The following is a 57,671-nucleotide window of genomic DNA, read 5'->3' on the forward strand; positions in this document are numbered from 1 at the left end:
AGCAACAAAATGCGCCAGATCGTCAGCGGAAAGCCATCACTTCAGATCAGGCGGTAAAAAATACGGCTGTCACGGTCAAACGGGATGAAACGCCTCATCCCGACAGGCTACAGCCTCGTCGCTTCAGGGGAGTACCTCAACCCGACAGTCTGCCAAAGCTAATTGAATAGCCTGATTCTCCTGAATTAATGCATCTATAATATCATCGAATTCGCCCAGCATAATACGATCAATTTTGTGCAATGTCAGACTAATTCTATGATCCGTCACCCGACCTTGTGGAAAATTGTAAGTGCGAATTCTCTCAGATCGATCTCCTGTACCTACCTGAGATTTTCTATCAGCTGCACGATTTTCATGAAGATTTATACGCTGTTTCTCGTAAAGCCGTGCGAGCAGAATCTTCATCGCCTTCGCTTTGTTTTTGTGCTGACTCTTCTCCTCCTGCATAGCGACGACGACGCCTGTCGGCAGATGAGTAATCCGGACTGCACTTTCCGTTTTATTTACATGCTGGCCGCCCGCGCCTGATGCGCGATAGACGTCTATTCTGAGATCACCTTCATCAATCTGGACATCAACTTCTTCCGCTTCAGGCAGAACGGCCACAGTGACGGTTGAGGTATGAATTCGTCCCTGATTTTCAGTCGTGGGAACACGCTGAACGCGATGCACGCCAGATTCATACTTTAGTCGGGCGAAAACACCCTTTCCGGTAATCATGGCGATCCCCTCCCGAAGGCCGCCGAGCTCGCTCTCATTGTATTCCATGAGCTCAAATCGCCAGCCTCGAAGGCCGGCATAACGCCGGTACGCGTCAAATAATTCCGCAGCAAAAAAAGCTGCCTCATCCCCACCGGCAGCAGGCCGGATCTCCAGGATAGCACTACGATCATCTGCGGCATCGCGCGGCAACATAGCCAGCCGGACTTCCTGACGCAAAACGGGAATACGCTCTCTGAGAGTCCAAAGCTCAGCTTCCGCCAAGACTTTCATTTCAGCGTCAGCCAGAAGTTTTTCCGCTTCACGTTCCTGTGTCTGTGCGGTGCGTAGCTCAGTAATCCGTTCTACCAGTGGCGCCAGTTCGGAGTGCTCACGTGAGGCACGAATAAACTCTTCCCCTGTAACACCACTTGCCAGAAGTGCCTCGATTTCTTCCGCGCGTCCAACGATACGGTCGAGACGATCATCCAGACTCACACGCTGGACCCTGTTTTTTTCGTGTGGCTGAGAAGCTTTACCAGATCGTCCGGAGCGACTTCGCGCTGCTGACCTTCAGAGAGATCCCTGAGCTGGACGACACCGCTGGCCAGTTCGGCTTCTCCCAGAATAATCGCGTATGAGGCTCCGGCGCGGTTTGCGCGCTCCATGCGTTTTTTCAGATTTCCGCGATAGGCCATTTCTGAACGTAGCCCTGCGGCACGAAGCTCAGTCATGATACGGATGGCAGGGGTCTCCGCGACAGCGCCAAGGGGAATAATAGCTATCGGCGCGGTGGCGTCGGGCGCTTCATCAAGCAGCATGGCGAGCCGTTCAATCCCGCCGGCCCAGCCTATGGCGGGTGTTGCCGGTCCGCCCATCTCCTCGACGAGGCCGTCGTAGCGGCCCCCGGCAAGTACGGTTCCCTGGGCGCCCAGGCGGTTTGTCACAAACTCAAAGGCGGTATGGCTGTAATAATCAAGGCCACGCACGATGCGGGGATTGACGGTGTAGGCGACGTTGAAGACATCGAGACCGCGTCTGACATCATCCCAGAAATGCCTGGACGAATCGTTGAGATACTGTTCCAGACCCGGAGCACCTTCAATGACAGGCTGGTCTTCCGCTGCTTTGCTGTCGAGAATACGGAGTGGGTTGTGTTCGAGCCGGAGCTGACTATCTTCAGACAACCTGTTACGATAGTCGGAAAAATAAGCAACAAGCGCAGTCCGCCACGTGGCACGGCTTTCTGCATCACCTAGGGTATTCAGTTCAAGAACGACCTCGTCGACAATGCCGAGCGCTTCGAGCACGTCCCTGCCCATTGTGATGGTTTCCGCATCGGCGAGAGGCTCGCCGGAGCCGATCAGTTCGGCACCGATCTGGTGGAACTGTCTGTAGCGTCCTTTTTGCGGGCGTTCGTAGCGAAACATAGGCCCCGCGTAGAATGCTTTTTGCGGCAGAGACTGTGTCAGCCCGTTCGTGACCAGTGCCCGGCAGATGCCGGCCGTGCCTTCGGGGCGCAGCGTCAGCGATTCGCCACCCCGGTCGCTGAAAGTGTACATTTCCTTTGAGACGACATCCGACGTGTCACCCAGCGATCGGGCAAACACGGAAGTGTCTTCGAAAACAGGCGTTGCCCATTCCTCAAACCCGTAAAGACCAGTGATTCGGCGCGCGGTCGCGATGACGTGGGCGTGCCGCCGCTGCTGTTCGCCTATGAGATCATGGGTTCCGCGTACGGGCTTTACGGCATTCAAGGACAATTCTCTCCACAAACCAAGGGAACAGACGGGCTCCGGGGCAGGTGCCGGTTCTGGAAACAATCTGACAGAAAGGCACTAAATGACCGGATAACGGAACTCCCGGTACAGTGATTATTTCGCTGTCTCAAGGTCTGGAAGCGATGGCTCGATGCCTTCCGCCTTTTCCAGGGCTGCCTCAGATTCGATGCCGGCGACACGTTCTTCAACGAGATCCACGATATGATCGATCATGGAACCGGCCGCGACGGTATGATCCTGTTTACCCGCGGAATAAACCATGTGTCGCCCTGACCCGCCGCCGGTTATGCCCAGATCGGTCATCAGAGCCTCACCCGGTCCGTTCACCACACATCCAATGATGGAAAGCGTCAGGGGAGTCTTGATATGAGCCAGCCTGTCTTCAAGTGTCTGGACAGTCTGAATCACATTGAAGCCCTGGCGTGCACAGGACGGGCAGGAAATGATTTTCACGCCACGGTGGCGGAGGCCGAGGGATTTGAGAATATCCCAGCCAACCAGCACTTCTTCTTCAGGCTCTGCGGACAGGGAAACACGCATGGTGTCTCCGACGCCTGCCCAGAGAAGATTGCCAAGCCCGATTGAGGATTTCACAGTCCCGGCTCGGCGGCTTCCAGCCTCGGTGATCCCGATATGCAAAGGATGATCGCAAACATCGGCAAGTTGCTGATAGGCGGCCACCGCCAGGAACACATCCGAAGCTTTGACGCTGATTTTGAATTCGTGAAAGTCGTGATCTTCCAGAATTTTGGCGTGCTCAAGCGCACTTTCGACCAGCGCGTCCGGGTTAGGCTCGCCGTATTTTTCGAGTAGATGCTTTTCCAGTGAACCGGCATTTACACCGATGCGGATCGAGCAGTTATAATCTTTGGCCGCATTAACAACTTCCCGGACACGCTCGGCGCTGCCGATATTGCCGGGGTTGATACGCAGGCAGGCCGCTCCTGCCTTGGCGGCTTCGATCGCGCGCTTATAGTGAAAGTGAATGTCCGCAACGATAGGGACATTCACTTCACGCACGATCTCGGCGAGGGCTGCCGTGCTCTCTTCATCAGGACAGGAAACGCGGACAATATCGACCCCGGCCAGTTCGGACCGGCGAATCTGGTCTATCGTCGCCTGAGCGTCGCTCGTCAGCGTATTAGTCATTGTCTGGATGGAGATCGGCGCATCACCACCGACGGCGACTTTACCGACATGAATCTGTCGCGACTTGCGGCGTTCAATCTGCTGATAGGGGCGATAGCCACTCATCGTTCAATCCTCCTGTCGAGGCGAAGGCCGAAGCCTGTTGGGTTTGTGCGGAATGATATACATTGCTTGGGCCCCTTCCTGCCAAATCTGAGAGCCGATGGCCATAGAAGAAGCTCTTCTGACTGCCTGCGCGGCAGAAAGAACAGAAATTATGATCCGGATCAATGTTAACTCCGGATTTAATGCGGTCCAGATGCGCGGCCAGGACCGTTCATTGTCCTGAGCTGCATTGCATTCAGATCATCTGCTGATGGTTCAGGACGGGCTGTTTCAGCCGGCCGCACTCTGGGTTTGATAACGGGAGGAGGAGGCAGCGGAACCGGTTCATCATTGATGGCCTTTGTTTCTGCTTCGGGCTCTCCCGGCGTTAAACCGGATGTCGGAGGTACGGCAGGAGCCGGTCCGGATACCGGGGCTGCTGCTGCAATACTTCCATCCATCATTGTCTCCGGCGACAGAATGACATTACGACGAACGGCTCCGTTGCGGCCAAGCGGAACAGTTATGACATCGTGCGCGGCCAGAGTGATGCCTCCCGCATTGCCGACAGTAAGAGAAAAAGGCGCTCCTTCCGAAGGCAGCGGCCAGTTATCACCCGGCTGCATGATATGATCGTAGATGACTTTGCCGTCATTGCTTTTGACCTGAATCCAGCTGACGCCAACCGCTCTGATTGCCGGGAGCTGATTGACGGGAGCGGCTGCTCCCGTTGCTTCTTCGCCGAAAGACGCAGGGACTGGCGACATGGGCAACGGGGGTTTCCCGCTTTCCGCCGCCGCCGATGCGCCGTTTATCATTCTGTCAGCAGAAGGCTCAGAGGAACTATCCGCAGCCACGTGCGCCGGGGTGTCGGCAGAAGTATTTTCGGGAACAGTAGTGGCGGCCTGACGAGAATCAGGCATCCGGGACGGTCCGGCATCCGGCATCATTGACGCAATCTGAGGTGAAGGGTCCGGGCCGGGCCGGACATGCATCACACTTGCTACGGGGGGCACACGCTCAAGCGGGACCGGGTCATGCCCCACCATACGATACCAGCCTATGTAAGTCCCGATGATGACTACGATTCCTGTCAGGACTATCGCACCTGCCGGGACGGTTCTTTCCGGTTCCGGAGCCGGAAATTCCAGTTCAGGTTTCCGTTCCACGCCGCGTGTTTCACGTTTGAAGCGCGATACGATCTGTTCAGGCGGAAAACCCAGAGCAGAGGCATATGTTCGCAAAAAACCGACTGCATAAGCGTTTCCGGGCAGTTCGCCGGGATGGCCCTGCTCAAGAGCTTCCAGATAGGGAAGACGGATACGGAGCCAGGCTGCGACATCGGGAAGTGACCAGCCGAGCATTTCCCGCCGGAGACGCAGAGCTGTTGCGATGCCGAGCGTGGTAAAGTCGGGGAGCGGGATCTGTGTCGGGTCCATATAATTGCGAGTTTCCGCGCTCTGCTCCTCATTCAGAGAATGGTTACCGGCATCAGCCACTCTGTCGACAACAACAGTAATCTGGTCAGAATCGCGACTTTCGGTGCTCACTCCGATCAGCTCCCTGACGTCTGTACCCATTCAATGCTCCCGCCGCTGCCCGCTCCGGTGCACCAGGGCATCCACTGCCTGCGTGACAAGCTCACCAATGATGTCTTCCACGGGCCGCACGGCTTTGACCATACCCACAGACTGACCTGCCATGACAGAGCCAGTTTCCACATCACCATCAATTACAGCACGACGCAGGGCTCCGGCCCAGAAATGCTCGATTTCGAGCTGAGCCTCTTCCTTGCTGAACTCGCCGGCCTGGAAGCGGCGCAAGGTTTCTGCCTGGTGCGTCAGAAAATTCTGACTGCCATCATTTACCAGACCCCTGACAGGTATAACAGGAAAGCGGGGATCAAGTTGTACGGATGTCAGCGCATCGCGCGCGTTGGCTTTGAGGAAAGCCTCTTTGAATCGCGGGTGGGCGATACTTTCTGTGGCCGCTGCGAAACGCGTTCCAAGCTGTGCTCCGGCGGCTCCCTGCTCCAGAAATCCAACGATGGCATCTCCGCGAGCTATACCGCCTGCGACAAAAACCGGCACGGTGGTAATGTGCGGCAGGATTTCCTGTGCCAGCACAGTAAGGGAAACGGGCCCGACATGCCCGCCTGCTTCCGCTCCTTCGATGACCAGAGCATCGACGCCCATACGGATCAGACGTTTGGCGAGCACGAGGGCGGGTGCGAAAGCCATGACTTTCGCGCCGCCGTCTTTCGCGCCGCGAATGGCGGCTGACGGGGGAATGCCTCCGGCCAGCACGATATGGCCGATGCCGGCACGAAGACAGACCTGGATAAGTTCATCAAGTTGCGGGTGCATCGTGATGAGATTGACGCCGAAAGGCTTCTTTGTGCGCGCCTGGGTTGCGACTATCTCAGCTTCGAGTAATTCCGGAGTCATTGCTCCGCAGGCGATCACACCAAACCCGCCGGCATTCGAGATGGCGGAAACAAGGGTTCGTTCACTTACCCACGACATCGCACCACCGAGAATCGCGTATTCCGTCCCGAGAAAGGCTGTTCCGGCCGACCACAGGCGGTTCAGTTCTGCCCGTGCGGTCTGCCTGGCGACAGAGTTTGCGTCATCGGTGGCTGTCGCAGAGGTCGCAAGCATATCAGTCATTGATTTTCACGACCCCTAAATCAGGCAGCGTCAAGGCCATAGGCCGTGTGCAGCGCACGGATGGCCAGTTCGGCGTAGTCGGCGGCGATCAGGACGGAAACCTTAATTTCGCTGGTTGAGATCACCTGCACATTTATCCCGCGGTCTGAAAGCGTTCGGAACATCGTGCTTGCGACCCCGGCGTGAGAGCGCATTCCCACGCCGACAACGCTGATCTTGACCACGGCGTCATCGGTGAGAAGTTCACCATACTGCGTGAATTCGCGGGCGGCTTCGACCAGGGCGATGGCGCGCTGAAGGTCGGCCTTCCCGGTTGTGAAGGTCATGTTGGTCATGCCGTCTTCGCCGGTGCTCTGGACGATCATATCGACATTAATACTGGCATCTGCGAGGGGGCCGAAAATCGCGGCGGCAATTCCCGGACGATCGGGGATACGACGCATCGAGATCTTTGCTTCGTCGCGCGAATACGCGATACCAGTGACCAGTTCCTGTTCCAAAATTTCGTCCTCGTCTACCACCAGCGATCCGGGCAGGCGCCCGTCGGGCGCGGGGGCGTCATCAGAGAAGCTTGACAGCACCTGCACGCGCACGCGTTCTTTCATGGCGAGTTCAACACTGCGGGTCTGCAGGACTTTTGCCCCGACGGACGCCAGCTCAAGCATCTCTTCGTATGTGATTTTATCCAGCTTCCGGGCCTTCGCAACGATGCGCGGATCGGTCGTGTAGATACCGTCTACATCTGTATAGATGTCGCACCGATCGGCATTGACAGCGGCAGCGATGGCAACGGCTGATGTATCCGACCCGCCGCGGCCGAGGGTTGCGATACGGCCGTTGCGGTCAACGCCCTGGAAGCCGGCGATCACGGGGACCTGACCTTCGCTCATGCAGGCGATCAGACCTTCGCCGTTGATGGATGAGATACGGGCTTTTCCGTGGGCGTCGTCGGTCAGGATCGGCACCTGCCAGCCCTGAAAGGAGCGTGACCGGATGCCGAGAGCCTGAAGCGAGATGGCGAGAAGACCGCTTGTAATCTGTTCGCCGGTCGCGACGACGGCATCGTATTCGCGCGGGTCATGCAGGGGGGAAAGTTCACTGCAGTAACCGACGAGCCTGTTTGTGACGCCGGCCATGGCGGACACGACAACCGCGACTTCGCATCCGGCGTCGACCTGGGCACGGATGCGTTTCGCCACGGCGCGGATACGCTCCAGGTCAGCGACGGATGTGCCGCCGAATTTCATGACGATCCGGGGTGCTGTTCGCTCCATAGTCCTGCCTGGCTCCGTCAGACCGCGAGTTGCGGTCCCTTTCTCTTAAATCCTTGCGCGTCACGTCAGGGCGGCCTTGCCTATCGGGCGGGCGCGGGTCTTCGTTCATGTCTGCCGCCAGCAATGACGGACCTGACTTTATTACCCTGCATTCGTCCGTCCGGGGTTGCGGACAGGGGCGGTGTTCGGCACCAGAGACCATTGCGAAGGCGGGCAAGTCGCGTCACATAACCTTCGGTCGGGCTTACGTCCAGCCGCGACGGCATGAGAAAGGCGTTGTTTTATGCATTCCGACTATAACTCTGCTTCACGGGAACAGGCCGGTGCTGCCAGCGAAGCGGTGATGGCGGAGCAGAATGCACGAGGTGAGTCCGTCTCAGCGGAAGAGATTGCCCGGTTCGGCGCCATTGCCCGGGACTGGTGGGACCCGGCGGGGCCTATGCGGCCACTTCATGCCATGAATCCGCTGCGGATCGGCTGGATCGACAGGCATCTGCCGCTTCGAAGCCGGAAACAGGCGCGGTTACGGGTTCTGGATCTCGGTTGTGGCGCGGGGCTGGCCAGCGAGGCTCTGGCTCAGGCGGGGCATGATGTGCTGGGGCTGGATGCGTCTGCCGAGGGCATTGCGGCGGCGCGGCAGCATCTGGCTGAGAACCCGTTACCGGCGGCGGCAGGCGGTCTCGCCTATCGGGTTGGCAGCGCGGAGACTTTGGTGGCAGAAAGTGAGACTTTCGATGCGGTTGTGGCGCTGGAGATCATTGAGCATGTGACCGACCCGACGGCCTTTGTGGCGATGCTGGCGGATCTGGTGCGTCCGGGCGGGCATGTGTTTGTCTCGACGATGAACCGCACATTGCGGGCTTTCGCTTTTGCGAAGGTCGGGGCGGAGTATGTGATGCGGCTGTTGCCGGTGGGCACGCATGACTGGAAGAAGTTCGTCACGCCGTCGGAACTGGCCGGGTATGGGCGGCGGGCCGGGTTGCGGCTGGATGACATGGCCGGGATGACGCCGGATCTGTCGGGCAATTCCTGGCGGGAAAGCCGGGATCTCGGGGTGAATTATATCGCGGCGTTTTCACGGGACTGAGTTTGGTTGCTCGGAAGGCGTTTTTTCCGGAAGGGTCGGGGCTGTTCGGACGGTTTTTTTGCCGGGGAATTTTTTCTGGCGATCGGTTCGTGCGGAGATCTGATGTGGCAAACATGAAACGGGAAAATCCTGTGTAAGCGCGGGGTCGGGATGTGTGCGGCAGGCCCGGAGAAAACGAAGCCAGCAAACATGTCCCTGTATCCGGACGCCACAGGTTTACGATTTTGGAAAGTTTCGCTGGCAGATCGGACGACATGCCGATTCCATAATGTTCCGGATAAATTCGACTCGATACAGAAACAGATACCGGTCATTGCGATCTGTCCGGCATTGTCCTTTCGTTTGTTCGCGCTGAGACGGGTCGGGGAGCTGACGAATGACGGAGCCGGTGATGCAAAACAGTGAGCGACCCCGTAGCCGGAAGGAGTCTGTTCCTGATCCGGCCAGGCTGCACAGGTTGCATGAGCGGCTGGACTGGAATCTGCTCCGGACGTTTCAGGTTGTGGCGCTGGAGCGCAATCTGACGCGGGCTGCGGTACAGCTTCATGTCACGCAGTCCGCTGTCAGTCAGGCGCTGCGGCGGCTGGAGCATTTTGTCGGCTGCAAGCTGATTGTGCGGCGCGGGAACACGATGGTTCTGACCAGGACGGGGGAAAACGTCTACCGGATCGCATCGGAGACGTATCGCGCGGTTCGGGGCATTGGCGATGCGGTGGTCGGATCGGACGGGAATGAGGTCGGGACGGTTCGTCTTCTGACGATCAGCGGTGTTGAAAGCGAGGCTTATGACGCCTGTCTCCGGCAGTTTCATGTCCGGTATCCGCGCATCCGGCTTGAGATCCTGCCGTCCAGCAGTCAGGACATCATGAATGCGGTGCTTCAGAACACCGGGGCCATTGGTCTGGGGCTTCTGAAGAACGAGCACCCCAATCTTGGTCATTTTCTGCTGATCCGGCAGCGTTATGCGTTTTATTGCGGGCCGCATCATCCTTTATTCGGGCGGGAGGATATTCGTCCGGAGGAGTTGTATGCGGAGGATTTCGTCACGTTTCAGGCGGAGATGCTGGGGGGCCTCTTGCGTCGCTGATGTTTTTTCGTGACCTGAAGGGATTTTCAGGCGAGACGACCGGTGTTTCGCCCAGTTACCGGGAGGTACGACGTCTCATTCTGGCGGGGTTCGGAATTGGCTGTATTCCCGAGCACATTGCCCGGAAGGACGAGGAGCGGCGCTTGTTCCGGCGTCTGCCGCCGGATGAGGGCGTGGCGGAGGCGAATATCCATTTTCTCTGGAATCTTCAGGCCAGATATTCGAGGGCGGAAGAGATTTTCATCAGCATGATGAAGGAGACATTGTCTTCCGGGGAGTGAGGAGATTCCCCTCCGGGTTATAAGCTTCACTAATAGTCCCTTATAATGATAATCACCTCCCCGAAACGATCTGATCCCGTTATAAAAAATTCATCTTTCCGGCGTTCAGCCGGGCGGACCGGGTGCAGGGCATCGACGGGAGCGGGTCATGCTGAAGACGGACCATCACACGATACGCGCCTGCGCCTCGTCCTTCGTTGGGACGGCTCTTGAGTTCTATGACTACTATGTTTACGCCCTCGCCTCCTCCCTGATTCTCGGCAAGGTTTTCTTTCCGTCTTCCAGCCCGCTTGTGACGGATCTGAATGCTTACGGCACGCTTGCGGCGGGTTTTCTGGCGCGGCCCTTTGCCGGGCTGCTGTGCGGGATGCTGGGGGATCGTTACGGCAGGAAGAAGGTTCTCACCTTTACTGTTGTCGGGATGGGGGCGGCCACGACGGCGATCGGACTGTTGCCTGGCTATGCTTCGATTGGGTTTCTGGCTCCGGTTCTTCTGGTGCTTCTTCGCATTCTGCAGGGACTGGCTGTGGGGGGCGAATGGGGCGGCGCGGTTCTGCTGGCCAGTGAGCACGCGCCTGAGCGGTGGAAGATTTTTGCGGCATCGTTTCCTCAGCTGGGCAGCCCTGCCGGGATGCTGATGGCGCTGGCGTCCTTTCGGGGGGCATCCTCCCTGGGAGCGGAGGCCTTTGCGGACTGGGCGTGGCGCATTCCGTTTCTGCTGGGCGGCCTGATTGCTCTGGGATGTTTCGTTCTGCGTCGTCAGGTTGAGGAGACGCCTGATTTTCTTGCGTCACGCCGGGAGGCGCCGGCGGTCCGGGAGCCGCTTTCGGCCCGGCTGGCGGGGCAATGGGGCCGGATTTTCTGCGCAGGTCTGGCGGTTATTGTCGGCAGCGCCGGGTTTTTCTTCGTCAATACGTTTCTGCTCGGTTATGCGCCGGTTTATATGCATGTATCGCGTCAGTTTATGCTTGATGCGATGCTGATTGCGACGGTGCTTCAGCTTCTCACCCAGCCGCTGGCGGCGTGGATTGCTCAGAAGACCGGAGAAGTCCGCTTTCTTCTTGGTCTGGCCGGGTTGTGCATCCTGCTTCCGTTTCCGATGTTTCGTGCTCTGGAAACGCATCGTTTTCTGCCGTCAGCCGTGGCGATTTCGGCGACGATTGTCTGTCTGTCGGCCTTTTACGCGGTTGTTGCGGGATTTATGGCGAACGCATTTCCGGCGCGGGTGCGTTACACGGCGATTTCCATTGCGTATCAGACGAGTGCTTCTCTTATCACCGGTGTGACGCCGATTGTCGGCACGCTGATTGCATCGCGTTTCGGGGCTGACTGGACGCCGCTGGCGCTGCTTTTTTCCGCGATGGCGGTGTGTTCCGTGGCCGGGGTGCTTGGCCTGGCGCGATCCCGCGCGGAGACGCCCGAAAATGCTGTTCTGAAAGGACTCTGACCCGATGACTCAGGCCTCTTATTCCGCTGAAGAATGGACGGCGCGCTGTGAACTGGCGGCGCTGTATCGTCTGATCGCGTTTTATCGCATGACCGATCTGGTGGACACGCATATTTCCCTGCGTATTCCGGGCGATGACCAGCATTTTCTGATCAATCGTTATGGTGTTGCGTTTGACCGGATGCGGGCGAGCGATCTTGTGCGGATTGATAAATCCGGTGTCGTCCAGGACATGAAGTTTACGGATCTTGCGGTCAATGCGGCCGGATTTGTCATTCACTCGGCCATTCATCAGGCGCGTGAGGATATGGCTTGTGTCATTCACACGCACACGCCGGCGGGTGTGGCTGTCTCGGCGCAGAAGCAGGGGCTGCTTCCGATCAGTCAGCATGCGCTCAAGTATTATGGCAAGCTGTCCTATCATACCTATGAGGGGATCGCGCTTTCGCCTGAAGAGCGGGAGCGGCTCGTTTCGGATCTTGGCATGAACCGGGCAATGATTCTACGGAATCACGGTCTGCTCGCCGGCGGGCCGGGCGTGAAGCATGCATTCCATGAAATCTACATGCTTGAACGGGCCTGTCAGATTCAGGTTCAGGCGCTTTCGGGCGGGTGTGAGCTGTCCATTCCGTCGGAAGATGTATGCAGGCGGACGACGCAGCAGTTCATGCGTGATGACAGCGAGCACATTATCTCCATTGCATGGGATGCGGCGCTCAGTCTGATCGAGGATCAGAAGGCATCCTATACGTCGTAAGGGGTTTTACGGAACCGGGGTTACGGGAGGAAAAGGGCTGTGGTGTCACAGGGGCCGTGTCTGGCGATTGAAGCCGGTGGAGAAAAGACATTTTCGCTCTGGCGCGATCTGTTTCGCAAGATTGCGCCCTCTCTGAACATTGTCTGGTGGAAAGCGCCTGATGTTGATCCGGCGGCGGTGGATTATCTGCTGGTCTGGAAGCCACCCGCGGGCGGGCTGACGCCATTTTCCGGACTGAAGGGGATCATCTGCACGGGCGCGGGTGTGGATCATCTTCTGAAAGACCCTGACTGGCCTGTGAAAGTGCCGCTGATCCGCATGGGGGGCGAGCGCACCGGCGTTCTGATGGCGGAGTTTGTGCTCTGGGCCTGTCTCTCGCTTTTCCGGGGCGCGCGGGCCTGGGCGTGGCAGCAGGAGCGGCACATTTTTGAGCGGGAACTGATTACGCGGGTGGCGTCCGAGGTTTCTGTCGGGATCATGGGGTTCGGCTCGCTTGGACGGGTTGTGGCGCAGCGGCTTCTGCTCAACGGTTTTCGGGTGCGGGGCTGGTCGCGCAGCGGCCGGGCTGAGCCGGGGGTGGAGGTTTTCGCGGGGGAAGAAGCGCTCGGGGCGTTTCTTGGCGGGACGGACATTCTGGTGAATCTTCTGCCGAACACGCCGGAAACAGCGGATCGTCTCGATCGGGATGTTTTTGCCGGCCTTCCCGGGGCAGCGGCTGTTGTGAATGTCGGGCGCGGCACGCAGCTTGTTGAGGCGGATCTGCTGGCGGCGCTGGATTCCGGGCATCTTTCCGGAGCGGTTCTGGATGTTTTCAGAACGGAGCCGCCTGATCCGGACTCTCCTTTGTGGGTGCATCCCAGGATCACGATGACGCCTCATGCGGCTTCCGAGGCATCCCGCGCCGATCATGCGCGCTATGTCGCCGATGTTATCGGGCAGCTGGAGAAGGGTGGGATGCCGGATCTGGCTTATGATTTTTCACGGGGGTACTGATTACTTTCCGGATTGAAACTGATTTTTCGTCTGTGACGATCTGATGTTTCCCCTGCCCTTTCTTCCGGGTCGGGATGACGTTTTATCCTCGCTGGTGTGTCGGACCACAGAAGCTTTTTCGTTTTTATATCGTAATAAATATGGTATTATAAAGTAGTTTTTGTTATTGAGATAAATACTTTTACAGAATCGGCGTGCGGAATTGTTCCCGTTTTGTTTCGGTATCGAAACTATTAGGTTTTGTTTCCTGAGTCAGCTTGTGAAAGGGATGGTGTGATGGGCGTCAGAAAAAATCCGTGTTCCGGAATTTTCGTTTTATGCAGTGCGACGTTTCTTTCTGGAGTGATCCTGTCGGATACGGCGGGGGCGGCTGCCGTCGCTTCGGTGGTGCACCGGCCACGGGTGAAGCATGTCTCTCCCCCTGCTCCGGGTAAGGCGCGGCCTGCTGCGGCGGCGGCATCTCATCCGCCGCGCAGTAAAGAGGCGGACGGCCAGCCGGAAACCATCCGCGTCAGCACGGGGCGCCGTATGCATGGGGGCGGTCTTCTGAAGTTCAGCGATACACCTCAGGCATCGAGTATTGTCTCTGCCGAGTATATCAGCAAGCAGTCGGCCGGGCAGAACCCGCTTTCACTTGTTCAGATGTCACCGGGTGCGAATTTTTCGTCGGGTGATGCGTTCGGGCTGAGCAATCAGAGCTCGATTTCCGTTCGGGGACTGGCGCAGACGGAACTGGGATATCTGTTCGAGGGTGTTCAGATGAACGATTCCGGAAGTCAGACAGCCAACTCCTCCGAGTGGGTGGATTCCGAGAATATGAAAGCCATCGAGATTTATCAGGGCGCGGGGCATCTTGATGCACCTGTTGTCACAGCGTCCGGTGGCATTATCTCGGTTCAGATGAGCGATCCCACTGCCCGGCAGCATGCGCAACTGACGGAAAGCTATGGCAGCTATCAGACGAACCGGCAGTTCGCGCGCTATGACACCGGTGAAATCGGCAATACGGGGCTGAAGGCGTTTGTCTCGGCGTCTTATCTGTCCAGCAAGCTGTCACGCGGAGCCGGGCGCAACCAGCGCGTTCACACGGATTTCGGATTCCGGAAGGACTGGAAAGAGAATTTCATCAAGCTTTCCGGATCTTACAATAATGACCGGCGCGGAAGCTACACCACGCCGACGATGGCGCAGTGGAATGAATATGGCGATCAGTATAATCGCAATAACTCCTACACGTTCGGGGATACGAATTACTGGCGGCTGAACAAGCTCGGGTTTCATCATCTTCTGCTGTCATTGCAGTCCCATTTCAAACTCGATGAGCATTTCTCGGCTGAGGCATCACCGTATTTCTATCACGGTGGCGGTTATCTCTCCGGGGGCGGCACGTATAATGTCAGCGGGAATTACAGGGGCACGGACTATTATCCCGGCGCGGTGAATGTTCCCTATTCGCAGGATGGCCAGTTCACGGGACTTTCGGGCTGGCAGGGTCATGAACTCTGGAGCGGGTTTAACGGGAAGGTTCATTATCATACGGGGCATAATCTGCTGACGGTCGGCTACTGGTATCAGTATTCCTATTATCATGCGGACAGCCCGGTGACGGCGCTGAACGAAAATGGCACGGCTGCCAGTATGTGGGGTGGGTATACGCTGCGTCTTTCCGACGGGAAGCAGCTGGAGACTTACAACTATGCCGCATCGACCCAGACGAATGCGGTTTATATTCAGGATGAACTCAAACTTCTGGATGACCGGCTGCTTTTGCAGGCGGGTTTCAAATATGTGATCAATTCCCGCAATGGCGAGAATTTCATGCCGGGTCCGCAGCACAGGATCTCGACGTTTGCGACGGAGCCTCTGCCGCGATTTGGCGCGACCTACAAGCTGACGAAGAACGATGTTGTTTTCATTGACGGGACAACAGGTTTCAAGCTTCCGGCGACGACGAGCGCGTTCAATCAGTATAGTGTGACCACGGGCGCGGTCACGCAGACCGGGAACCCCGATCTGAAAGACGAGTATTCAATTTCGGAAGAAGCCGGTTACCGGCATAATGGCTTCATCAGTGGCGCGATTACGTTTTTCAATTACAATTTCACCAATCATCAGATTGCGACGAGCGCTTATGTCGGCAATTCCCAGACCCTGACCACGAGTTATCTCAATGTCGGTGGCATGACCACGCGCGGGGTGGATGTCGAACTCGGGACGGCGCCGATTCACCATTTTTCTCCTTATGTGTCGGGTGAGTTTCTGGATGCGAAACTTGATAACAATGTCGAGAAAGGCACCGATTATCTGCGGACCAAAGGAAAGGATGCGCCTCTTACGCCGCGCTGGATGGCGGCGGTGGGTATTCAGTACGATGATGGGCATTTCTTTGGCAGCGCCCGCATCAAGGTAACGGGATCGCAGTATTCGACGCTGATGAACGATCAGAAAATTCCGGAGTATGTGACCTGCGACATTGGTGTGGGGTATAAATGGAACAACATCTGGTATCTGAAAAACCCGAATGTGCGTCTGAATTTTATCAATGTCGGCAATGCGAAATACCTGTCCGGTGCGGCGGCTCTTCAGACAAATGCCAGGGCGACGAAGGGTGTGTTTGGCACGACGATCGCGGGTTCGGCTCCTTCCTACTACGTGGGATCGCCGTTCGCGATGATGTTCACGGTTTCGACGGAGCTCTGACGCCATGATGAACGGAAACGGAAACAGGCGGGCGCGGTTGGCGAAGGGCTTTCGGGCGGGTCTTTTTCTGGCGTCGCTGCTGGTCGGGACGCCTGTATATGCCGGGACATTTACGCTGACCGAGGCGACGATTGCTCAGATGCAGGAGGCGATGGCGAGTGGCGCGCTCACCAGCACGGAACTGACGACGCTTTATCTGAACAGGATCTATGTATTTGACAAGGCGGGCATTCGGCTGAATGCGGTTCCGGTCATGAATCCGCAGGCACTTGCGGAAGCGATGGCGGCGGACCGGGTGCGGGCGGCGGGTGGTCCGGTTTCGCCCCTGCTGGGAATCCCGTTTACGGTGAAGGATAGTTACAAGGTGGCGGGTCTGACCGTCGCGGCGGGGTCTCCGGCTTTTGCGTCTCTGATTGCGAATGAGGACGCTTTTACGGTTGGGCGAATTCGGGCAGCGGGCGGGGTTCTGCTTGGCAAGACGAACATGCCGCCACTGGCGGCGGGCGGCATGCAGCGGGGTGTGTACGGGCGGGCGGAGAGCCCTTACAACGAGCATTATCTGACGGCGGCTTATAATTCCGGGTCATCGAACGGGTCGGCATCCTCCACCTCGGCCTCTCTGGCGGCGTTTGGGATGGGTGAGGAGACGGTTTCTTCCGGGCGCTCTCCTTCATCGAACAACGCTCTTGTTGCTTACACGCCGTCCCGGGGGGTTCTTTCGATCCGGGGAAACTGGCCGCTTTATCCGATCAAAGATGTGGTTGTTCCGATGACCCGTTCGACGGACGACCTGCTGAAGGTTCTGAATGTTATTGTTGCCGACGATCCTGTGGCGCGAGGGGATTTCTGGCGGGAGCAGACTGTGGTGGCGCTGCCGCGCGCGTCTCAGGTCAGGCCTGCGGACTATGAATCTCTGAAAGATGCCGGTGCTTTGCGCGGAAAGCGGATTGGCGTTCCGACGATGTATATCGGCAAGGACAGGACGGGGCGACAGATTGCGGTTCGCCCGTCGATCCTTGCGCTCTGGGAGAAGGCGGCGAGTGATCTTCGCGCCCTGGGCGCTGAGGTTGTGGAAGTCGATTTTCCGCTCATGCATAATTACGACATGGACCGTCCGTCTTCGGAGAGTTTTGTCAGTCGCGGACTGATCCCGGCGGACTGGTTCCGCATGAAGGCGCCGGGGCAGGCTGCTGACGATAATTATGAATTTCGCTATCTGAACCCCTGGTCGTGGGGGAATTTTCTCACCGATGACAAAGATCCGAATATTCCTGACTGGAGGGCGGTCAATCCGGATCTGGTTTTCCCCAATCCGCCGGGCTCCGTGGATGCGGCGCGGCGCGGGCCGTTCCGGGATTACAGGCAGGCGCGGGACACGATTCTGGCAGGTGTGAAGCCTTACGATCAGATTCCGGGCTTTGCGCAGGCGCTTCGGGGTGCTGAGAGGATCAGGAAGGTTGATTTTGAAGACTGGCTTGACCGGAACAGGCTGGATTTCATTGTCTTTCCCGCGAATGCGGATATCGGGGCGGCGAATGCCGATGTCGATCCGCAGGCTTACGACCATGCCACGGAAAATGGTGTCGGGCGCTCGAATACGAATGCGATGCTGCGTCATCTTGGCATTCCCAGTGTATCGGTCAGCATGGGACTGATGGGTGACACGGGGATGCCGGTCAATCTGACGTTTGCGGGCAAGGCGTATGATGACAGCCGGCTGTTGTCTTATGCGTATGCTTATGAGCAAGGCACGAAGAACCGGCGTGCGCCGGGGCGTGTGCATCCGCTGGCGGATGAGACCGTGATCTGGGACCCGGCTTCGGTTGTCCGACCTGGATTGCGTCAGGACAGGGAGGCGCCGCTGGTTGACATTGTGTCTGTCGGGCATACCGGGCGGCATGGTGAGACGATTGAGGTTTCGGGGACGGCGCGCGACGCTTCGGGGCTTCGGTTCGTGCGGGTTTATGTGAACGGGAGGAAGGTGTCGGAGACGAAAGAGGGCGTGTGGCACGTTAGTTTTCCGGTGACGTATGCGGTGGATGGCGGCCTGTTTCTTGAGGTTCTGGCGAAGGATACGACGGGAAATGCCGGGGCTGTGTGGAGGGACATTTTCTGACGCGATGGGCCGGGAGCTGATTTTTCCGGTTCGGGTTCAGAATGTGAGCAGGGGCTGCGGGTCCCGGCATCCGGATTTGTTCAATAAAACTTGCCGGGTTCGGGCAGAGCCCGGCGCTGCCCGGCAAGAAGGCCCCCGGCTTATTCGGACAGGGCGAGCAGGACTTTGGCGGCGCGGCTGCGGTCGGGGGCTATGCTGAAGGCGTCCTGGAAACGGGTGATCGGGAACTCCTGGGTGACGAGGATGTCCGCGATTTCGGGTTTTTCGGCGAGCAGGGTGAGGGCGTCATCGAATTCGTGGTCGAAGCGGAGGGTGCCGCGGAAGTCGAGTTCGCGGACGATGATCTGCGCGAGGGGGACGGCGACGTCACCGGGCGGGAACATGCCGACCTGGACGAGGATGCCGCCTTTTCGGGTGCGGGCAATGGCTTCGGGGAGAGCTGCGCCGACGCCGGTGGCTTCGAAGGTGATATCGAATTCTTCATTGAGCTGGCCGGTGCGGGCGTTGTGGACTTCGCTGGCGCCGAGGAGGCGGGCGCGTTCGAGGGGGAAGTCCTGGAGGTCGGTGGTGACGACGCGCGCGGCTCCGGCGTGGACGAGGCCGGCGACGATGAGGAGGCCGATGGGACCGGCGCCCTGGACGAGGACGGTTTTTCCGGTGACGTCCCCTGCCCTGCTGATGGCGTGCAGGGCGACGGCGAGCGGTTCGGCGAGGCAGGCGCGGCGGGTATCGAGGCCGGGTGGCAGGTGACGGAGCTGCGCGGCATTAACGATCATGGCGCGACGGAAGCCGCCGTCGGTGTGGGGGTTGTTGGCGGCGCTGCCGAGGAAGCGGACGTTACGGCAGAGGTGGCGGAGGTCGCGCTGACATTCGGGGCATGTGCCGCAGGGGCGTGCGGGGTGAATGGCGACGGGGTCACCCGCTGAGAAGCTGGTGATGCCGGGGCCGGTTGCGGCGACGATGCCGGAGACTTCGTGACCGAGGATCATGGGGTTATGCAGGATGGAGGCGCCGACGCCGCCGTGGGAGACGTAATGCAGGTCTGAGCCGCAGATGCCGCCCCATTGCATGGCGATGCGGACTTCACCGGGGCCGGGTTCGGGCAGCGGGGCTGTGTCGAAGCGGAGGTCTTTTGTCGCGTGGATGACGAGGGCGTCTGTTGTGGCTGTGGTCATGGGAGGTCCTGGGGGTGGCGCCGTGGTCCGGCGTTCTGTTGTTTGTGCGGGGTGTTATGACCCGGGGGATATTACGGGGTTTTACAGTATTTCGGGCGGCGGGCAGAATTCACATACGGGTGACGGGCTGTTCCGCGCTGGGGGCATGGCCGGAGCGGGCTGAGGCAATGCTGACGGGTGTCTCTCCGGTGCCGGGTGATATGAGGTTTTGTGGCGTGCGAGGCTGGGGATCATGAGTCTGCGCCGGACTGAAAGCGAATAAAAAACAATCCGGTATATATTTGTTTTATGGATTTGTTCATGATTTTTTATTCAATTCTAAAAAAAGAAACATCATTGAAATAATGTTAACTTTAGCGATAACCTTATCTGATGTTTATTTATAATTAACATATTCCCCTGATCATGCTGCGGGCAGCGGAATGTCGGGGGTGTCCGGAGTATGATCTGTGGATGGGCTCATCCGGTGAGAATCGGATGATCGCCGCTTTATTGTGTTCCGAAGTCGCGTTTTCTTTCTCCTGCCCGGATGTGCTCTGAAGGAGTCACTTATCGTGTCGTCTGCTATTTCTTCCGGCGTGCTGATCTATTCCAGTGGCGTTCTTGTCTCCTCGGCGGCCGGTGTACTGAGCGGAGCGGTTCTGTCGGGCAGTGCGATGAGCGCCGTGGTGCTGTCGGGCGGCAGTCTGGTGAGCGCGACGGCTGAAGACGGTGCCACGGTGACGGTCTCTTCGGGCGGTGCGATGTCCGGGCTTCAGAATACGGACGCGACGGATACGGTACTGTCGGGCGGTTTGGCGACGGGCACGGTTCTGTCGGCTACGGGTTTCGCTGACACGTTTGAGTTTGTGAGCGCGGGCGGCGTGGTGACGGGCACGACTATTGGTGCTGATACTACTCAGTTTGTATTTGGCGCGGCGTCCGGCACGACGGTTGAATCCGGTGGTGCTCAGGATGTGTTCGGCGTGGCGAACGGGGTCACTGTTTCCTCCGGGGGTGAAGCCACCATAGGCGCCGGTGCCGTGGCGAGCGATGTTACTGTCAGTTCGGGCGGATATGTTGCGCTGGCGGCAGGAACGACGACGACCGGTATTGCGGTCAGTGCCGGCGGGTATGTCGCGGTGATGTCAGGCGCTGTGGCCGGGAATACGGTGATCGGTTCCGGTGGAAGTCTGACAGTCCGTCCGGGTGCGCTGGCCAGTGACGTGGTCATTTCTTCGGGCGGGATTGAGACCGTCGAGTCCGGCGGTGTGACCAGCAATGTTGCGGTGATGCCGGACGGCACTCTGAATCTGGAGCCGGGAGGCTCGGCTTACGGAACGTCGACCGGGTCGGCGGGCAGTGCGGCGGACGTTCTGATTTACTCGGGGGGCGTTCTCGTTTCGTCGGCATCAGGCGTGGTCAGCGGCGTGGTGGTGTCGGGCAGCGCGATGAGTGCCGGGATACTTTCGGGCGGCACTCTGGTGGATGCGACGGTTGAGGACGGGGCGCAGGTGACGGTGTCATCGGGCGGAACGCTTATCGTTGACTCTGCCGGCGGTGGCTATGACGGCATTACGCTGATGAGTGGCGGTGCGATCGACGTGGCGGATGCGACGGCGACGGCATCTCTCTCCGGGGATGTTCTGACTGTCACGGCGGGTGCGGTGAGCTGGCAGGCTGATCTTTCGGGTGATTACACGCAGGAATACTTCCACATTTCGTCCTCCGGTGATGGCGGGACGCTGATTACGGTAGACGGGACGCCCTGCTACTGCCGGGGGACTCTGATCCTGACGGATGCAGGCGAGGTTGCGGTTGAAGATCTTCGGATCGGGGACCGGGTGATGACACTTGCGGGCGAGGCCAGGGCGATCCGGTGGATCGGGCGGCGGCGGTATGCGCGTCAGTTCGCGGCGGGGAACCGGGATATTCTGCCGGTGGTGATCCGGGCGGGCGCGCTGGGAGACGAGCTGCCGCGTCGGGATCTTTCGGTCTCGCCGCTGCATGCGATGTATCTGGACGGGGTTCTGGTTCCGGCACTGGCGCTGGTGAACGGGCGGACGATCGTTCAGGCGGAACAGATTGATGAGGTGGCGTATTTCCACGTTGAACTGGAAAGTCATGATATTCTGATTGCCGAGGGCACGGCATCGGAGAGTTTCGTGGATGACGGGTCGCGGGGCATGTTCCACAATGCCGGTGAGTATGACGGGCTTTATCCGGAGGCTGTCGGGGCGCCGGCGATGTATTGTGCGCCGCGTGTTGAAGAGGGTGAGGCTCTGGCTGCGATCCGGGCGCGTCTGAATCGTGGTCTGGCGGATGGGAGCGAGGCCGGGGCTGTTTCGGTTTCGGGGTATGTCGATGCGGTTGAACGGCATCGGATTACAGGCTGGGCGCGGGTCGATGGCGATACGGCTCCGGTGCGGCTTCAGATTCTGGATCGGGGGGTGACGATCGGCGAGGTTGTTGCGAACCGTGCACGGCCGGATCTGGGGGCGAGATGCGGGTTCTGTTTTGAGGTGTCCGGCGGTTTGTCGCCGCTTGAGCGCCATGTGATTGAAGTGCGGCGGGTCGCTTCCGGGGCGCAGGCGCTTGGGAATACACCATGGATCCTGGATATTGACGGGAATCTGGCTGGTGCGGTGCTGCTGGAAGCGTCGTCCGGCGTTCAGAATGAGCGTTCCGGGGTTGTAATGCGGATGGCGGGCTAAGGTTTCCGGCAATGGTCTTGCGTGTCTGACTTCCGGTCCGGTGTCTGAGGGTGGAGCGGTGCGGGTCACGGGTTTTGTCGATGCGGCTGAGCGGTATCGGATTACGGGCTGGGCGCGGGCGGAGAGCGACGCGGCCCCGGTCCGGTTGCAGGTTCTGGACCGGGGGGTCGTGCTCGGGGAGGTCGTGGCTGACCGGTCTCGTCCGGACCTCGGGGTTATGTGCGGGTTTTCGTTTGATATCCCGGGGGGGCTTTCGCCGTCTGAACGTCATGTCATTGAGGTGCGTTCTGTCTCCGGTGGCGAGGCGCTTGGACATACCCCATGGGTTATTGACGTTGACGGAGAGGCGGCGGCCCGGGACGCGCTGAGCGGTCATCTGGATATCGTGACCTGGGACCGGATCGCGGGCTGGGCGCGTGAGGGGCAGAGCGACGACGCGCCGGTGGCGTTGCAGATTCTGGATAATGGCGCGGTGCTGGCGCGGATTGTGGCGAACGGGCGGCGTCCGGATGTGGCGCAGGCCGGGTTCGGCACCGGGCAGTGTGGCTTCGATATGATGCTGCCGGTGCCGCTCTCGCCACTGACGCGGCATGTGATCGAGGTCCGGCGCGAGGCGGACGGGGCATTGCTGCCGGGCAGTCCGGCCGTTCTGGAGGTGGCGGACAGTTTCGATCCGGCGCTGGAAGAGGCTCTGGAACGGGCGGTGACGTCTCTGCGGAGTGTGGAAGATCAGGAGCGGGTGTTGTCGTTTCTGCTGACCCAGGCGGATCGGGTGGCGCGGCAACGGGCGGATCGTTTATCCGGGCGTTCGGATCGGGAGCGGGAGCGGCGGTTACGGCTTGCCGGGTTGCCGGATGGCGCGCCGGTGATGGCGAAGCGGGCACTTGTGATTGACAGCCGGCTGCCTGCGGTGGCGCGGGATGCGGGATCGTGTGCTGTACTGTCGCATATGCGGGTGTTGCTGTCTCTGGGCTATGCCGTCAGTTTTGCGGCGGCGGATGAGATGGACCGGGATGGTGTTGACGCAGAGGCGTTGCGGGCAGAGGGCGTGACGGTTTTCCGGGCGCCGTTCGATGCCTCGGTTGAGGATGTTCTGCGGCGTCAGGAGGGAAGTTTCGATCTGGTCTATCTGCATCGGGAGAGCGTTGCGACGCGCTACCTGGCGCTGGCGCGGCAGCTTCAGCCGGGGGCGCGGATGGTTTATTCGGTGGCGGATCTGCATTATCTGCGTTTGCAGCGCCAGGGTGAGGTTCAGGAGCGCCCCGAACTTCTGGCGCAGGCGAGACGTGTCAGGCTGGCGGAATGTACGGCGGCGTGGTCGGCGGACGTGGTTCTGACGCACTCGTCCGTGGAGGCGGAGATTCTGCGGCGGGCGGTTCCCGAGGCGGATGTGCGGTGTGTGCCCTGGGCGGTGGAGACGGCGGCGGTCGTGCCGGGGTTTGAGGATCGGCGGGGCGTTGTGTTTTTTGGCGATTACAGTCACGCGCCGAATGTGGATGCGGTACGGTGGCTTGTTGAGGAGATCATGCCGCTGGTGTGGTGTGAAGCTCCGTGGATTGAATGTGTGCTGGCGGGCAGCGGGATGCCGGACACCTTGCGCGGACTGACGGGCGAGAGGGTGCGGGTGCCCGGGCATGTGCCTGATCTGGCGGGGCTGCTGGGTCAGGTTCGGGTCGGGGTGGCGCCGTTGCGATTTGGAGCGGGTGTGAAGGGCAAGGTTCTGGAGTGCCTGGCGGCAGGGGTTCCCTGTGTGATGACGCCGGTGGCGGCTGAGGGGCTGAATCTTTCGGGTGAGCTGGCAGAGCTGGTCGGGCAGGACGCTGCGGCGGTGGCGCGGCTGATTGTGCGGGTGCATGAGGAGCGCGGGATGTGTGAGGCTGCGGCTCGCGCGGGGCTTCAATTTGTCCGGGAGAAATATTCGGCGGCGGTAGTTGTCACGGCGCTGGCGGATGCTGTTGCGCGGCGGAGTGTCGGGGCAGCCTGAGAGCGGGGCGGGTTGAGAGCGGGAGCTGGGTTCGGGAAGTGGAAGATCTGTTCTGGCTGTTACCCGATTATTTGGGATCGGTGCGGGTCATGATCGCTGCGTATTTTATGAACGACCAGGCATTTTCCGGTGAGTTTGCAGACTGGTCCGGTCCTGGAGACAGCCTGGCTCTGGCTGGCGGTGCGGCGGTTTCGGGGCATGAGGCGACCGGATTTTTCCCCCTGCGCGCTGCGGAGAATATGAGAACTTTTCAGTAATCTTCTTCGATGAGTGCCATGAACGGTTTTGTCCGTCCGGAAAGGCAGGCCGTTTTGATCCGGTTTTCTGGTCACAGGATGTTTTCCGAACGGCTATGTTCAGAAAGAGGCGTGCTGGCTGCCCCATTTATTTTTCCTTCGTTTCTGATATGAAACTGTTTTCCGGCTGCCTCTGTTCGTGCTCTGCCAGCCGGAGGGACATATCGGGGAAGTTACTGGCTGATGCGTAAGATTCTGTCTCTGGTCACTCTGGCTGCGCTGTCGTTTCCGGTTTTACCGGAGGCACGCGCTGGTGTGGTGATGCATCAGCAGGCTGACGATCAGGCGCTTGATCTGGCGAAGAAGGCGATTGCGTTGCGGTCGGTCGCGGGTGACGGAAACAGAACGGCGGATGTGGCGGCGCTGTTTCGTTCGGCGCTTCTGACGGGCGGGTTTCGGGCGAAGGATATTGAGATTACGCCGTCTGGCGGAACGGTTTACATGACGGCGACGTGGCCGGGGAGCGATCCGTCTCTGAAGCCGCTGGTGTTTCTCGGGCATATGGATGTGGTGGAGGCGAAGCCGGCCGACTGGAAGCGCGATCCGTTCACGCCGGTTGTGGAGGATGGTTATCTGTTCGGGCGCGGGGCGACGGACATGAAGCTGGATGACACGTTGCTGATTGCGTCCGTGCTGGAGCTGAAGCGGCAGGGTTACCGGCCCCGACGGACTGTTGTGCTGGCGTTTTCCGGCGATGAGGAAACGGAGATGCGGACGGGGGCGGCGCTTGGCGACCGGCTGGCGGGGGCTGAGGCGGTCATCAATATTGACGGCAGTGGCGGCGTGCTCAGCGAGCGGACCGGCAGGCCGGAGTATTTCACCTGGGCCGGGGCTGAGAAGACCTATGCGGATTATCAGCTGACGGTCACGAATGCGGGTGGTCATTCTTCCGAGCCGCGCGCGGATAATGCGATTGACCGGCTTTCCGCCGCGCTTTTGCGGATTCAGAATTATCACTTCAGGCCTGAGCTGAACGACATTACGCGCGCGTATTTTCAGGAAGCGGCGAAGCTGGAGCCGGAGAAATCGGGGGCGGCGATGAAGGCGTTTGCGGCTGATCCTTCCGACCGGAAGGCGTTTGCGACGCTGGCGGCCGATCCGGCGATGGCGGGGCGGATTGCGACGACTTGCGTTGTGACGATGATTGAGGGCGGGCATGCGCTCAACGCGCTGCCTCAGCGGGCGGTGGCCAATATCAACTGCCGCATTTTTCCGGGTCATTCCAAAGAAGCGATCATGGCGGAACTGGAGAAGGTGGTGGCCGACCCGGAGGTGCATGTTGCGAATGTGACGGCGGGCTCGATTGCGACGGCGGCGTCTCCGATGCGTCCGGATATTGTCGGGGCGATCACACAGGCGATTGATGGGATTTATCCGGGGCTGCCGGTTGTGCCCGCGATGAAATCCGGGGCGACGGACAGTATGTGGTTTCGCGGGCATGGCGTGCCGTCCTATGGCGCGAGCCCGCTGTTTATCAGGCTGTCGGAGAATTTCTCGCACGGGCTGAACGAGCGGACGCCTGTTGCGGCCATTCCGCCGGCGGTGGATTATTTTCTTTCGGTGATTCCGGCTCTTTCGCGCTGAGTTGGGACTGGCGTTGCTGTGGCTGACCGGTAAAACTGAAACGATCGCCCCCTCCGGAGCGTTTGGGTGGAAATATCCGGTGTGAAGTCCCCTGCCCGCCTTTGTGATGAAAGGTGGCGGTTCTGTTCGCATGGGTTATGACTGGCGAGAGGTGCCGGTTTTTTCTTCCCTTGTTCTGAAGGTCATATGCACGACGATACTGTTTCCCGCGAGGGGTCGTTTTCCGAGACACGCGACGCGACCGGTCATCCGGTCAGGCCGCCCCGGAGGCGCTTTCAGGCCCGGGCGCAGGGTGTTCTTGCCATTCTGGTGGCGGTGCTGACGCTTTACACGCTCGGGCGGTTCCGGGAGGCGGTCGCCTGGGGCGGCATTCTGGCGATTGTCTGCTGGCCGCTTGTGAGGCGGGTGCGGGCGCACTGGGCGTCGCGTCATGCCGATACGTTGATTCCGGCGGGTGTGGTTGTAGCGATCGGGCTGGCTTTTGCGGCGCCGGTTCTTCTGATCGGCACGGAGGTCGCGAAGGAGACGCATGACGCGACGCAATGGTTTCAGCAGGCGCGTCAGGACGGGATTCCCGCGCCGGCATGGCTGGGAGAACTGCCTTACGAACAGGCTCAGGCGCAGCGGTGGTGGCAGGCCAATCTGGCTGACCCGTCGGGTGTGCAGGATCTGATGCATCGTCTGAAGCCGGAACAGGCGCTCGGGACGGTGGAGCAGATCGGGCATGGCGCCGCGAATGGCACTGTTCTGCTGATGTTTTCGTTACTGGTGCTGTTTTTTCTGCTGCGGTCCGGGCGTGAAGTATCGGGACGGATTACGGTTCTGACGGACCGGCTGTTCGGCGTGCGGGGCGAGATGGTGCTGAAGCAGATTGTCGGCGCGGTGCGCGGGTCGATGGCGGGGCTTGTGCTGGTGGGTCTGGGCGAAGGCGTTCTGATCGGGATTTCCTACGTGATCGCCGGGGCGCCTCAGCCACTGCTGCTGGGGATTCTGACTGCCGTGGCCTCGATGATTCCGATGCTGGGCGGATTTGCCGTGGCGATTGCGGTTCTGCTGATTCTGATGAAGGGCAGTGTCGGGGCGGCTGTGGCTGTTGGCGTGTTCGGGCTGCTGGTTCTGTTTCTGGCGGACCATTTTATCCGTCCGGTGCTGATTGGCGGATCGATCCGGCTGCCGTTTGTGTGGGTTCTGCTGGGGATACTGGGCGGGCTGGAGACCTGGGGGCTGGTCGGGCTGTTTGTCGGGCCGGTTCTTATGGCGGTGGCGCATCTGATATGGCGCTTCGGCTCGGCGCGGGGGATGCTCCGCGCCGGAGAGTGAGGTGGGTTTTCCGGGTTCAGTCCTGGAACTGTTTCCAGAGGACCATGCGCTCCCTGAGGCTGATGACCGGGCCGTCGATCGTGAAGGTGCCGTCGCCGCGATGGTGAAGGGTGCGCTGTTCGGGGCGGTCCGGGTTGATCCAGGCGGCCTGGGGTTCGAGTATCCAGAGGCTGAGACGGTCGACCATCGTGGTGTCGGCGACGCGACATTCGATATTGGCGAGGCAGTTTTCCGTCAGCGGGGCGCTGACGGTTTTTGCCGGTGACTGTGTGAAACCGAAGCGGGCGAATTTGTCGGTATCCCGTCCTGAGCAGTTGCCGATATCGACCATTATTTCCGCCAGATCGGCGCCGGGGATGGCGATGACACACTCTCCGGTGTCCCGCAGGGCAGTATAGCTGTGATCCCAGGGGCCGATGATGCAGCCGAGCAGCGGCGGGCTGTCGTGCCGGATGACCATGTGGAATCCCATTGTCATGATATCCGGCGTGCCGTTTCGTGCCCGGGTTGTGACCAGGACGACCGGTCCCGGCTCCAGCAGACGATACACTTTTGAGACGGGAAACTCTTTCATGAGACGGGGTCTCCGTAATCGCATTTTGTGTCGGCGGCGACTGCCTTTCATGGCGCGGGCAATGCGGATATGGAACATAAAAAGCCGGGTGAAGAGGCAGCGTGCCATCAGGTGTATCGTGATGGAAGATCAGTCTCGATTTTAGTGGCCAGGAAACAGATTATGTCGCTCATGAAAACGACCAGGCTTTATGGGTATGCTGGTCAGACGGGTTCGGATCCGGGTTTCGGGTTATATAAAAACGCGGTCATGAACGGGGCGGCGCTGTATAAGGAAAACGGCCAGATCATTTCAGATTCTGCGTTTTTCAGGGGGGCTGACGGTTATCAGCTTCTTGGCGCCGGGGCTACGGCGACGGTGAATGTCCGCATTGCGCGGCGCATAGAGGAAGACTGTTTCTGGCTTGGGGAAATTGTCGGGCAATTCGGGCATTTTATTCTGAGTGCGCTCAGTCGGATATGGGCGCTGCATCGGGTGCCGCCGCATGTCAGGATCGCTTATTCCGGGGCGCCGGCTGAGGAACTGTTTAAGCAGGAATTCATAGCGAAAATATTTTCCGGGCTGGGGCTGACCGCGGATCGGTTTCTTTGTGTTGAGGGGCCGTGTGTTTTTGCGTCGGTTTATATTGCAGAGCCTTCGCTGAATGAGAATTACTCTGTCAGTGAGGCCTATAACAGGTCGGTGCGGGAGATTTTTTCGGTCGGTGGTCCGGTTGATGATTCTTTTGTTTATATCACGAAGCATAAGATGCAGAGTGGAGTTTTATATATCGAGAATGAAGAGGAACTCTGCGGGTTTCTGGAAAAGAACGGTGTGAAATGCGTGGCGCCCGAGGAGCTGTCTTTTGACGATCAGCTGAAATTCTGGGCGGGGCACAGGAAGTTTGCCGGTTTTTCCAGCTCGTCTTTTCACCTTTGCAATTTTTTCGGTTCGAAAGACATTATCCTGATAAATCGGGATTGCCATGCATCGAGCAATCAGTTGCTTCTGGATGCGTCCGGTTCAAACAGAACACTGCATCTGTTCAGTAATGATCTGGTTCAGCTTGGCAGATCTTATTATTTTGCGCTGCTTTGCAAAATCAGGGATGTGGAGGCGTTTGGCCGGTCGCTTTTATCCTGTATCGATAAATTCGGGAGCGGCGCTTTAACTGCGACTGCCATTCCGGATATGAGCCGGACGGTGAATCCGTCTGTTCTGAGAGATGAAAGTTTCGGCAACAACCTGTCCCGGGGCAGCAGCGCCTCGCAGAGTTCCGTTTATCATGAGGATGAGGGCAGGACCCGGACGCCGGAGGGTGTTCTCAGCGGGTATCTGACCGGAAGTTATCAGTGTCACACGGCTATTGAGGACAATCCGTGGTGGCAGACGGATCTTGGCGGTCTTTTTGATATCAATGAAGTCAGAATATACAACAGAACCGATCATCATGTGATTGCGATGCGGTGCAATGCTGTTTCGGTTGCCGTATCGGATGACGGGGTGAATTTTTCCGAGGTTCACAGGCATGACTTTGGGGGCGTGCCGCCAGGGGGTCGGGATGGCGATCCTTATCGGTGGGTACCGGCTCAGACTGTGACCGGACGCCATGTGCGGATCACGATCCTGAGTCACACCTGTCTTCATTTCGATCAGGTCGAGATTTTCGGGCTGCCGCATGAAGTTTTATTGTGATGTCATGGTGGTGTACTGCCGCGTGACCCGGATGTCGTGCTCTGAGCCATAGTAATATTTTCAGGTTGTTTTTATTTATATGATCCGGGCGGTCCGGGCCGTCCGTTTCGGAAGTGTTGCAGTCAGGGAAAAGAATGAAGCGCAGAGAGATGTTCATCGGCGGGGCGGCTTTTGGCAGCTTTGCCGGTTATTCCACGAGGCGGTGGATTTCTCCGGCGGCGGCTACGGCGGAGTTGCCGGGGCAGGCTGTGACTGCGGCACATCTTCGTTCCTTTCGGGCACGGGCGGATCAGATCACTGACATTAAGGTTTGTCTGCGCCCGTTTCGTGCGGCGGGTCCGCGTCTTGATGCGGAACGCTTTGGCGACAAGGTTGTCATTCACAATTACGGGCATGGCGGGAGCGGCTGGTCGCTGTCCTGGGGCTCCGCGAACATTGCCGTTGGCAACGCCGCGACGACGCAGCAGAAAAAGCTGGCTGTGGTTGGCTGTGGAATTATCGGTCTGACGTCTGCACTTATCGCGCAACGTGCCGGTTTTGAGGTGACGATTTACACACGTGATCTTCTGCCGCACACGCGTTCGGTGCGGGCGAACGGAAGCTGGACGCCGGACTCCCGTATTGCGCTGACGGAGCAGGCCGGCCCGCAATTTCCGGATTTATGGGAGCAGATGGCGCGTTATTCCTGGGCGACTTATCGCGATTATCTCGGGCAGCCGGGGAATCCGATTATGTTTCTGGATAATTATTCCCTGTCCGACCTGCCCTCTCAGGCGCGTCCGGAGGAAGGGGTCGATCCTGGTCAGCCGACATTTGCATCCACGGGCCGGCCGCAGCAGAGCGCGGAATTCGCGGCCTGGCCGGAGCGGATAAAGGACATTATTCCGGCGGCTGTTCCGATATCGGGAAGCGACAATCCCTTTCCGGGACTACAGGTTCGTCGACATTCACTGATGATTTATAATTTCGGGGCATATGGACATTTGCTGCTCTCTGAATTTTTCCAGGCCGGGGGGCGTGTTGTCATAAGGGAATTTCATACGCCGGCGGATTTCAAAACCATTCCTGAGCATACGATTATTAACTGTCCCGGCTATGCGGCGCGGGACCTGTGGAACGATCAGTCCCTTATTCCGGTGCGCGGCCAGACGGCCTGGCTCCCGCCTCAGCCGGACATTGCGTATGGCCTCGCTTATCGGGGGGCTGCGATGTTGTCGAAGTCTGACGGGGTAATGGTGCAGGGTTTTGATCTGGATCATCTTGGTGAGATGACGGGAGTCGGAAACTCGTTTGAGCATCCGGACCGGACTGAAGCTGAGCGTGCGATCGGTATTTTTGCTGATCTGTTCGATCGGTTTCCGGCGGTGAAGGGATGAGGCCGATGGCATCGAAGTCCCTTTATGCGGCGATGGCTGTGCTTGTGGTTTCCGCTGGCGTGTCAGAGGCGCGTCCGATGCCAGCTTCACGCATATCTGCTTTGCCGGTTTATACGGTCGGGCAGGCTCAGGCCGGCGGTGAGCTTTATAAAGCGGCGTGTGCGATGTGCCACGGGACGCATCTGGAGGGAACATTTGATGTGCCGGCGCTGCGGGGTCGCTTTGTCACGAACTGGGGCGATGCGCCGCTGTCGCAGCTCAGCAGTTACATTCGAAGGGCGATGCCTCTGATGGCGCCGGGGACTCTGTCGGAAGAAGATACTGCGGCTCTTGTGGCGTTTCTGTTGCAGCAGAATGGCGGCGTTGAGGCAGGGAAGACCGCCCTGCCCTCTTCCGAGGCCGGTTTGCGGCGCATGGTCTTTCCGGTTGTTTCTGTGGCGGCGAGGCCGCGACGGTAACTGGCAGAGCGTTTTATGGTTTTCGGAATGGAGTCATGCCGGATCGGGCCGCGCGAAGTCGCGGAGATGGCCGGGAAAGCGGAGGAATACTTACGTTTATCGCGTCGATTTTGTGTATTAACGAAAATATAACGTTTCGATCTTTAATGTATTCCGTTAATTTTTCATTACTCAAAAGTTAATTATCACAATTTCTTCGCCGATATTTACTATTTAATATTCTGCATGTTACATCTGAATGCAGGACCAGTCTTTGATACGTTGAGGTATTAACATGGTAACGACTACAAATGACACGCTTACAACGCTCGTCCTGAATGGGTCTTCTTCCACGACTCTTCAGTCCGGTTATCAGTATATTGTTCTGAATACCGGAGCCGGCGCTGCTAACGTGTCCGCTTATAACAATGACTCACTGTATGTTATTGGCCAGACAGATGTGACGCTTAACGGGTATGACACTACTGTAAGCTATGCTTCTGGCAGCGATGGCAGCACCATTAATATTTCCGGCTATGACAATACCGTCACTAACTTTGACGGTACGGTTAATGCAGGTAATGCCATCTTTAATACGTTTGTGGACTCGACCGGCACGTTCACGACCGGCGCCTACACGAGCTATGTCGATTCGAGCGGAACGATCGATTCCGGCGCAAAGTCACAGTTCTCGAACTGCACCGGCACGGTTACGACGGGTTCTGATTCGGTCTTTAACGTATTTAAAGACGGTACGATCAATTCCGGCATCAAGACCATCGCCAGCGAGATCGACGATTCCAACGTAACGGTTGGTCGTAACAGCACGATTGCCACGCTGAATTCAGACACGCTGACCACGACCGGCACGGGCGTGACTGTCGGGGCTCTGGACAATTCCGAGGTTAACTACACCACGGACAGCAGCGGCAGTTTCACCAGCGGTGGCTGGGGTAATTTCTCGGTGACGGGGTCCATTCAGGGGACTGACTACATTCAGGGTCAGACCGTTTCCATCAGCTTTGGCACGATGGACCAGAGCGCTGTTCTGCATCTCGATACATTTGGTAACGGCTCAACGGTTCAGGGCGGAACCGGCAACCAGTCAGTGGATCAGACTGGCACAGGTTCGATGACCTTCATCAGTGCCAACTCCAACTCCGACGGTGTATTTACTGCAACGGGTGGCACGGGCAAGGACACGTTCGAGGCTGTCAGCAGCATGACGATGACGGGCGGAACCGGCGGTGCCAACACTTTTGACATCATCAAAAGTGCTGCCGGTGCTACCGATGTCATCAAGGACTTCACTGCTGCCGCCAGCAATAAGCTGGAACTCTCCGGCTTTGGTCTGACGCAGTCCAGCTTTGCGACCATCCTTGATAACGCGACGGTTTCTTCTGCGGGTCTGACGCTGGCGATCAGCAGCAACACCAGCGTGACGCTGGCTGGCGTGACGGACAAAGCGGACCTGACGTCCGCCAACGTCTCTCTTTCCTGAACGAACCGGCCGTTTTCGGGTCCTGCGGCTCTGACAGTGTTAAGAGTTGAAAAGGGGGTGGCCTTCGGGCCGCCCCCTTTTTTGTTTCAGGGAGGCCGGAAGCAGACCGCTGATTATACGGATTGCTGTTCCCCCTGCCCTTCCGGGCTCCGGGGTTTACGGCCGTTTTCGGCTTCGGTGATATAATCGCGGGTGAGCGGGACGGCGCTCTGGGAGCGGGTGATCTGGAGCTGGAAGTTCATGTGGCCCTGGACGAGAAAAGAGAGTTCGGCGCCGGCGAGATAGAACTCGAACATGCGGCAGAAGCGTTCGTCGTAGAGGGCTTTGGCTTTGTCGCGGTTTTTCGCGAAGCGGTCGCGCCAGATGGCGAGGGTTTTTGCGTAATGAAGGCGAAGGATTTCACAATCAGTGACCCAGAGACCGGTGGGTTCGATGGCGGCGAAGGTTTCGCTGAGGCTGGGCGAGTAGCCGCCTGGGAAGATGTATTTATCGATCCACGGGTTGGTGGTGCCGGGGCTGTCGTTACGGCCGATGGAATGGATCAGGGCGATGCCGTCTTCTGTGAGTGTATCACGGACTTTTTCGAAGAAGGTCTGGTAGTGGCCGATGCCGACATGTTCGAACATACCGACGGAGACGATGCGGTCGTAACGTGTCAGGACATTCCGGTAGTCCATCAGTTCGAAGCGGACACGGTGTGAGAGACCGGCGGCCTCGGCGCGGGCGCGGGCGATGCGGAGCTGTTCGGCTGAGAGGGTGATGCCGGTGACGGTGGCGTCGTATTCCTTTGCGAGGGTCAGGGCCATGCCTCCCCAGCCGCACCCGATATCGAGCACGGAGAGATTCGGGCGGTTAAGGAGCAGTTTCGCGGCGATGTGGTGTTTTTTGGCTTCCTGAGCTTCGTCGAGCGTTTCGGTGCCGGTTCGGAAGTAAGCGCAGGAATACTGCCGGTCTTTATCGAGAAAGAGATCGTAGAGCGGTTCACCGAGATCGTAATGGTGGGCGACGTTTTTACGGGAGCGGGATTCCGGGTTGAACTGGATTTTCTTACGGCGGAGGTAGCGGGCGGCGGCGGCGAGGGATTCGCCGATATGGCCGGCGGACATGGTGTTGAGCATGAGGACGTGCAGCAGGTCGTAGAGGGTGCAGTCTTCGGGGATGATGGTGCCGTCCATGTAGGCTTCGCCGAAACCGAGCCCGGGATTGAGAAGCAGGTTGCGTTCGGCGGCGGCGGTTGTCAGGCGCATGGCGGCGTGGGGACCGGGTTCGGCGCCGTGGTAGTGCGCTGTTGAGCCATCGGCGTAGGTGACGTCCAGAGAACCGCATGAAATGAATTTTCCGAGGACGTAATCGACCGGCTTTTTCATGAATATCCTCTGCCCTCATCTGTATCTGCGAATGGTGACATCGTTTTAGGGCAGGGTGTCCGGGCGCGAAACACTTCGGAGTTATTTTATATTGTGGTTTCCTGATCTGAACGGACCGGGATTATAAAGCGTGTGCTGGCTGGAGGGGGCTGGGACTTGTGCCATGGCCGGGCGCGGCACGGCGGCTTCCGGCCGGGGATGCGATTGTTCTGGAAAGGGGCACGGGTTTATCGCGGCGCCGGTGTGTGATGGCGTGCCTTCTTCTGCCGCATAGCGCGAATTTCGACGATCTTGATCCGCTGAAGAATGAGCCGGAGATTGAGGTGGTTATGGTGCTGCCGGGACCACCTGTTCCGCGCGATGCGGCGCTGATTATTCTCCCCGGTTCAAAATCTGTTGTCAGTGACATGAAGTTTTTGCGTCGGGAGGGATGGGATATCGATATTCCGGCTCATCATCGGCAGGGCGGGCAGATACCGGGGATTTGCGGCGGTTAATCAGATGCCGGGCTGCCGGATTGCCGACGCTGAGGGGCTTGAGGGAGAATCGGAAGCGGTTCCCGGGGCTCAGGCTGCTGGATATTGAGACCCGGTTTGGCTGGTCAGAAAGTGCTGAAACGGGTGGCCGGGGCCGGGCCGGGGGCTGAGTTCGCGAGTTATGAAATTCATGTGGGGAAAGAAGAGCGGCGTGGAGATGTTCGTCCGTTCGCGTGGCTGGGTGTGCGGAGTGATGCTGTGGATCATGACATGACATGGTCGTGGATACGGCGCCGGACGGGATTGCTGTGGCGCTGGAGCGGAGCGTCGATCCGGATGCTTTGCTGACGCTGGCGCGATGAAAATCCCCTGGGATGTTGCGGGCACAAAAAAACCCCGGAAGATTGTCTTCCGGGGTTCTTGCAGACCTGAAAGTAAAGCTGCCGTCAGACGGCGGCTTCGCTTTCGGCAGGGGCTTCCGCCTCTGTGCCTTCTTCCGCGTCGTCGGGAACGGGAAGCTCGTATTCGTCTTCCTCTGTGCCGATGACTTCGCCTTTGGCCTGACGTTCGGCTTCTTCGGCGGAGCGGGCGACGTTGACGCGCACATGGATCGCGACTTCCGGGTGCAGATCGACGCGGACGTCGTACAGACCCAGGGTTTTGATCGGATGCGGCAGGAACACCTGGCTCCGGGTGACGGTGAGACCGGCATCCGTGGTGGCCTGAGCGATGTCGCGGGTGGACACCGATCCGTAAAGGTTGCCTGCGTCGCCGGCCTGACGGATCAGGACGACGGTGAGGCCTTCCATACGCTCGGAGAGACGCTCGGCCTCTTCGCGACGCTTGATGTTGGTGGCCTCGAGCTGGGCGCGCTCACGGTCGAAACGCTCGCGGTTGGCGGCGTTCGCGCGGATGGCCTTGCCCTGTGGCAGGAGAAAGTTACGGGCATAACCCGGCTTTACCTTCACGAGTTCGCCCATCTGACCCAGATGTTCGACGCGCTGAAGGAGGATTACTTCTGTAGCAGCCATGATATGCCTCTCCTCAGCCTACGACGTAGGGCAGCAGGGCGAGGAAACGGGCGCGTTTGATGGCCTGGGCCAGCTCGCGCTGCTTCTTCGCGGATACCGCGGTGATACGGCTCGGGACGATCTTGCCGCGCTCGGACAGGAAGCGGCTGAGCAGCCGGACATCCTTGTAGTCGATCTTCGGCGCATTGGGGCCGGAGAACGGGCAGGCCTTGCGGCGACGGTAGAACGGACGGCGCGCACCGACGGCGGTGCGACGGCCGGCCGGATTGACTTCGGTTGTGTCGGACATGTGACCTTACTCCGCTTTCGGCTCTGGGTTTTCATCACGAGCGCGATATTCCTCGCGATCGTCATAAGAGCGGCGTGTACGGCCGCTCTCGAACCGGCCGGAAGGCTTCGGGCCACGGAAATTGCCACGATCACCGCGATCGCCGCGGTCATCGCCCTTGCGGGACAGAACCGGAGACGGGGTGTCGTCGATTTCCTCAACGCGCAGGGTGAGCACGCGCAGGACGTCTTCGTTCAGGGCGAGCTGACGCTCGACTTCCTTCAGAGCAGGCGCGGTCGCATCGAGGCCGAGGAGCATGTAATGCGCCTTGCGGTTCTTCTTGATGCGGTAGGCCAGGGAGCGAAGGCCCCAGTATTCCTGCTTTTTGATGGAGCCGTTCTCACCTTCGAGGTATGTTTTGATACCTTCGGCGATGGCTTCAACCTGCTGCTGGTTGATATCGTTACGTGCGATCAGCACGGTTTCATACAAGGGCACTGTGTATCCCTCCGGATTGCTTCAACCCAGACCATTGCGAACCGTTCCGCGAATGGTGCGCTGTCTCCGGCATATGAATCCGGGGACATATTGCGCGACGGGTATAGCCGGGAGCGATGCCGCGCGCCCGGCAGGGAAGATGCGGCATGAAGCACGGATGGCGGAGGAAAGCAAGCGGCGACGGGTGCTGCCCGGCGGGAAAGACCTGAGCGGCGGAAAAGCGATCGCGCCGGCATCTGCCCGGAAGAGGCCCGGACGTTCGTCCTTATGGTCGCCGTGCCTGTGTCAGGGGCGGCGGGACGACGAGGCCCAGGCGATCGGGGATGTCCCAGGTTTCGCGGATGACGTTGCAGATGCGGAAACCGACCCTGAGATAGGCTGGCAGCGCGCGCGGATGGTCGGCTGAGCAGGTGTTGACGGTGACGCGGGCAGGTCCGGAGGCCCAGGCGATGCTGACGGCGTTGCTCAGAAAGGTGGTTCCGAGACCACGTCCGATGGCATCCGGGAGCAGGCCGAAATAGGCGAGATTGAGAACGTTCCGGAACTGGGTTTCCAGCTCGAAGAAACCTCTGAGTTTTTTGCCTTCTTTCAGAAGGTAAACGCGGCGGCCCGGTTCGGCGAGAAGGGCCGCGAGCTCGTTATCGGGCAGGACCTGGCGCATCCACCAGCAGTAATCCCGTCCGACACGATCGTAGAGTTCACGATAAAGGGCCACGGTCGGACGGGGTTCGTATGCGATGCTCCATCCGACGGGGAGTGGCGGCGCCGGCGTGGCGGGCGGGTGGAGCATCTCCAGGAAGGTGACGTCCACGATCGCCCGGGTAGTGGCTTCAGGCATTCTCTCAGTTGTCGTCGAGGAAGGACCGGAGTTTACGGCTGCGGCTCGGGTGTTTGAGTTTGCGCAGGGCTTTTGCTTCGATCTGACGGATACGCTCGCGGGTGACGTTGAACTGCTGTCCGACTTCTTCCAGCGTGTGATCGGTGTTCATGCCGATGCCGAAGCGCATGCGGAGGACGCGCTCTTCACGCGGGGTGAGCGAGGCGAGCACGCGGGTGGTGGCTTCGCGCAGGTTGGTCTGGATCGCGGCGTCGAGCGGGATGACGGCGGTCTTATCCTCGATGAAGTCGCCGAGATGGCTGTCTTCCTCGTCACCGATCGGGGTTTCGAGGGAAATCGGTTCCTTGGCGATTTTCAGGACCTTGCGGACCTTTTCCAGCGGCATACCGAGCTTTTCCGCCAGTTCTTCCGGTGCGGGCTCGCGTCCGATTTCATGCAGCATCTGCCGCGAGGTGCGGACCAGCTTGTTGATCGTTTCGATCATGTGCACGGGGATACGGATGGTGCGGGCCTGATCGGCGATCGAGCGGGTAATGGCCTGTCTGATCCACCATGTCGCATAGGTCGAGAACTTGTAGCCCCGGCGGTATTCGAACTTATCGACGGCCTTCATCAGGCCGATATTGCCTTCCTGGATGAGGTCGAGGAACTGCAGGCCGCGATTGGTGTATTTTTTCGCGATGGAGATCACGAGGCGGAGGTTGGCCTCGATCATTTCTTTCTTGGCGCGGGCGGAGTCGCGCTCGCCACGGGCGACGGTGGCATAAACGCGGCGGAATTCGCCGACTGACAGGCCGGTATCCTGGGCGAGATCGGCGACCTGGCTGCGGAGATCGGCCATGGTGTCGGTATGTTTGGCGACGAGGTTCTTCCAGCCTTTCCCCGGGAGGGTGGCGATCATGTCCATCCAGCCCGGATCGATTTCGTTCTGGCGGTATTTGATAAGGAAGTCTTCGCGCGAGACCTTGCAGCTTTCCGCGAGGCGGAGCATGCGGCCTTCGAGCATATTGAGGTTCTGGAACAGCTCCTTGAGCTGCATGACCAGTTCCTCGATGCGGTTATTGTGCAGATGCACCTGCTCGACGCGGGCGACCAGGTCGGCGCGGAGTTTGAGGTAGGCGTTTTCGATTTTGGTCGTCGTTTCCTCGCCCGCGACCAGCGCTTCGATGCGCTTGTCCTGCATTTTCTGCAGTTTGTCGTAGAGCGGCTCGATTTCGTCGAACTGGGCCAGGATATCGGGTTTCAGCTTTTCTTCGAGTGCGGAGAGCGACAGGCCGCTCCCCTCGCCTTCTCCGCCTTCGGTATCTTCGGTTTCCTCGGTTTCCTCGGCATCGTCGGTTTCCGACTCTTCGCCTTCGGGCGCATCGGCGTCCGTTGGCAGTCCTTCGGGGCCGTTGGCTTCGGCCTGCATGGCTTCGAGATCGACGATATCGCGCAGGAGCATATCGCCGACTTTGAGGCGTTCATGCCAGGAGATAATGGCGCGGAAGGTCAGCGGGCTTTCGCACAGGCCGCCGATCATTTCGTCGCGGCCGGCCTCGATGCGCTTTGCGATGGCGATTTCGCCTTCGCGGGACAGCAGTTCGACCGAGCCCATTTCGCGCAGATACATGCGAACGGGATCGTCGGTGCGTCCGGCGTTTTCGCTGACATTGCCGCGGGTCGGCGTGCCTTCGGGAGCGGCTTCGGCTTCCGCTTCGGGCTCTTCTTCCTCGTCCTCGCTGTCGGCGGCTTTTTCTTCGGGGGTTTCGGCGTCTTCGTTGTCTTCGTTCTCGACGACCTGGATGCCCATCTCCGACAGAACGGCCATGACGTCCTCGATCTGCTCGGAGGACATCTGGTCCTGCGGCAGAACGGTGTTGAGTTCGTCGAAGGTGATGTAGCCCCGTTCACGACCTTTGGCGATCAGGCGCTTGACGGCTCCGGACTGTGTATCGAGGAGAGTGTTGTCGCCGTCCTGATCGCCAGAGGTTGCGGCAGCGCCGGCAGCAGTCTTTGTCGCCATTCCGGAATATCTCCTCGTGTCCGCTTCCCCGATGTGGAAAGCAGTACAATTATACACCTGATTTACATTAAGTAGCGTGGAGGTGGTCGATTGCGGGACGGAAGTCAAGACCCGGACCACTGGTTATCCGAACGCTTTTGCGATGTTCGCGGTTTCCCTTCCGTATCATGAATTCGGACCCGTCCTTGCTGTTTCAGTAGGAGCCGTCTTCCAGGCGGCGGAGGGAAGCGAGGGCTTCGATACGCAGTTTCAATCTGTCCCATTGCGCCGGGTCCAGCCCCTCCCGTGTCCAGGCTTCCGTATCGCGGGCAATATCGGCCTCGAACGCGGCGCGGTTGGCGGAGGCATAGAAGTGCCACCACAGGACTTCCGGCGGAGACTCCATCAGACCGTCATCGACCTGCTTGCCCGGTTTTTTGATGCAGGCGGTGCGAATCAGAGCTTCTGCGCGGGGCCGCAGGCCCTGCTGGCCGAGCATGTCCATCATGCGGGTGAAAACGGTGTCTTCGTCCGGATGGTCATCGAACATGGTGCCGGAGGCGGTGCCGTCAAGAACGGCGCTGCGAAGTTCGGCGAGGCCGGGCGGAAGATCGAGCTGGCACCAGGCGTCCGCGACGCTGCCGATCAGGCGTGGATAACGCAGGATCAGGCCAGTCAGCAGGGTGAGTTTGGCGGCGGTGCCGTCGAGCGGGGCGTCGGGCGTTACCGGGCCTGCGGGCGGGGTGAAGGCGCTGCCGTTTTTGCCGGGTTTTCCGCCTTTCCGGCCGCGATAGGTCTGGAAGAAACGGTCGAGCAGCGAGGAACGGTATTCGCCCGCGAGGGATTTGTCGGCGATTTTCCCGGCGGCTTCGACGAGACGCGAGCGGAGGGTGGCGCGTTGTTCGGGGGTGGGATTCTGCGGGGTGCCTTCGGCGAGGAGGTCGAACAGGACATCGGCGAGCGGGCGGGCGCCGGCGAAGAGCTGCGCGACGGCGACACGGCCTTTTGTGCGGCTCAGGCTGTCGGGGTCTTCGCCCTCCGGGAGCATGCAGAAGCGCAGGCCGCGCTCGGTAGAGAGCAGCGGGAGGGCGGTTTCGGCGGCTTTGATGGCGGCGCGGCGACCGGCGGTGTCGCCGTCGAAGCAGAGGATGGGGGACGGGGCCACCTGCCAGAGGGTTTCGAGCTGTTCGGGGGTCAGCGCGGTGCCGAGCGGGGCGACGGCGCCCGGGAAACCGGCCTGATGCAGGGCGATGACGTCCATGTAGCCTTCGACGACGACGGCATCGACGGGCGGAGCGCCTTTCGGGCGTGGGGCGCGGATGGCGGCGCGGGCACGGTCGAGGCCGAAGAGGAGTCGGCGCTTGGAGAAGAGCGCGGTTTCGGGGCCGTTGAGGTATTTGGGCTGGCGGTCGCCCAGGATGCGGCCACCGAAGGAGACGAGGTCACCCCGGCGGTCGCGGATCGGGAAGGTGACGCGGCCCCAGAAGAGTTCGCCTTTCGGGCGGCCTTCCTCATCAGTGCTCATCAGGCCGGCTTCGGCGAGGGCTTCGGGCATGATGTTCTGTTCGCGGAGGGCTGAGACGAGGGCGCCGCGTTTGTCGCTGGCCCAGCCGAGGCCGAAGGCGGCGATGGTTTCGTCGGTCAGGCCGCGTTTTCTGAGATAGTCAAGGCCGGTGCGGCCTTCGGGCTGGTGGAGCGCGTAGCTCCATAGGCGCTGCGCGGCTTCCAGCACGTCGCCGAGCGTGCGGGCGCGGACGGCCTGGGCGCGGGCCTGGGGGGTGGCTTTCGGGACTTCGAGACCGGCCTCGGCGGCGAGGCTTTCGACGGCGTCCGGGAAAGATTTTCCCTCGGTTTCCATGACGAAGGTGATGACGTCACCATGCACGCCGCAGCCGAAGCAGTGGTAGTGGTCGTCATAGACGTAAAAAGACGGCGTTTTTTCGCCGTGGAAAGGGCAGCAGCCTTTCCAGTTCCGGCCTGAGCGGCTGAGCTTCACGCGGCGACCGATCAGGGGGGCGATCGGCGTGCGGGCCCGGAGTTCGTCGAGGAAGGCGGCATCGATGGTGCTCATACGGGATGACGCGGGGCTTTCTTCAGGTGGGAAGCGGATCCTCTTGTAGTGGAAAAGGACCTGAAAATACCAGCCTGGAAGCGGTTACGGGGATCGCGAGGACTGTCTTTTCCGGCCATTCTGGCGCTGACATTCCGGGTGGGTTACAACGCTTTCCTGCACCGACGCATTCCTGACAGGGCGTGTTCTGCTCTGGACATTTTCTGTTACATTAAGCCGGAGACGATATCCTTGACCGATTTATCGAGACGCAATTTCATGGTGGCCGGAACGGCTCTGGCCGGGACTGTTTCCGCGATGGGGGGCTGGATTCACGAAGTCCGCGCGGCGGAAAGTGGCCACGGGTTTATGGCGGCCTCTTCTTCCATGTCCGATGACGGGCCTGACAGCCACAGAAAGCGTGTTCCGGGTCTTCAGGGGATCTGCGCGCTCTGCGAAGTGACGGGCGGGGGCGAGAAGGTTTACGGCATTGCCGTGGAGTATGATGTTGATATCGACCCGGCTGGTCTGACCCGCGACACGTACAGCACGGCTGTTTTCCCGGCGGCAAAAGGGTTTTTCGCGGGGATGCCTCAGGAGCCTGATAAGAACGACACGACGGCCGCCGCGCAGCCCCGGTCTGTTGTGGCGATCTATACCAATGCCGGACCGGCCCTGCGTGCGGACCGGAAGAGTATTGCCGGCAGGTATGTCATCACTGAATTTCAGCATGACCCGGACCTCAGCCTTCCGACGACCGACAGCGACAGGGTGACAGTGACGCAGGACCGGGACGTGAAGACGGCGGGCGGCGCTGTTTATGCGGCCAGCAGGACCGTGCGGAGCAATGCCGGTCATCACGGAAACAGTGTTGTGATTCGCGGTGTCGATGCCTGGGAGCAGAATCACTGGTGGTGGGACGATACGCGTTCAGCCTGGCTTGAATACAGCATTTATCTGCCGAAATCGTTTCTTATGAAGGGCGGGGAGAACAAGGCTTATCCGCTTGTTCTTGCTGTCACTCACTCGGGGACCAGTTATGACGGCACCTGCGCCCAGACGCTGACCGAGCAGTGCATTGCCACGATCTGGAGTCTGCCCGAAGAACAGGACAGGCATGAATGTGTGGTCGTCACGCCGCGTTATGAGCGCACGACGATGAACGATTACTGGGAACACACGGCCGACGTTGAGAATACTTACCGGCTTGTTGAATCTCTTCTTCGGAACACATGGAATTACGGCAATCCGAATCTGGATGACCGGAAAGACAAAGTTCTGAAGATCGACCCGAAAAAGGTTTACTGCACGGGCTGGTCGATGGGGGCCATGACGTCGCTCTGGCTGATGGCGAAGCATCCTGAGACGTTTGCGGCGGGGCTTATCATTGCCGGGCAGCAGCGGCCGGAGGATGTTGCCACGCTTGCCGATCAGAAGCTTCTGATCATTACGGGGACGGAGGACAACAAGGCGACGCCGTGGAATGAGAAATGCATTCCTGTGTGGGAGCGGAATGGCGGACGGGTGACGCGGCCTTCGGAGCGTCTCGATCCGGCCCTGATCTTTCCGGTCGATGACCAGAAGAAGCTGACCGCTCAGGTTGATGGTTATCTGGGCCAGGGCGGCAACATCACCTTCCTGACGTTTGAAGGGGTCGATCACATGGGGTCCGCGCGGAAATTCTTCTACATTAAGGCAGCGAGGGACTGGCTGTTCAGCCAGGTGAAGGCGTAACCGGCGCCCTTCGGGGCACCGGACGACCCGCCCTCACCTGCCTGCGGGAGTGTAAGATCCTAGCCGGCGCCGAGGGTGGATTTCACCAGGCCGTTGGCGCGGCCGAGGTCGAGCGAGGCGCCGAATTTTGTTTTCAGGGCGCCCATGACTTTGCCCATGTCTTTCATGGTCGCGGCGCCGGTTTCGGTGATGGCGGTTCTGACGGCGGCTTCGAGGGCGGCGTCATCCATTTCGGCGGGCAGGTATTCCTGGATCAGGGTGATTTCGGCCTGTTCCTTTTCGGCGAGGTCCTCCCGGCCGCCTTCCAGATACATTTTCAGGGAGTCGGTACGGGATTTGACCATGCCGCGGAGGGTTCCGATCAGATCGTCCTCGCTGAGTTCCTTTCCGGAGGCGCGGGCGGCGATGTCGGCATCCTTGATTTTCGCTGAGATCATGCGGAGGGCGCCGACGCGTTCTTTCTGTCCGGCTTTCATGGCGGTTTTCGTATCGTCGGTGATACGGGCGCGGAGGGAAGTGGACTCGGTCATGGACGGTCTCCGGTCGATATAAGGGCGGCGGGTGACGCGGGGCGTGTGGGAGAAAGTTTTTCCCACTTCCTGCACCTGCCGTGTGGTGGGAATTTTCTTCCCACGGACGGTTGGGACTGATATGGAGGTCAGCAATCAGGGGGATATTCGGAATGTCTCTGTCAGTCGATAGTATCATTGAGCGCATCGGCGGTGCGGAAAAAATCGCGTCGCTGACGGGCGTGGGCACCGAGGCGGTTCGCAAGTGGCGGCAGGCGCGGGCGATTCCGCCGAAGCACTGGCCGGTTGTGGCGAAGGCGGCGGGCGTTCAGATCGAGGCGCTTCAGCCGGGGTTGTCCGGCGGAGTGGCCACCGGTGCAGTCTCCGGGGCGATTTCTCCTGAATTTTCATCAGATGACCAGAAGCGGGATTTCATCATGTCCGAGCAGAGCGGTGCGGTGTCCGGTGCAATCCCTGAAGGCGCGACGGCCGCGCTTGTTCTGGCGGATGGCACGGTGGCCTGGGGTATTGGCTTTGGCGCGCCGGCGACGGGCGAGGCGATCGGAGAGATCTGCTTCTCGACCGGCATGACGGGGTATCAGGAGACGCTGACCGATCCGTCTTTTGCCGGGCAGATCATCACCTTCACATTCCCGCATATCGGGAATGTGGGGACGAACGCGGAAGATGACGAGGCGGCGAGGGTTTCGGCGCGCGGGCTGGTGGTGAAGCAGGATCTGACGGAGCCTGCGAACTGGCGGTCGGCTGAGAGTCTGGATGCGTGGCTGAAGGAGCGCGGGGTTCCGGGGATTTGCGGCGTTGACACGCGGGCGCTGACGCTTCGTATCCGCGACAAGGGGCCGCAGACGGCGGTTCTGGCGCATGTCGTGGACGGGAAGCTGGATATTGAGGCGCTGAAGAAGACGGCGGTGGCGTGGCCGGGGCTTGAGGGCATGGACCTGGCGAAGGTTGTGACCTGCGGGGAGGCTTATGGCTGGTCGCAGGGGATGTGGGAGTGGCCTTCCGTGATGAAGCCGCTGCCTGCGAAGCTGCGGAAGGTTGTGGCGGTCGATTACGGGGCGAAGCGGAACATTCTGCGGTGTCTGGCCACGGCGGGCTGTGATGTGACTGTGGTGCCGGCGACGACGACGGCGGAGGAGATTCTGGCGCTGAAGCCGGAGGGGGTTTTTCTCTCGAACGGGCCGGGCGATCCGGCGGCGACGGCGGTTTATGCGGTTCCGGCGATCCGGGGGGTGCTGGATGCGGGGGTTCCGGTGTTCGGGATCTGTCTCGGGCATCAGTTGCTGGCGCTGGCGCTGGGCGGAAAGACTTACAAGCTGGAGCGCGGGCATCGGGGTGCGAACCAGCCGGTGAAGGATCTGGCGACGGGGCGTGTGGAAATCACCAGTCAGAATCACGGCTTTGCGGTGGATGAAAAATCGCTGCCGAACGAGGTTCGGGTGACGCATGTGAGTCTGTTCGACAAATCGAACGAGGGGATTGCCTCGAACACGCTTCCGGCGTTTTCGGTGCAGTATCATCCTGAGGCGAGTCCTGGTCCTTCGGACAGCTTCTATCTGTTCGAGCGGTTTGTGGAGATGATGGACGCGCATCCTGTGACGGCGGGCTGAGTTCGGTTCATGGACCCCATTCGGAATCCTTACGTGCCGGGTGCCGGGGCTTCTCCGCCGGAGCTGGCGGGGCGGCATGAGTTATTCACCCAGGCGGGGATCGTGTTACAGCGGGCGCTGGTCGGGAAGAGCGCGCGCAGCTTCATTGCGACCGGGCTTCGCGGGGTGGGCAAGACGGTTGTTCTGGGTCGGGTTCAGCAGCTGGCGGAGAGCGCGGGTTATCTGACGTGTTTTGTCGAGGCGCATGAGGACAAGTCGCTGGGCCAGCTTCTGGCGCCGCCGTTCCGGAAGATGATGCTGGATCTGGACCGTCTCGGGGCGGTGACGGCGCAGGTGAAGCGGGGTTTGCGGGTTCTGAAAAGCTTTGCCGGGGGCTTGCGGATTCATCATCCGCTGGGGCTGATGATTGAGCTGGATGTCGATCCTGAGCGGGGCACGGCGGATAGTGGCGATCTGGAGAGCGATCTTCCCGACATGGTTTCCGCGCTGGGTCAGGCGGCGAAATCCCGCAGGACGGGTGTTGCGATCTTTATTGATGAAATCCAGTATCTTTCCCAGAAGGACATGGGCGCGCTGATTATGGCTATGCATCGGGTGATGCGCGAGGGGTTGCCTGTGGTGCTGGCCGGAGCCGGGCTGCCGCATGTTGTGGCACTGACGGGACAGTCCAAATCCTATGCTGAGCGGCTCTTTGCTTTTCCGGAACTGGGGCCGCTTTCGGATGAGGAATCCGCTGACGCGCTGCGGACGCCCGCCGAGCGCGAAGGGGTGAATTTCACGAAGGAGGCGGTGGCGGAGGTGTTGCGGATCACGCAGGGCTATCCGTATTTTCTTCAGGAATGGGCTTATCATGCGTGGAATGTGGCGCATGGGGAGACCATTCTGGCGGGGGACATTCAGGTCGCGACCGAAGTGTCTCTGACGTCGCTGGATGCCGGATTTTTCCGCATGCGTTATGAGCGACTGACGCCGCGTGAGCGTCTGTATTGCCAGGCGATGGCCGAGCTTGGGCCGGGGGCGCATCGTTCGGGTGAGATTGCCGCGCAGATGGGCTCGCGGACGCAGGCGGTGGCGCCGCTTCGCAATGCGCTGATCCGCAAGGGCATGATCTACAGCCCGGCGCATGGCGACATTGCTTTCACTGTCCCGCTTTTTGAGAATTACCTTCATCGCATCAAAGCCATGGGTTCCGACCCGGCCGACGCAGAGGACTGACGACCCATGCCAAAACGGACTGACATTCGTTCCATCCTGATCATTGGTGCCGGCCCGATTGTGATTGGTCAGGCCTGCGAGTTTGACTATTCGGGGGCTCAGGCCTGCAAGGCGCTTCGGGAGGAGGGCTATCGGGTTATTCTGCTGAACTCCAATCCGGCGACGATCATGACGGATCCGGGTCTGGCGGATGCAACGTATGTTGAGCCGATCACGCCGGAGTTTGTTGAGCGGATCATTCTGAAGGAGAAGCCGGACGCGGTTTTGCCGACGATGGGCGGGCAGACGGCTCTGAATGCGGCGATGGCGCTGGATGCTTCGGGCTTTCTGGTGAAGCACGGGGTTGAGCTGATCGGGGCGAAGGCGGACGTGATCGACCGCGCTGAGGACCGGCAGAAATTCCGTGAGGCGATGGATGCGATCGGGATTGAGAGTCCGAAGAGTCTGATCGCGCATACGCTGGCTGAGGCGCGTGAGGCTCTGAAGGAGATCGGGTTACCGACGGTGATCCGGCCTTCCTTTACGATGGGCGGTTCCGGGGGCGGGATTGCTTACAACCGGGAAGAGTTCGATCAGATTGTCACATCCGGTCTGGATGCGTCGCCGACGACGGAGGTTCTGATTGAGGAATCCGTTCTCGGGTGGAAAGAGTTTGAGATGGAGGTTGTTCGCGACAAGGCGGACAACTGCATCATTGTCTGTTCGATTGAGAACATTGATCCGATGGGTGTGCATACGGGGGATTCCATTACGGTGGCCCCTGCCCTCACCCTGACGGACAAGGAGTATCAGCGGATGCGCGATGCTTCGATTGCGTGTTTGCGGGCGATCGGGGTTGAGACGGGCGGGTCGAACGTTCAGTTCGGTGTGAATCCGGTTGACGGGCGCATGGTGGTGATCGAGATGAATCCGCGTGTGTCGCGGTCTTCGGCTCTGGCATCCAAGGCGACGGGATTTCCGATTGCGAAGATCGCGGCGAAGCTGGCGGTGGGGTACACGCTGGATGAGCTGACGAACGACATTACGGGTTCGACGCCGGCGTCGTTTGAGCCGACGATTGATTATGTCGTTGTGAAAATTCCGCGTTTCACGTTTGAAAAGTTTCCTGGCACGCCGGCTTTGCTTTCGACGTCGATGAAGTCGGTTGGCGAGGCGATGGCGATCGGGCGTTCGTTCCCGGAGGCGTTGCAGAAGGGGCTTCGGTCGATGGAGACCGGGCTGGCGGGGCTTGATCCGGTCGAGGAGCCTGGGGATGGCGGGGCGGATGCGTATCGGGCGGCGCTGTCGCAGCCGCGTCCGGAACGGATTCTGATGGCGGCGCAGGCGTTGCGGGCGGGACTTTCGGTTGAGGAGATTGCCGGGGCGTGCCGGTTTGAGCCGTGGTTTCTGCGGGAGCTGGAGAAGATTGTTCAGGCTGAGAAGCATCTTCTGGATCATGGTTTGCCGGAGGATGCGCGGGGGCTGCGGCGTCTGAAGGCGATGGGGTTTTCGGATGTGCAGCTGGCGCGGCTCTCGGGGACGCAGGCTCATGAAATCCGGACGCTCCGCGAGGCGGCGGGGGTGAATCCGGTTTACAAGCGGATTGACACCTGTGCGGGCGAGTTCGCGTCGGCCACGCCTTATATGTATTCGACTTATGAGGGTGGGTTCGGGGCTCCTGTGTGTGAGTCTGATCCGACGGGTGCGAAGAAGGTTGTCATTCTGGGTGGTGGTCCGAACCGGATTGGTCAGGGCATTGAGTTTGATTACTGCTGTGTTCATGCGGCGTATGCGCTGCGTGAGGCCGGGATCGAGACGATCATGGTCAACTGCAATCCGGAGACGGTTTCCACGGATTATGACACGTCGGACCGGCTGTATTTCGAACCGCTGACGGCGGAGGATGTGGGGGCACTGATCCGGCTGGAGCAGTCGCGGGGCGAGATACTGGGCTGCATTGTTCAGTATGGCGGGCAGACGCCTCTGAAGCTGTCGCGGGCTCTGGAGGAGGCCGGGATTCCGCTTCTGGGCACGCCTGCGGATGCGATTGACCGGGCGGAGGATCGCGAGCGGTTTCAGGCGATGCTGCACAAGCTGGGGCTTCGGCAGCCGCGCAACGGGATTGCACGGTCGGCGGCTGAGGCGGAGGCTGTGGCGGAAACGGTTGGTTATCCGGTGGTTGTGCGTCCGTCTTATGTTCTGGGCGGCCGGGCGATGGAGATCGTTTATGACCGGACCAGTCTGCAGCGTTATCTGCGTGTTGTTCTGGCGGCGGCGGGGCCTGAGGTGTCTTCCGGTCCGGTGCTGATCGATCATTATCTGAACGATGCGATCGAGGCGGATGTGGACTGCATTGCGGATGGTGAGTCCGTTTATGTCGCGGGGGTGCTGGAGCACATTGAGGAGGCGGGGATTCATTCGGGGGATTCTGCCTGTGCGCTGCCGCCTTACACGCTGTCTCCGGCGATTGTGGCGGAACTGAAATCGCAGACGGAGGCGATGGCGCTGGAACTGGGCATCGTCGGGCTGATGAATGTTCAGTATGCGATGAAAGATCAGGAGATTTACGTTCTGGAGGTTAATCCCCGGGCGTCTCGCACGGTGCCGTTTGTGGCCAAGGCGACGGGGGTTCCGGTGGCGAAGATTGGCGCGCGGGTGATGGCCGGTGCGAAGCTGGGCGAGTTCACTCTGGATGACCGGGCTGTAGTACCCCATGTGGCGGTGAAGGAGGCGGTGTTTCCGTTCAACCGGTTCCAGGATGTGGATGTTATTCTTGGTCCGGAGATGCGGTCCACGGGCGAGGTGATGGGGCTCGACACGTCGTTTGAACGGGCTTTTGCGAAGTCGCAGCTTGCGGCGGGCGTGAAGCTGCCGCTTTCGGGGACGGTGTTTCTGTCGGTTCGCGACGGAGACAAGCCGCAGTTGCCGCAGATTGGCCGTGAGCTGGCGCGGATGGGCTTTACCATTATGGCGACGCGCGGCACGGCGGAGCGGCTGCGTGAGGCGGCTGTTCAGGTGACGGTTGTGAACAAGGTGCTGGAGGGACGTCCGCATTGTGTGGATGCGATCCGGTCCGGTGAGGTTCAGATGGTGATCAACACGGCGCAGGGGGCTCAGGCTGTTCAGGACAGCTATGACATCCGGCGTTCGGCGCTGACGATGGGCATTCCGCACTACACGACGATGGCGGGCGCGCGGGCGGCGACCTATGCGATCAGCGCGATGCGCGAGGGACCGCTTGAAGTTGCGCCGCTTCAGTCCTATTTTCATGGATCGTACTGAATGCAGTGAGCCTTCCGGCGGGGTTTAGGTCCGCCGGGGGGCTTGTCTGCGTGTTTCCTGTCCGGGCTGGCGGTTCTGCCTCCCGGTGAATTTTTTATGACTTCCCGAGGATAAGCACCTTGCAGAAAACTCCGATGACGGCATCCGGCCTGCAGCGACTTGAGGAAGAGTTGCGCAGACTCAAAAGCGAGGAGCGTCCGGCAATTATCCGGGCCATCGCCGAGGCGCGGGAGCATGGCGATCTGTCGGAGAACGCGGAGTATCATGCCGCGCGCGAGCGTCAGTCTTTTGTTGAAGGGCGCGTGATGGAGCTGGAGGAGATTGTCTCCACGGCTGAAGTGATCGATCCTTCGAAGCTGTCGGGCGATCAGGTGAAATTTGGCGCGCGGGTGCAGCTGATCGATGAGGAGACTGACAAAGAGGCCTCCTATCAGATCGTCGGCGTTTATGAGGCGGACATCAAGGCGGGGCTGTTGTCGGTGTCATCGCCGCTGGCGAAGTCGCTGATCGGGAAGTCGGTTGGTGATACCGTGTCGGTTCCGGCGCCGGGCGGCGACCGGACGTATGAGATCGTTTCCGTTACCTACAGCTGATTATCTGACTCCGGGGACGCTGCGCACGTGATCACTTTCGACGATGTTACGGCTGCGGCGCAGCGGATTGAGGGGCGCGTGCTGCGCACGCCCACCCTGCCCTCCCAGAGTTTGTCGAAAGCGACGGGCGCGGACATTACGCTGAAGCTCGACAATCTTCAGGCTGTCGGTTCGTTCAAGGAGCGCGGGGCGGCGAACAAACTGTCCCTGCTGACGCCGGAGGAGCGGGCGCGCGGCGTCATTACGGTTTCGGCCGGGAATCATGCGCAGGGTGTGGCGCGTCATGCCAGTCTGCTTGGGATTGACGCGGTGATTGTGATGCCGCGTTTCACGCCTTCGGCGAAGGTGACGCGGACAGCGGGCTGGGGTGCGCGGGTTGTGCTTGAGGGCAATAACTTTGCCGAGGCGTCGCTGTTTGCGCGGGATCTTCAGCAGCGCGAGGGACGGGTTTTCGTTCATCCGTATGACGATGACGCGGTGATGGCGGGCCAGGGCACCTGTGCGCTGGAGATGCTGGAGGATGCGGGGCCACTGGATGCGCTGGTGGTGCCTATTGGTGGTGGCGGATTGCTGTCGGGCTGTGCTGTGGCGGCACGGGCTCTGCGGCCTGATGTTGAGCTGATTGGTGTGCAGGTGGAGAGTTTCTCTTCGCTGGCGGCGTTTCCGGGTGATGAGATTATGCCTCCGGGCGGGTCGACGATTGCTGAGGGCATTGCCGTGATGCAGATCGGGCGGCGGCCTTATGAGGTGATCCGGGAGATGGTTTCGCGGGTGATTGTGGTGTCTGAGGCGGCGGTTGAGAACGCGATCACCATGATGTCCGAGGGGGCCAAGCAGGTTGTTGAGGGCGCAGGCGCCGTGGGGCTGGCGGCGGTGATTGCCAATCCGAAGCTGTTTGCCGGAAAGCGGCTTGGTCTGCCGGTGACGGGCGGGAACGTGGACACGCGGATTCTGGCGAACACGCTGCTGCGGGCGATGCTGCGGGATGGCCGGCTGCTGCGGCTTTGCATGGAGATCCCGGATCGTCCAGGGGTTCTGGCGGATATTTCGGGGATTATTGGCGGGGCTGGCGGCAACATTCTTGAAGTGTCGCATCAGCGGCTGTTCGCGGCGCCTTCTGTGCAGGCGGCGGAGCTTGAGGTGATGATCGAGGCGCGTGATCCGCTCCATGCGGAGCAGATCACTGAGGCGCTGCGCGCGCGCTATGTGGTGCGGCGCGTCTGAGGCTTAATCTTCGAGGGTCAGGCCGATTTTGAGGGTGACCTGGTAGTGGCTGATGTCCCCGTGTTCGACGTGGCCACGGGTACTGATGACTTCGAACCAGCGGACGTGTTTTTCGTCTTTGCCGACGCGGGTGATGGCGTTGGCGATGGCCTTCTCGACGCTGTCAGGTGATGAGCCGACGACTTCGATGACTTTATAGACGTGCTCGGACATTAAAAGGGCTCCCTGTTTCGGATCGATGCTGTGAGACGCTGCCGGATGCCATATCTGACGTTCAGGAGTCGGACGGGTTTCCGTGAAGAAGCGGTTTTCTTTCTTATTTCGAGCGCCCCAGGTAACTGATTGTCAATATTCTGCATCGATAAAGGTTCTGGTTGCGAAACACGCAAGGAGGACGACGCAAAATGGCGGGACTTGGTATTCGTCTCGAAGCCGGGGACAGGATGATCCTGAACGGCGCCGGGGTTCATTTTCTCACCGGTGCGCAGATCCGGCTGATCAATCGGGCTGATTTCCTGTTCGGGCGGCAGATCATGCGGCCGGAGGAAGCGAATACGCCGGCGCGGCGAATCTATTATGCACTGCAGAACGCCTATGTCGGCACGGCCGAAGAGCGGGTGACCGCTCTGACCGAGGCGAAGTGGTACGTGACGACCTTCATACAGGAGACGACATCAGAGTCGGCGCGAACACTTCTGGCGGATGCGCTGCGGGTCGCGACAGAAGGTAATTTCTATCGGGCTCTGAAAATTGCCCGCAGAATCATTCGTCATGAGGATGCGGTTCTGAAAGAAATCAGCAAGACGTCCGATTTTTCAGACGAAGCCCGGGAGCCTTAATCCAATATTAGCTTTCCGGGTCCTTTATAGGGGTGCTGCGAAAAATGCAGTGAACATATGGAGAAAATCTGATGTCACTTTCGATCAACACCAACACCTCGGCAATGGTTGCTCTTGAGTCGCTGAACTCGACGACAAACGAGCTGGATTCGACCGAAAACACCATTTCGACGGGCCAGAAAGTCTCGACGGCTTCCGACAATCCTGCTGCCTATGCCATCGCCCAGACGATGAACGGCAACATTTCAGGTCTGTCCGCTGTCAGCGATGGTCTGAGTTTTGCTGCCGAGGTCGTCAGCACGACCACTTCCGCTGCATCCAGCATCATCAGCACACTTCAGCTGATCCAGGCTGCTGTAACGTCCGTTGGTCAGACAGGTATTGATACAGCTACGGTCGGCACGGAAGTTGAGGGGTACCTCGACGAAATCAATACCTATGCACGTGACGCCACCATGAACGGCGTGAACCTGCTTGCCGGTACGGGCGACGCTGCGAGTGCAAATGGTGTTCAATCAGCTACCCTGAGCAATACCCTTCAGTATGTTACGGGCCTTCAGGGATCTGTCGGCACGGTTTCGTCTGTTGCGACCGGCGCGGAGGCGCTGACGACGGCTCTTGGCCTGACCTCCTCTATTCTCACTGCCGGTGGATCAACCACCAGTGCGACGGATCTGGCGGCCACCCTGTCTGCCGTATTCGGTTCCAGTGTTACGCCGAGTGCCACCGATCTTCAGTCAATGATTCAATCGGTGCAGAGCGCTATCACCACGATGACGGGCTATGCATCCAAATTCGCGGCGGCGTCCAACACCATCACAGGCATGGAAAGCTATTCCGCCAATCTGTCTGACTCCCTGACTTCGGGCGTAGGTGCGCTGACAGATGCCGACATGGCGGCAGAAAGCGCCAAGCTGACCTCTCTCCAGACAAAGCAGTCCCTTGCGATTTCAAGTCTGTCGGTTGCCAAGTCTTCTTCGCAGAACATTCTGACACTTTTCCGCTAAAACTAACCGTGAGGGGAGTTCGCTCTCCTCACGCCTCTTCGGCCAGGTATCATTTCAAATGGAAAAATTTAAAAAAAAGAATGATGTTCAGAAATACATATCAAAACTAACGACATTACTTGAGAACAACGAACATATAAAAGCAATCGATACGATCCGACACGGATTAAAAAATAAGCCGGAATGGGCAGAGGGTTACGCTCTTCTTGGTCGTCTGTTGTGGCAGACCGGGGTTCACGATGAAGCGATGACTGCTTTCAGAACAGCCGTGACATTGCAGCCGGAAACTTCGGAATGGAAATTGTCGCTTCTGAGTTGTGAAGTTCAACTCGGACAGCTTGATCGCGCGGTTCCTGAACTTCTCAGAATAATTTCTGAAAATATCAATAATGTCTCTGTTGTCATCGAAGCTGTTTCTCTTATTTCCCTGGCTTCCCGCCACGATATTGCTGCAGCCAGTCTCAAATGGTGTGTGCGGAAGCGGCCAGATGAACCGCGTTTTCCCATTGCACTCGCATCGGAACTGATAAGTGCTGGCCACCCTGCTGAGGGCTGCGCGGTCTTCATTGATCTGATAAAGCAGTCTCCTGACAATATCAGCTATACGCCGCTCATTGTTTCAGCTCTGGGGCATATTGGTGAATTTCAATACGCACTGGATATTTCAGAAGTTTACAATAATTCTCCCGAAGAAAAAAGCCCTCCCTTTCTGAACAACATGGCGTGCGCACTGGGTGCGCTTAATCGTTCGAACGAAGCGATTCCTCTATATGAAGAAGCTTTCAGAAAATCTCCGGATGATGAATCTATCCGGTTTGGTCTGGCGTCCGCATATCTGAAAAACGGTGACTACGAAAAAGGGTGGACGCAGAATGAGCTTCGTCCTGCTGTTCTGAAACGTCCCGAGAAGAAGCCGTGGCGTGGTGAAGAAGATCTGAACGGAAAGACGCTCCTGCTTCTTGGCGATCAGGGACTGGGCGATTGCATACAGTTTGTGCGGTATATCCGTTTTCTCAGTACATCAGGCACCCGGCTTGTTCTTGCAGTGCCTGCACCTCTGGTCCGGCTGTTCAGCAATATGCCATACGATATGGATGTGCATGCACTGGACCGGCTTCCCCTTGAACACGATCTGAGTTGTCCGCTTTTAAGTCTCCCGTTCGCACTTATGCGGTATATCGGGACGGAAATTCCGTCTGACGTGCCTTATCTTAAGGCATATTCAGAGGATGTTTCGCGGTTCGGGACGTTGCCTGGGCCAGCCCGTAAAAAACGGGTGGGAATTGTCTGGAGCGGCGCGGAACGGCCTCAATATGGTATTTTTTACCGGGCGAGATCGTCATCGCTGGAAGGCTTCGCGCCTGTTCTGGAACAGACGCAGGTTGAGTTCGTCAGTCTCCAGACTGGCAAACCGCGTGACGAGCTTTCTGCCTCACGTTTTCAGCATGTCCCTGATCCGATGGGTGACGTCCGGGATATGGCCGACACCGCAGCGATCATCCAGACGCTTGATCTGGTTATTTCGGTGGATACGTCCGTTGCGCATCTGGCAGGCGCAATGGGAAAACCCGTATGGATGCTGACACGGAGTGACTGCTGCTGGCGGTGGCTCGAACATCGTGATGATACGCCCTGGTATCCTACGATGAAGATCTTTCGTTCTCAGCCGGGGAGTCTCGACCACGCGATTTCTCTGGCAGCCAGGGAACTGTCGCTGTTTTCGAAAAACACATCCCCGGCAGAAGCTCACACGACCACACATAAAAAACATGAGGCACTTACATGAAGTATGGCATTCAGCGCTACAATATGGGTCTCACGAACAGCATGAGCCCGCGTCAGATTGAGGCTATGGCATTTAGCCAGGCCATTACAATGCTTCAGTCAGCGCGGACACAGAAAGACAGAATTCATGCTCTGTCGATGAATCAGAAGCTCTGGTCAGCAGTTCTTCGGGAAGTTGGTGTGGAGAACAACGGCATGCCGCCTGTTTTGCGCCATGATCTGCTTAAGCTGTCTGTCTGGGCGACGCGTTACTGCGTTCGGGCCATGCTTCATAAGATCAGTCTGAAGCCGCTGATCGATATTAACCGGGATATGCTCGACGGACTCCGCGAAGGCGCAGCGGAAGCGGTGGCCAGATCAGAGGGGGACACCGCTTCAGCCCGGACCTTCAAATTCGCAACGGCCTGACGTTTATTTTGTGCCGAAGAGGCGGTCTCCTGCGTCGCCCAGGCCGGGGCGGATGTATCCGTGATCATCGAGTTCCCGATCCACTGAGCAGGTGATGATTTTTACGTCCGGATGCGCTTTCGAGAGGCAGGCGATGCCCTCGGGAGCGGCCAGGAGGCAGACGAAAATGATATTTTCGGCACCTGCATTTTTGAGTCTGTCGATAGCGGCTGACGCGCTGTAGCCGGTGGCGAGCATCGGGTCGACGACGATGCAGTCGCGGTTTCCGATGTCGTCTGGCAGTTTCATGTAATATTCAACGGGACGAAGTGTCTCCGGGTCACGGAACAGGCCGATATGGCCGACACGGGCCGAGGGGACGAGATCGAGCATACCGTCGAGGATGCCGTTGCCGGCGCGCAGGATCGAAACAAAACAGAGTTTTTTCCCTGACAGACGCTCACCGGTCATCTGTTCGATCGGGGTGTTGATCTCGACGGGCTCCAGTCTGAGATCCCGGGTTGCTTCGTAGCACAGGAGCAGGCTCAGTTCGCGGGCCAGGCGACGGAAGCCTGTGGTGGACGTTGTTTCGTCGCGCAGTTTTGTCAGTTTGTGACGAACGAGGGGATGAGTGACAACCACGACGTTGCTGGTATGCGTTGCAGTTTCGGTCATTGACGCCTTTGCCTGTTCTGAACGTGTTGCGGGTGCCTGTGGCCGGCACCCGGATTTCTGTCTGATCCTGCCTGTGCGCTGATCTGGTCAGCCGGCTTTTTCTTCCGGCTCAAAATCCAGGACGATGCCGTTCATGCAATAGCGCAATCCTGTTGGTTCCGGCCCGTCGGGGAAGACGTGTCCCAGATGTCCTTTGCATTTCGCACAATGGACTTCTGTTCGGGCCATACCGAGGCTGTTATCGGTTTCCATCTCTACCGCGCCCGAGATGGGGGTGAAGAAGGAAGGCCAGCCGCTGCCGCTCTCATATTTGGCGTCCGATGAGAAAAGCGGGGTGCCGCACGCGGCGCAGCGATAAATTCCGGTACGTTTCTCATGATTGAGATTACTTGAGCCAGGCCGTTCGGTGCCGTGTTGTCTGAGAACCCGGAGTTGCTCTTCGGTGAGGGTGCCGCAGAGGGAGACGGGCTGTGGTTCTTCGGACATGGTGCGCTTCCTTTGCCTTCCTGACTGGCCATACTGCCCCGTCGACAGTGGCCCGGTGTGGCTGTTCCCTTATAATCCGGGAGGTCTGCCCTGCGTCAAATGGTTAAGGGTAATGGTGTCGTCTGGCGACCGGAGACACGCGACGGTCTGATTGTATAATTTTTGTTCATGTCACGAACCTGTCCAAACTGACCGGGATCGGGGGCGTTTTTTCTGTGTCCGACAAAAAAATCGCGGGAGGACGCTATGACCGACAAAATGAAAATTCTGCCAAAGAAAAAAGAGACGGAATTTGAGAAGGCTGATCGGGCAAGTCAGGAGCAACTGGACGAGGTTGGGGAAGAGACATTCCCGGCCAGCGATCCGCCCTCCTCCGGCAAGTCAACGGGACCGGGCGATACCGGTTCGCCGAAGGGGGAATGAGGCGTTTACGGCTCATGATATGATGTCAGGAATTTCCGGCCGATGGAGCCGGGATTTCTCCAGGGCGGATAGTCGGAGGCGGGCTGTCATCTGCAATGCGCCGGTTTTTGTGTTCGATTTTGCCTCGCCATTCTGAAATATAGGTGACATTTCCGTATCCACCGGACGCGGTCTGCTGCTGACTGGCTTCTGCTGGCTGGCGTAAAAGAAGCTGGCTACGAATGACTTTGCAGGCCGGAACACGTTCGGGTATTTATTGTGAGTCACATGCCTTTGTCTGAAACGACAGGCAGGCGGTGCCATGATACGGGCAACAACAATTCGAAAAAAAGGTCTGCTTTCATGTCTGCTTCCGGCACTCAGCATACAGGTGTTCCGCGTCCGGTGATGCTGGTTATTCTTGATGGATTTGGCTGGCGTGAGAAGGATTCCGACAATGCGGTCCGCCTGGCCAGGAAGCCGGCATTTGACCGGCTGTGGGCAGGCTGTCCGCATACCTTTCTTGACACGAGCGGAGAGGATGTCGGGTTGCCGGACGGGCAGATGGGAAATTCGGAGGTCGGGCATCTGAATATTGGTGCCGGGCGGGTTGTGATGCAGGAGTTGCCCCGGATCGGGCGGGCCATCAGAGACGGGAGTCTGGCTGAGA

General features: G+C 59.3%; 50 protein-coding genes (1 of these 50 running past the window's edge). 31 read left to right on the forward strand and 19 right to left on the reverse strand.

Annotated elements, in window-relative coordinates; translation table 11 throughout:
• Positions 1-123 precede the first annotated feature (123 nt).
• The 6 genes from prfA to GOB90_RS09910 form a co-directional block, all read right to left on the reverse strand.
• Positions 124-1,200, reverse strand: coding sequence for a peptide chain release factor 1 (gene prfA, locus GOB90_RS09885; protein ID WP_146888585.1), 1,077 nt, complete (start codon positions 1,198-1,200; stop codon positions 124-126).
• Entirely contained in the window at positions 1,197-2,459 is a 1,263-nt protein-coding gene (gene hisS / locus GOB90_RS09890) for a histidine--tRNA ligase (RefSeq protein WP_146888578.1), read from the reverse strand. Before hisS ends, prfA begins: the two co-directional genes overlap by 4 nt.
• A 117-nt stretch (positions 2,460-2,576) precedes the next feature.
• Complete coding sequence (ispG, locus tag GOB90_RS09895; RefSeq protein ID WP_146888575.1) at positions 2,577-3,737, reverse strand: flavodoxin-dependent (E)-4-hydroxy-3-methylbut-2-enyl-diphosphate synthase; 1,161 nt, start codon at positions 3,735-3,737, stop codon at positions 2,577-2,579.
• 179 nt (positions 3,738-3,916) lie between these two features.
• The gene (locus GOB90_RS09900) at positions 3,917-5,296 is read right to left on the reverse strand and encodes a RodZ domain-containing protein (protein ID WP_146888572.1); all 1,380 of its coding nucleotides are present in this window, start codon (positions 5,294-5,296) and stop codon (positions 3,917-3,919) included.
• Complete coding sequence (locus GOB90_RS09905; protein WP_146888569.1) at positions 5,297-6,385, reverse strand: NAD(P)H-dependent flavin oxidoreductase; 1,089 nt, start codon at positions 6,383-6,385, stop codon at positions 5,297-5,299.
• A 20-nt stretch (positions 6,386-6,405) separates the two neighbouring features.
• Positions 6,406-7,659: an aspartate kinase gene (locus tag GOB90_RS09910; RefSeq protein ID WP_146888566.1), complete on the reverse strand. Its 1,254-nt coding sequence runs from the start codon at positions 7,657-7,659 to the stop codon at positions 6,406-6,408.
• A gap of 340 nt (positions 7,660-7,999) precedes the next feature.
• Between GOB90_RS09910 and ubiG the strand changes: the two genes are divergently transcribed.
• The 8 genes from ubiG to GOB90_RS09950 all read left to right on the forward strand — a co-directional run bounded on the left by ubiG (position 8,000) and on the right by GOB90_RS09950 (position 18,127).
• A complete protein-coding gene (ubiG, locus tag GOB90_RS09915) occupies positions 8,000-8,746 on the forward strand; it encodes a bifunctional 2-polyprenyl-6-hydroxyphenol methylase/3-demethylubiquinol 3-O-methyltransferase UbiG (RefSeq protein WP_373322109.1) in 747 nt (248 codons plus the stop codon).
• A 376-nt stretch (positions 8,747-9,122) separates the two neighbouring features.
• On the forward strand, positions 9,123-9,833 hold the full coding sequence (locus tag GOB90_RS09920; RefSeq protein WP_146888563.1) for a LysR family transcriptional regulator: 711 nt from the start codon (positions 9,123-9,125) through the stop codon (positions 9,831-9,833).
• Positions 9,833-10,114, forward strand: coding sequence for a LysR substrate-binding domain-containing protein (locus GOB90_RS19505; protein ID WP_146888560.1), 282 nt, complete (start codon positions 9,833-9,835; stop codon positions 10,112-10,114). The genes GOB90_RS09920 and GOB90_RS19505 overlap by 1 nt, the downstream gene beginning before the upstream one ends.
• A 148-nt stretch (positions 10,115-10,262) precedes the next feature.
• Positions 10,263-11,561 carry an MFS transporter gene (locus GOB90_RS09930; RefSeq protein ID WP_146888557.1) on the forward strand — a complete coding sequence of 433 codons (1,299 nt, stop codon included), beginning with the start codon at positions 10,263-10,265 and terminating at the stop codon, positions 11,559-11,561.
• Positions 11,562-11,565: 4 nt separating this feature from the next.
• Positions 11,566-12,318: a class II aldolase/adducin family protein gene (locus tag GOB90_RS09935; protein ID WP_146888554.1), complete on the forward strand. Its 753-nt coding sequence runs from the start codon at positions 11,566-11,568 to the stop codon at positions 12,316-12,318.
• A gap of 39 nt (positions 12,319-12,357) precedes the next feature.
• Positions 12,358-13,311, forward strand: a complete 954-nt coding sequence (locus GOB90_RS09940; RefSeq protein WP_261765964.1) for a 2-hydroxyacid dehydrogenase — start codon at positions 12,358-12,360, stop codon at positions 13,309-13,311.
• A gap of 276 nt (positions 13,312-13,587) precedes the next feature.
• Entirely contained in the window at positions 13,588-16,011 is a 2,424-nt protein-coding gene (locus tag GOB90_RS09945; protein WP_146888550.1) for a TonB-dependent receptor, read from the forward strand.
• Between the two features lie 4 nt (positions 16,012-16,015).
• Positions 16,016-18,127, forward strand: a complete 2,112-nt coding sequence (locus tag GOB90_RS09950) for an amidase (RefSeq protein ID WP_146888547.1) — start codon at positions 16,016-16,018, stop codon at positions 18,125-18,127.
• A gap of 140 nt (positions 18,128-18,267) precedes the next feature.
• On the opposite strand, the gene GOB90_RS09955 is transcribed toward GOB90_RS09950, so the two are convergent.
• Complete coding sequence (locus GOB90_RS09955) at positions 18,268-19,302, reverse strand: L-idonate 5-dehydrogenase (RefSeq protein ID WP_146888544.1); 1,035 nt, start codon at positions 19,300-19,302, stop codon at positions 18,268-18,270.
• A gap of 554 nt (positions 19,303-19,856) precedes the next feature.
• On the opposite strand from GOB90_RS09955, the gene GOB90_RS09960 reads away from it, so the two are divergent.
• From GOB90_RS09960 to GOB90_RS09980, 5 genes are all read left to right on the forward strand, one after another.
• Positions 19,857-21,995 (forward strand): Hint domain-containing protein, encoded by a 2,139-nt coding sequence (locus GOB90_RS09960; protein WP_146888541.1) that lies wholly within the window; start codon positions 19,857-19,859, stop codon positions 21,993-21,995.
• 58 nt (positions 21,996-22,053) lie between these two features.
• Positions 22,054-23,979, forward strand: a complete 1,926-nt coding sequence (locus GOB90_RS19665) for a glycosyltransferase (RefSeq protein ID WP_146888538.1) — start codon at positions 22,054-22,056, stop codon at positions 23,977-23,979.
• Positions 23,980-24,017: 38 nt separating this feature from the next.
• A complete protein-coding gene (locus GOB90_RS09970) occupies positions 24,018-24,236 on the forward strand; it encodes a hypothetical protein (RefSeq protein ID WP_146888535.1) in 219 nt (72 codons plus the stop codon).
• A 222-nt stretch (positions 24,237-24,458) separates the two neighbouring features.
• Complete coding sequence (locus GOB90_RS09975) at positions 24,459-25,859, forward strand: M20/M25/M40 family metallo-hydrolase (protein ID WP_146888532.1); 1,401 nt, start codon at positions 24,459-24,461, stop codon at positions 25,857-25,859.
• A gap of 186 nt (positions 25,860-26,045) precedes the next feature.
• The gene (locus tag GOB90_RS09980; protein ID WP_146888529.1) at positions 26,046-27,179 is read left to right on the forward strand and encodes an AI-2E family transporter; all 1,134 of its coding nucleotides are present in this window, start codon (positions 26,046-26,048) and stop codon (positions 27,177-27,179) included.
• Between the two features lie 16 nt (positions 27,180-27,195).
• Here the strand turns inward: GOB90_RS09980 and GOB90_RS09985 are convergent, their stop codons facing one another.
• Positions 27,196-27,753: a flavin reductase family protein gene (locus GOB90_RS09985; RefSeq protein WP_146888526.1), complete on the reverse strand. Its 558-nt coding sequence runs from the start codon at positions 27,751-27,753 to the stop codon at positions 27,196-27,198.
• 162 nt (positions 27,754-27,915) lie between these two features.
• On the opposite strand from GOB90_RS09985, the gene GOB90_RS09990 reads away from it, so the two are divergent.
• From GOB90_RS09990 to GOB90_RS10005, 4 genes are all read left to right on the forward strand, one after another.
• The gene (locus GOB90_RS09990; protein ID WP_173572028.1) at positions 27,916-29,427 is read left to right on the forward strand and encodes a discoidin domain-containing protein; all 1,512 of its coding nucleotides are present in this window, start codon (positions 27,916-27,918) and stop codon (positions 29,425-29,427) included.
• 134 nt (positions 29,428-29,561) lie between these two features.
• Positions 29,562-30,803: an FAD-dependent oxidoreductase gene (locus GOB90_RS09995; RefSeq protein WP_146888520.1), complete on the forward strand. Its 1,242-nt coding sequence runs from the start codon at positions 29,562-29,564 to the stop codon at positions 30,801-30,803.
• Between the two features lie 5 nt (positions 30,804-30,808).
• Positions 30,809-31,261 (forward strand): c-type cytochrome, encoded by a 453-nt coding sequence (locus GOB90_RS10000; RefSeq protein WP_173572029.1) that lies wholly within the window; start codon positions 30,809-30,811, stop codon positions 31,259-31,261.
• Between the two features lie 274 nt (positions 31,262-31,535).
• Complete coding sequence (locus GOB90_RS10005) at positions 31,536-32,741, forward strand: hypothetical protein (RefSeq protein WP_146888514.1); 1,206 nt, start codon at positions 31,536-31,538, stop codon at positions 32,739-32,741.
• A gap of 113 nt (positions 32,742-32,854) precedes the next feature.
• Here the strand turns inward: GOB90_RS10005 and GOB90_RS10010 are convergent, their stop codons facing one another.
• Complete coding sequence (locus GOB90_RS10010) at positions 32,855-34,108, reverse strand: SAM-dependent methyltransferase (protein WP_146888511.1); 1,254 nt, start codon at positions 34,106-34,108, stop codon at positions 32,855-32,857.
• 158 nt (positions 34,109-34,266) lie between these two features.
• On the opposite strand from GOB90_RS10010, the gene GOB90_RS10015 reads away from it, so the two are divergent.
• Both GOB90_RS10015 and GOB90_RS10020 read left to right on the forward strand, forming a co-directional pair.
• Positions 34,267-34,605, forward strand: a complete 339-nt coding sequence (locus GOB90_RS10015; RefSeq protein WP_173572030.1) for a cobyric acid synthase — start codon at positions 34,267-34,269, stop codon at positions 34,603-34,605.
• A 96-nt stretch (positions 34,606-34,701) separates the two neighbouring features.
• Positions 34,702-34,932, forward strand: coding sequence for a hypothetical protein (locus tag GOB90_RS10020; protein ID WP_146888505.1), 231 nt, complete (start codon positions 34,702-34,704; stop codon positions 34,930-34,932).
• 98 nt (positions 34,933-35,030) lie between these two features.
• On the opposite strand, the gene rplI is transcribed toward GOB90_RS10020, so the two are convergent.
• From rplI to dnaG, 6 genes are all read right to left on the reverse strand, one after another.
• Entirely contained in the window at positions 35,031-35,615 is a 585-nt protein-coding gene (gene rplI / locus GOB90_RS10025; RefSeq protein ID WP_146888502.1) for a 50S ribosomal protein L9, read from the reverse strand.
• A gap of 13 nt (positions 35,616-35,628) precedes the next feature.
• Complete coding sequence (rpsR, locus tag GOB90_RS10030; RefSeq protein WP_146888499.1) at positions 35,629-35,904, reverse strand: 30S ribosomal protein S18; 276 nt, start codon at positions 35,902-35,904, stop codon at positions 35,629-35,631.
• Positions 35,905-35,910: 6 nt separating this feature from the next.
• Positions 35,911-36,381 (reverse strand): 30S ribosomal protein S6, encoded by a 471-nt coding sequence (rpsF, locus tag GOB90_RS10035; RefSeq protein ID WP_146888496.1) that lies wholly within the window; start codon positions 36,379-36,381, stop codon positions 35,911-35,913.
• Between the two features lie 265 nt (positions 36,382-36,646).
• Complete coding sequence (locus GOB90_RS10040) at positions 36,647-37,219, reverse strand: GNAT family N-acetyltransferase (RefSeq protein WP_146888493.1); 573 nt, start codon at positions 37,217-37,219, stop codon at positions 36,647-36,649.
• A 4-nt stretch (positions 37,220-37,223) separates the two neighbouring features.
• Positions 37,224-39,224, reverse strand: a complete 2,001-nt coding sequence (gene rpoD / locus GOB90_RS10045) for an RNA polymerase sigma factor RpoD (protein ID WP_146888490.1) — start codon at positions 39,222-39,224, stop codon at positions 37,224-37,226.
• Between the two features lie 193 nt (positions 39,225-39,417).
• Positions 39,418-41,274: a DNA primase gene (gene dnaG, locus GOB90_RS10050; protein WP_146888487.1), complete on the reverse strand. Its 1,857-nt coding sequence runs from the start codon at positions 41,272-41,274 to the stop codon at positions 39,418-39,420.
• A gap of 258 nt (positions 41,275-41,532) precedes the next feature.
• On the opposite strand from dnaG, the gene GOB90_RS10055 reads away from it, so the two are divergent.
• Positions 41,533-42,987, forward strand: coding sequence for a prolyl oligopeptidase family serine peptidase (locus tag GOB90_RS10055; protein WP_146888588.1), 1,455 nt, complete (start codon positions 41,533-41,535; stop codon positions 42,985-42,987).
• Between the two features lie 59 nt (positions 42,988-43,046).
• On the opposite strand, the gene GOB90_RS10060 is transcribed toward GOB90_RS10055, so the two are convergent.
• Positions 43,047-43,517, reverse strand: a complete 471-nt coding sequence (locus GOB90_RS10060; protein WP_146888482.1) for a GatB/YqeY domain-containing protein — start codon at positions 43,515-43,517, stop codon at positions 43,047-43,049.
• A gap of 152 nt (positions 43,518-43,669) precedes the next feature.
• On the opposite strand from GOB90_RS10060, the gene carA reads away from it, so the two are divergent.
• The 5 genes from carA to GOB90_RS10085 all read left to right on the forward strand — a co-directional run bounded on the left by carA (position 43,670) and on the right by GOB90_RS10085 (position 51,420).
• Positions 43,670-45,127: a glutamine-hydrolyzing carbamoyl-phosphate synthase small subunit gene (carA, locus tag GOB90_RS10065; protein WP_146888479.1), complete on the forward strand. Its 1,458-nt coding sequence runs from the start codon at positions 43,670-43,672 to the stop codon at positions 45,125-45,127.
• A 9-nt stretch (positions 45,128-45,136) separates the two neighbouring features.
• On the forward strand, positions 45,137-46,342 hold the full coding sequence (locus GOB90_RS10070) for an ATP-binding protein (RefSeq protein ID WP_146888476.1): 1,206 nt from the start codon (positions 45,137-45,139) through the stop codon (positions 46,340-46,342).
• 6 nt (positions 46,343-46,348) lie between these two features.
• Positions 46,349-49,603, forward strand: coding sequence for a carbamoyl-phosphate synthase large subunit (carB, locus tag GOB90_RS10075; protein WP_146888472.1), 3,255 nt, complete (start codon positions 46,349-46,351; stop codon positions 49,601-49,603).
• A gap of 119 nt (positions 49,604-49,722) precedes the next feature.
• Entirely contained in the window at positions 49,723-50,196 is a 474-nt protein-coding gene (greA, locus tag GOB90_RS10080; protein ID WP_146888469.1) for a transcription elongation factor GreA, read from the forward strand.
• Positions 50,197-50,223: 27 nt separating this feature from the next.
• Positions 50,224-51,420 carry a threonine ammonia-lyase gene (locus tag GOB90_RS10085; protein WP_146888466.1) on the forward strand — a complete coding sequence of 399 codons (1,197 nt, stop codon included), beginning with the start codon at positions 50,224-50,226 and terminating at the stop codon, positions 51,418-51,420.
• A gap of 3 nt (positions 51,421-51,423) precedes the next feature.
• Here GOB90_RS10085 and GOB90_RS10090 read toward each other — a convergent pair whose 3' ends face one another.
• Positions 51,424-51,633 (reverse strand): dodecin, encoded by a 210-nt coding sequence (locus GOB90_RS10090; protein ID WP_146888461.1) that lies wholly within the window; start codon positions 51,631-51,633, stop codon positions 51,424-51,426.
• A 191-nt stretch (positions 51,634-51,824) separates the two neighbouring features.
• On the opposite strand from GOB90_RS10090, the gene GOB90_RS10095 reads away from it, so the two are divergent.
• The 4 genes from GOB90_RS10095 to GOB90_RS10110 all read left to right on the forward strand — a co-directional run bounded on the left by GOB90_RS10095 (position 51,825) and on the right by GOB90_RS10110 (position 55,459).
• Positions 51,825-52,259, forward strand: coding sequence for a flagellar biosynthesis repressor FlbT (locus GOB90_RS10095; RefSeq protein ID WP_146888458.1), 435 nt, complete (start codon positions 51,825-51,827; stop codon positions 52,257-52,259).
• Positions 52,260-52,330: 71 nt separating this feature from the next.
• Positions 52,331-53,266 carry a flagellin N-terminal helical domain-containing protein gene (locus GOB90_RS10100; protein WP_146888454.1) on the forward strand — a complete coding sequence of 312 codons (936 nt, stop codon included), beginning with the start codon at positions 52,331-52,333 and terminating at the stop codon, positions 53,264-53,266.
• A 58-nt stretch (positions 53,267-53,324) separates the two neighbouring features.
• On the forward strand, positions 53,325-55,052 hold the full coding sequence (locus tag GOB90_RS10105; RefSeq protein WP_146888451.1) for a tetratricopeptide repeat protein: 1,728 nt from the start codon (positions 53,325-53,327) through the stop codon (positions 55,050-55,052).
• Positions 55,049-55,459, forward strand: a complete 411-nt coding sequence (locus tag GOB90_RS10110) for a flagellar biosynthesis regulator FlaF (RefSeq protein WP_146888448.1) — start codon at positions 55,049-55,051, stop codon at positions 55,457-55,459. Before GOB90_RS10105 ends, GOB90_RS10110 begins: the two co-directional genes overlap by 4 nt.
• Before the next feature lie 3 nt (positions 55,460-55,462).
• Here GOB90_RS10110 and upp read toward each other — a convergent pair whose 3' ends face one another.
• Both upp and msrB read right to left on the reverse strand, forming a co-directional pair.
• Entirely contained in the window at positions 55,463-56,113 is a 651-nt protein-coding gene (gene upp, locus GOB90_RS10115; RefSeq protein WP_146888445.1) for a uracil phosphoribosyltransferase, read from the reverse strand.
• Between the two features lie 87 nt (positions 56,114-56,200).
• Entirely contained in the window at positions 56,201-56,599 is a 399-nt protein-coding gene (msrB, locus tag GOB90_RS10120; protein ID WP_146888442.1) for a peptide-methionine (R)-S-oxide reductase MsrB, read from the reverse strand.
• 246 nt (positions 56,600-56,845) lie between these two features.
• On the opposite strand from msrB, the gene GOB90_RS10125 reads away from it, so the two are divergent.
• The gene (locus tag GOB90_RS10125) at positions 56,846-57,022 is read left to right on the forward strand and encodes a hypothetical protein (RefSeq protein ID WP_173572031.1); all 177 of its coding nucleotides are present in this window, start codon (positions 56,846-56,848) and stop codon (positions 57,020-57,022) included.
• 342 nt (positions 57,023-57,364) lie between these two features.
• Positions 57,365-57,671, forward strand: the start of a protein-coding gene (gene gpmI, locus GOB90_RS10130) for a 2,3-bisphosphoglycerate-independent phosphoglycerate mutase (RefSeq protein ID WP_146888439.1). It continues 1,244 nt past the right edge of the window; 307 of the gene's 1,551 nt are visible here — the first part of the coding sequence; it begins with the start codon at positions 57,365-57,367; the stop codon falls past the right edge of the window.

This window comes from Acetobacter oeni, assembly GCF_011516825.1.
In the GTDB taxonomy this organism is placed as follows: Bacteria; Pseudomonadota; Alphaproteobacteria; order Acetobacterales; family Acetobacteraceae; genus Acetobacter; species Acetobacter oeni.

Coding starts and splice junctions, on each gene's coding strand:
- ispG (WP_146888575.1), bottom strand. CDS start 3,737: ATGAGTGGCTATCGCCCCTATCAGCAGATTGAACGCCGCAAGTCGCGA.
- GOB90_RS09900 (WP_146888572.1), bottom strand. CDS start 5,296: ATGGGTACAGACGTCAGGGAGCTGATCGGAGTGAGCACCGAAAGTCGC.
- GOB90_RS09905 (WP_146888569.1), bottom strand. CDS start 6,385: ATGACTGATATGCTTGCGACCTCTGCGACAGCCACCGATGACGCAAAC.
- GOB90_RS09910 (WP_146888566.1), bottom strand. CDS start 7,659: ATGGAGCGAACAGCACCCCGGATCGTCATGAAATTCGGCGGCACATCC.
- GOB90_RS09920 (WP_146888563.1), top strand. CDS start 9,123: ATGACGGAGCCGGTGATGCAAAACAGTGAGCGACCCCGTAGCCGGAAG.
- GOB90_RS19505 (WP_146888560.1), top strand. CDS start 9,833: ATGTTTTTTCGTGACCTGAAGGGATTTTCAGGCGAGACGACCGGTGTT.
- GOB90_RS09930 (WP_146888557.1), top strand. CDS start 10,263: ATGCTGAAGACGGACCATCACACGATACGCGCCTGCGCCTCGTCCTTC.
- GOB90_RS09935 (WP_146888554.1), top strand. CDS start 11,566: ATGACTCAGGCCTCTTATTCCGCTGAAGAATGGACGGCGCGCTGTGAA.
- GOB90_RS09945 (WP_146888550.1), top strand. CDS start 13,588: ATGGGCGTCAGAAAAAATCCGTGTTCCGGAATTTTCGTTTTATGCAGT.
- GOB90_RS09950 (WP_146888547.1), top strand. CDS start 16,016: ATGATGAACGGAAACGGAAACAGGCGGGCGCGGTTGGCGAAGGGCTTT.
- GOB90_RS09955 (WP_146888544.1), bottom strand. CDS start 19,302: ATGACCACAGCCACAACAGACGCCCTCGTCATCCACGCGACAAAAGAC.
- GOB90_RS09975 (WP_146888532.1), top strand. CDS start 24,459: ATGCGTAAGATTCTGTCTCTGGTCACTCTGGCTGCGCTGTCGTTTCCG.
- GOB90_RS09980 (WP_146888529.1), top strand. CDS start 26,046: ATGCACGACGATACTGTTTCCCGCGAGGGGTCGTTTTCCGAGACACGC.
- GOB90_RS09985 (WP_146888526.1), bottom strand. CDS start 27,753: ATGAAAGAGTTTCCCGTCTCAAAAGTGTATCGTCTGCTGGAGCCGGGA.
- GOB90_RS09990 (WP_173572028.1), top strand. CDS start 27,916: ATGTCGCTCATGAAAACGACCAGGCTTTATGGGTATGCTGGTCAGACG.
- GOB90_RS09995 (WP_146888520.1), top strand. CDS start 29,562: ATGAAGCGCAGAGAGATGTTCATCGGCGGGGCGGCTTTTGGCAGCTTT.
- GOB90_RS10000 (WP_173572029.1), top strand. CDS start 30,809: ATGGCATCGAAGTCCCTTTATGCGGCGATGGCTGTGCTTGTGGTTTCC.
- GOB90_RS10005 (WP_146888514.1), top strand. CDS start 31,536: ATGGTAACGACTACAAATGACACGCTTACAACGCTCGTCCTGAATGGG.
- GOB90_RS10010 (WP_146888511.1), bottom strand. CDS start 34,108: ATGAAAAAGCCGGTCGATTACGTCCTCGGAAAATTCATTTCATGCGGT.
- rplI (WP_146888502.1), bottom strand. CDS start 35,615: ATGGCTGCTACAGAAGTAATCCTCCTTCAGCGCGTCGAACATCTGGGT.
- rpsR (WP_146888499.1), bottom strand. CDS start 35,904: ATGTCCGACACAACCGAAGTCAATCCGGCCGGCCGTCGCACCGCCGTC.
- GOB90_RS10040 (WP_146888493.1), bottom strand. CDS start 37,219: ATGCCTGAAGCCACTACCCGGGCGATCGTGGACGTCACCTTCCTGGAG.
- rpoD (WP_146888490.1), bottom strand. CDS start 39,224: ATGGCGACAAAGACTGCTGCCGGCGCTGCCGCAACCTCTGGCGATCAG.
- dnaG (WP_146888487.1), bottom strand. CDS start 41,274: ATGAGCACCATCGATGCCGCCTTCCTCGACGAACTCCGGGCCCGCACG.
- GOB90_RS10055 (WP_146888588.1), top strand. CDS start 41,533: ATGGTGGCCGGAACGGCTCTGGCCGGGACTGTTTCCGCGATGGGGGGC.
- GOB90_RS10060 (WP_146888482.1), bottom strand. CDS start 43,517: ATGACCGAGTCCACTTCCCTCCGCGCCCGTATCACCGACGATACGAAA.
- carA (WP_146888479.1), top strand. CDS start 43,670: ATGTCTCTGTCAGTCGATAGTATCATTGAGCGCATCGGCGGTGCGGAA.
- GOB90_RS10070 (WP_146888476.1), top strand. CDS start 45,137: ATGGACCCCATTCGGAATCCTTACGTGCCGGGTGCCGGGGCTTCTCCG.
- carB (WP_146888472.1), top strand. CDS start 46,349: ATGCCAAAACGGACTGACATTCGTTCCATCCTGATCATTGGTGCCGGC.
- GOB90_RS10090 (WP_146888461.1), bottom strand. CDS start 51,633: ATGTCCGAGCACGTCTATAAAGTCATCGAAGTCGTCGGCTCATCACCT.
- GOB90_RS10095 (WP_146888458.1), top strand. CDS start 51,825: ATGGCGGGACTTGGTATTCGTCTCGAAGCCGGGGACAGGATGATCCTG.
- GOB90_RS10100 (WP_146888454.1), top strand. CDS start 52,331: ATGTCACTTTCGATCAACACCAACACCTCGGCAATGGTTGCTCTTGAG.
- GOB90_RS10105 (WP_146888451.1), top strand. CDS start 53,325: ATGGAAAAATTTAAAAAAAAGAATGATGTTCAGAAATACATATCAAAA.
- GOB90_RS10110 (WP_146888448.1), top strand. CDS start 55,049: ATGAAGTATGGCATTCAGCGCTACAATATGGGTCTCACGAACAGCATG.
- upp (WP_146888445.1), bottom strand. CDS start 56,113: ATGACCGAAACTGCAACGCATACCAGCAACGTCGTGGTTGTCACTCAT.
- msrB (WP_146888442.1), bottom strand. CDS start 56,599: ATGTCCGAAGAACCACAGCCCGTCTCCCTCTGCGGCACCCTCACCGAA.
- GOB90_RS10125 (WP_173572031.1), top strand. CDS start 56,846: ATGACCGACAAAATGAAAATTCTGCCAAAGAAAAAAGAGACGGAATTT.